We start from the raw sequence: 53,873 nt of genomic DNA, 5'->3' as shown, positions 1-53,873 counted from the left end.
TCGACTTGCATGTATTAGGCACGCCGCCAGCGTTCGTCCTGAGCCAGGATCAAACTCTCCAAAAAGTAATGCTTGCTTACTATCGTTCATTCACAAGAGCGGAACTTCCGCTAAAACTGCGTACGTCCTGTACGCAACGCGGAAGCCACCACATCCTGTGGAAGTTGTTTGAATCCATAGCTTTTTTGAATTGATTCAAGGGTTTGCCCTTTTTCAATCACGCTTGGCTTTTGTTCAGTTTTCAAGGAACATTCGCTTCGTCGCTTCTACGGGCGACTCATCTATTCTACCAATAAAAATCACTGATGTCAACAAAAATTTCATCGAAACATCTTAATTAAATGATAAAAAAAGACACAATTCGCTAATATCAAAGCGACCTTTTATATTATAAAGAAATTGTCAAGAAAAGTCAACGGTTTAAAAAGCGGCTTTTTTAACAATATAAAAATACTATCAACATTCCCCTTCTTTGTCAATGAATCGTGAAATTACGGCACCGGTAATATTAAATCATCCGGTGTCCAATCCTTAGCACAACACAGAAACCTTTTACCGAAGAGGATACCTGAACGCAAAAAGCAATTCGCCCCCTCAAAAACCTGCATTGCGAGGATAGGCGAATTGCCGGTTATTCAAAAAAGACAGGCGGCCTTCACGCCTGACTCGCCATTGTCTGTCAATGGTCCTCTCTTGTCCGCATCTGCGGGAAAAGAAGCACATCCCGAATGGAAGCGGAATTAGTCAGAAGCATAATCAGACGATCGATGCCGATGCCGAGTCCGCCGGTCGGCGGCATGCCGTATTCCATGGCCTCCAGAAAATCTTCGTCAATGACCTGGGCTTCATCGTTTCCGGCTTCTCTTTCTTTCATTTGTTCCACAAAGCGTTCCCGCTGATCGATCGGATCATTGAGTTCGCTGAATGCGTTGGCGTGTTCCCTGCCGACAATGAATAACTCGAAACGGTCGCTGAAGCGAGGATCTTCAGGATCCTTCTTTGCAAGCGGAGAGATGACAACCGGATGTCCATATACAAAAGTCGGTTCAATCAGGGTCTCTTCAACTTTTTGTTCAAAAAATTCATTAACTACATGTCCATAAGTCATGTCGCCCTTTACATCTACTCCGTTTTCGGCAGCAAGTTTCCGGGCGTTTTCATCGGACATCTGAGGCCAGAGATCGACTCCTGTCACTTCTTTAATGGCGTCAACCATATGCACACGTTTCCATTGCGGTTTCAGATCCACCTGATTATCGCCATACGTGATTTTCGTCGTTCCCAGCACTTTCTCGGCAACGCCGGAGATAAGGTTTTCGGTCAGCTGCATGATATCACGAAGATCATCGTATGCTGCGTAGAGTTCGAGCATCGTAAACTCGGGATTATGCTTCGTGTCAATGCCCTCGTTCCGGTAGACACGGCCAATTTCATAAACCTTGTCAAAGCCCCCGATAATGAGCCGTTTAAGATGCAGCTCAATCGCTATTCTCATGTAAAGATCCATGTTCAGCGCATTGTGATGAGTAATAAACGGCCGTGCAGCCGCGCCGCCCGGAATTGAATGCATCGTCGGTGTTTCCACTTCAAGGTAGTCCAGATGATCGAGATAGTCACGGACCGCTTTAATGATCTTGCTGCGCAGAATAAAAGTTTCTTTGACTTCAGGGTTCACGATCAAGTCAAGATAACGCTGCCGATAGCGCTGCTCGACATCCTTCAGCCCGTGAAACTTATCGGGCAGGGGGCGCATCGCTTTCGACAAAATGCCGAATTTCGTGACTTTTATAGAAAGCTCGCCGACATGTGTCTTGAATACTATGCCTTCTACGCCGACGAAATCGCCAATATCGATGTGCTTGAAGATTTCATACTGATCGTCTCCAACGCTGTCCTTGCGCACGTAAAGCTGGATTCTTCCACTGAAATCCTGAATATCGGCGAAACCCGCTTTACCTTTGCGCCTTTTCGCCATCAGACGGCCGGCCATCACAACGGGAACGTTTTTTTCTTCCAGTTCCTCCGCCGGCATCGAATGGTACATGGCACGTATCTTTTCCGTATCATGCGATCGTTCATAATGACCGCCAAATGGGTTAATGCCATTTTCAGTCAAAACTCTCAGCTTCTCACGCCTTGCCTGAAGCTGATCAGTCAGATCTACTTCCTGACTCATTTTCCTTCCAACCCCCAGTCATTATCGTGTCACACCAATGTTTGTCCATGCGAGGAATCACTCGTAAATATTAGAAAACTTGGCGAAGCCAAACCCTGGCGCAGGCTGAGCCTTAGTTGCCCTTACACTATAATCCTTAAAAATTTTTATACTTTCCTATAGTGTTGGAAAACCTGGCTTCGCCAAGCCTTTGGCGCAGATGAAGCTTTAGCTGCGCTTATACTAGATTCCGCAAATCTTTGTCTACTTCTCATTTGTATAAAGAAAACTTGCCGATCGGCAAGCCATCCAGGCGCATTCAAAAGTTTAATACACTCAATTCTGTATTCCTCTGAAATTTTTTATACGCTCTTTAAGTATAAAAAACCTGGCGACAAGTTTTCAGGCGCCGGTGAACCTTGTTTAAACTACTTTCCGCAAAATGGTTTCGTCTTTCTTAACAGGACAAAGAAAACTGCCAGCAATACCACCGGCAGTTTGATATCTATCCGAATTATAGAGAATTTAAGAAATACTGTCAACCTTATCCGACCGTAGCCGCCGGTTCCGCTGATTCCCGGAGAAATTCGTTCAGTATCAGCCGAAGTCCATCTGCGGTTTCACAGAGATTGATTTTCTTTCTGACGTCATTTCCGCCGCGCAGGCCTTTAACGTACCACGCCGCATGTTTTCTCATTTCCAGAACCGCAACGTGTTCCCCTTTAAGCCTGATCAGCTGGTCCAAGTGAAGCAGGCAAACGTCGATTTTCTCTTTTGCCGACGGTTCGCTGGGCAGTTCGCCGCTTTCCAGATATTTCACCGTTCGGTACAGCATCCACGGATTGCCGAGCGCCCCGCGGCCGATCATGACTCCGTCCGCTCCTGTTGTCTTCAGCATGCGCTTCGCGTCCTGAGGTGTCCGCACATCGCCGTTTCCAATGACCGGGATACCGACAGACTCCTTGACCTGCCGAATGATCTCCCAGTCGGCGCTGCCCTCATACATCTGAACCCGCGTCCGGCCGTGCAGTGCCACAGCCTGTCCGCCGGCGCGTTCAACGGCCTGCGCATTCCGGACCGCGTAGATATGATCGTCGTCCCAGCCTTTGCGCATCTTCACCGTTACCGGCTTGTCCACCGCATCGACAACGGCGGATACCATTTCATATATTTTATCCGGATCCAGCAGCCATTTTGAACCCGCGTCGCACTTTGTGACTTTGGGAACAGGGCAGCCCATATTAATATCGATTATATCTGCATTCGTGTGTTTATCCACATACTTTGCCGCCTGGACAAGCGTTTCTCTTGATCCTCCGAAAATCTGCAGACTAAGCGGCTTCTCCCGGTCATCGATGTAGAGCATATCCAGTGTTTTCTTATTGTGATGGATAATCCCGCGATCGGCGACCATTTCCGCACAAACCAGTCCCGCGCCAAAACGCTTGGCAATCAGCCGGAAAGCCGAGTTACAGACTCCGGCCATCGGTGCCAGAACAACTTGATTTTTCAAATTGATCGGCCCTATTTTCAGCATCTCATCACCTCTCTATTTCTTTTTAAATCCTTTATAATCTTTTCATTTCATCAACTGATATGCCCAGTTGACCACAGACCTGCACGATAAACTCTGCCGTTGGCTTACGGCTCTCTCTCTCAATCTCTCCTAACAGGGACAGGGATATTCCCAGTTCCCTGGCCAGTTGAACCTGCGTGTACCCCTTTAATTTACGAAAAGCCCGAATTTTCCTTCCCCATTGTTCGGTTTCCATAGTCGCACTCCCTCTTTTTGATCGAGACCCTGCCACAAGTCGGTCACCGAGCGGTTGATTCCCGGCACAACCAGATGCGGAGCAATCTCAAACAGCGGTTTGAGCACAAAAGCGCGGCGCGCGATTTCCGGATGAGGCACGGACAGCTTTTCCATGTCGATATTGTCCTGATTATAAAGCAGAATGTCAAGGTCGATCGTTCTCGGCCCCCAGTGAACCTTCCGCTTTCTCTGGAGCTCCGCTTCGATCCGCTGAATTTCTTCGAGCAGCGCCTTTGGAGGCAGCAGCGTTTCAATCCGGACAGCCATATTCAAAAAATCGCTTTGCTGCACAGGTCCGTATGGATCCGTTTCATAAATTGATGAACAGCGGATCACGGTTATATTTTTTGTTGCGTCCATTTTTTCCAGCGCCTGTTTCAAAAAAAGCGCCCGGTCGCCGACATTTGATCCAAGCCCAATATAGGCGGCCGATCGTCGCCTCTCGATTTCAACAGACACCGAATCATAGTGACCGGCAATTGGGGGGTCCGGTTTGACGACTTTTACACGGCAGGCATCCGCTCTCGGGAAAGCGTGCAGCAAAACCTGCGCAATACGTTCCGCCACAGCCTCAATAAGCTTAAAACTTGGTCCCTCCACAATATTCCTGACCAATCTGTAGATTTCCGCATAATTAATCGTCTGATCCAGACTGTCGCTTGTTCCGGCGCTGTAAAGATCCGCAGACAGCCAGACATCGACGAGAAACCGCTGGCCGATTTTATTTTCCTCAGGCAATGCGCCGTGATAACCATAAAAACGCATCCCGCTCACAACGATTTTATCAGCCACGTTGACCCTCCCGCAGCATCGTGTCCATCATTTGTGCCATACGCGTCATTGGCAGAACATCATGAATACGCATGATCTGGCAGCCCTTGGCAATGCCCAGGCAGACTGTCGCTCCCGTTCCCTCCACACGGTGATCAACCGTGACATTCAAGGTTTTGCCGATGAAGCCCTTTCTTGAAGTGCCGAGTAAAATCGGATAGCCGAGTTCATGAAAATCTTCCAGATGGTTCATGACAATCAGATTCTGCTCATAATCCTTGGCAAATCCGATGCCCGGATCGAGGATGATCTTCTCTGGAGCGACTCCCGCGTCGAGCGCAAGATTAATGCTGACCTGCAGATCTTTTTTCATATCCTCTATAATGTTGCCATACTGAGTATTGTCGCGGTTGTGCATGAGAATGATCGGGACCCCGTACTCGGCCGCCACCTTTGCCATGTCCGGGTCGGCTTTGGCTCCCCAGATGTCGTTGATAATATCCGCGCCTGCGTCGAGGGCCCGGCGTGCAGTCTCCGCCTTATAAGTGTCAATCGATATCGGGATATTCGTGCGTGTCCGGATTGCCCGGATCATCGGTACGACACGGGCGATTTCTTCTTCGACGGGTATCGGCGCATAGCCGGGCCGTGTCGATTCACCGCCGACATCAATGATATCCGCGCCATCGCGCTCCATTTCCAGCGCATGCTCTACAGCCTTGTCGGTCTGATTAAATCGGCCTCCGTCCGAGAATGAATCCGGTGTGACATTTAAAATGCCCATAATTACTGTTTTATTGCGATAATCAAAAATTTTATCTCTTAATTTAAGCAGATGGTAGGGTGAAACTTGCACTGTATTAGCTGACAATCTGATACCCCCTGAAAAAGATCAATTTCCGAGTCTATTGTTCAACATGAATAAGTATAGCACAGATACCCTTCCTCTTCTAAACCGGGACAATTGAAAACCTGCCGGCCAAACGATGCGCCTCACGGAGCTTCCGTCTTCGTTCGTAGTAAAAAAAAGAGGATCCGGTTACCCGTGATCCCCCAGCTTTTTTATCCGTTTTGATATTCGCCTGAAGCCGTCCATCTCTGTCTTCCGATCAGTCCTCGGCCTGATAGAGCGGAGTGCTTAAATATCTTTCCCCGTTATCCGGGACAACGACAACGACTTTTTTTCCTTTGCCGAGCTCTTTAGCCACCTGGACGCCGGCGTAAATCGCCGCGCCGCCGGAAATTCCGGCCAGAACGCCTTCTTTTTTACCAGCGAGACGAGCGTATTCAAAAGCCTGTTCATTAGCCACATCGATCACTTCATCGTAAATTTCAGTATCCAGGGTGTCGGGAATAAAACCGGTGCCAATACCCTGAATTTTATGCGGACCGCCCTTGCCGCCATTAAGTACCGGAGAGTCTTTCGGTTCAACGGCAACAACTTTGATATTCTTAAACCGTTCTTTCAGCGCCTTTCCGCTGCCGCTCAGTGTACCGCCCGTGCCGACACCGGCAACAAAGGCATCCAAAGAGTCAAAGGCATCTGCGATCTCTTTACCCGTTGTCAGATAGTGAATCTGCGGATTGGCAGGGTTCTGAAATTGCTGGGGAAGAAAATAGCCCTTTTCTTTGGCCAGCTCCTGCGCTTTGGCAATGGACCCTTTGATTGCCTGGGATCCCGGGGTCAGGATGACTTCCGCACCGTAGGCTTTAAAGAGTTTGCGCCGTTCAATGCTCATTGTTTCCGGCATAACGAGAATCGCCCTGTACCCTTTAACAGCTGCAACAAGCGCCAAACCAATGCCTGTATTTCCGCTCGTCGGTTCAATAATCGTGTCGTTCGGTTTCAGCTTGCCTTCTTTTTCTGCCGCTTCGATCATAGCCAGAGCGATCCGGTCCTTTACACTGCTTCCTGGATTAAAGTATTCCAGTTTGGCATAAAGTTCTGCATCGTCCTCTCCCGTCAAATGATTCAGCCTGACAATCGGCGTCTTTCCAATCAATTCGGTCACTGAATTTGCAACTGTCATTACTGTCTCTCCCTTATTTTTAAAATCGGAGTAATCATGTATGATTTATATACTATATTAGCAACGTTCGACTCATGCGTCAATTTTTACAGCCGATCCGTTTTTCCCGCGCCCTGCCGGGAAAAAGACTTAAAGCAATCCGTACCTTGCTGAGCCCCGCTCATTTCCCCGAAACAGAAGAAAACTTGCTGTTTGGCAAGTTTTCTTCTGTACTGGTTGCGATCCGGGCTGATTTTTTCCAGGGAATTTATTTAAGTGAACACATGAAAGGTTCCGTTCACATTTATTTATCGATGAGCATCGCTTTTAATTCGTCCTCAGTAAAATGGTACGCAGTTTCGCAAAAATGGCACGTAGCATCCGCACCGTGATCCTGTTCAATCATCGATTTGATTTCTGCATAGCCGAGACCGGCAATCGAACGGCCGAATTTTTCTTTTGAACAGGTGCAGTGAAAGTGTACAGGTACTTTCTCAAGCACCCTGTAATCCGCTTCAGGGAACAGATCCATAAGGAGATCGTCCGGCGTCCGTCCGGCGTCAATTAATTTTGAAATCGGCGGAATTTCTTCGATTCGTTTCTCGATTTTCTCGATAACTGCGTCTTCCGTGCCCGGAAGAACCTGAATCAGGAAGCCGCCGGACGCTTTGACCGTATGATCGGGATTGACCAGCACGCCGACTCCAACTGCAGAAGGAATCTGTTCGGATCGGGCAAAATAATACGTAAAATCATCCCCGATTTCGCCGGAGACGATCGGAACACGTCCAGTAAAATTATCTCTCAGGCCAAGATCCTTAACCACGCTCAGAAAACCGTCTGATCCGACTGCCCGTGCAACATCCAGCTTCCCGTGCTCATTCAAGTCAAAATGCACCTCAGGATTGGTCACGTAGCCGCGAACGTTGCCCTTTGTGTCCGCATCGGCTACAATAGCGCCAATCGGACCCCCGCCTTGAATCGTGACCGTGATTTTTTCATTCCCTTTCATCTGTGCACCCATCATCATCGACGCTGTCATTGTCCTCCCGAGTGCCGCCGAAGCGGTCGGCCACGTATGGTGGCGGCGCTGCGCTTCACGGATCGTTTCGGTGGTCACCGCCGTAATCACTCTGAGACGTTCCTGACAGGCCAGCGCTTTGATTAGATAATCGCTCACCAGTATGCTCTCCTCCTTATTCGCGCACATTGCGACGGTAAATCAGATAGAGTCCTTTTAACGTTAAGAACGGATCCACGTGGTCAATAACGCTCGTTTCATTTGAAATCAGCGAACAAAGCCCGCCCGTCGCCACAACGATGGGCGTCGATTTGGCCTGTTTTTTCATGCGTGTTACAATACCCTCCACTTGGCCGACATACCCGAAAAGCACGCCGGACTGCATCGCATGAATCGTGTTTCGACCGACAATGTGGGGGGGCTTGGCAATTTCGATTCTCGGCAGTTTGGAAGCTTTTTCATAGAGCGCTTCCGTCGAGATGTTAATGCCCGGCGCTATAGCGCCTCCGATGTAGTCGGCTTTCTCATCGATATAAGAATAAGTCGTCGCCGTCCCGAAATCGATGACGATAATGGGTACCTGATAGGCGTGAACAGCGGCCACTGCGTTGACGATCAGGTCGGCTCCGATCTCTTTCGGGTTGTCATACTTCAGATTCAGTCCGGTTCTGATGCCCGGACCGACAATCAGAGGCTTCACACGAAAATATTTCTCGCACATTCTTTCAAGTGCGAACATAATGGACGGAACGACGGATGAGATCGCCACCCCGTTAAAATCTTCAAAAGACAGTCCGCTGTATTGAAATAAATTATTCACAAGCATGGCGAATTCATCTTCCGTCTTCTCCCGGTCAGTTGAAATCCGCCAGTGGTGAATAAGCTGTCCATTGTCAAAAACGCCTGTTACAATATTCGTATTTCCTACGTCGCATACAAAAATCATCTTTATCATCACCAAACCATCATTTTCTAATCATTTAAAAGAGGAGGCACCTCCAGTTGCGGAAACGCCTCCTCTATTGTGTCATGATTATTCAACCGAATCTGTCAGATCTTTTTGTCGTCCGGTTGATCCGGACCGGAAATCTGCGGATTTGCGTTGGCATCAGGATGAGCATCTTTGGGATGTATATTCACCTTGATGTTTACCGAGTCATCCCTGGATCGTTCGTCCGCTTTTTCTCCGGACGGCTGCTCACCATTCGAATCCTCTTCGTCATCTTCCTGATAGCCGTAACGGTTCTTGCTGGGTTCAATATATTCGCCTGTTTCATACAGCGACTTAATCTGTTCTTTGTCCAGAGTCTCGACTTTCAGCAAAGTCTGTGCAATCAGTTCAAGCTTATCGCGCTGCTCCAGCAAAATTTTCTTGCATCGCGCGTACTGTTCCTTCACAATTCGCTGAACCTCGGAATCAATTTCATAGGCAATTGTATCGCTGTAATTTTGATCGTTCTGCAAATCACGGCCAAGGAAAACCTGCCCGCTGTCGTTGCTGCCAAACTGCATCGGACCCAGTTTCTCGCTCATACCAAACTCGGTGACCATACGGCGCGCAAGATTCGTGACACGCTGCAGATCGTTGCTGGCGCCTGTTGATATTTCGCCGAACGTGATCTCCTCGGCAACACGACCGCCAAGCAGCCCGACGATTTTCTCGAGCAATTCCGGCTTCGTCATGAAATAGCGGTCTTCCTTTGGCAGAGAAACCGTGTATCCTCCGGCCTGCCCGCGCGGAATGACCGTGACCTTATGCACTTCATCCGCCCCTTCAAGCGCAAGGCCGATGATCGTATGACCGGATTCATGGTAAGCAACGATTTCCTGTTCTTTTTTAGAAATAACACGTGATTTCTTGGCCACGCCGGCAATGACACGCTCAACCGCTTCATCAATATCTTCCATGTTGATGACTTTTTTATTTGCCCGGGCGGCAACCAGGGCCGCTTCATTGAGCAGATTTTCCAAATCGGCGCCAGAAAAGCCTGGCGTCAGCTTGGCAACCGTCTTCAAATTGATGTCTTTTGCCAGCGGTTTATTACGCGCATGGACACGGAGAACCGCCTCGCGTCCCCGAAGATCCGGACGGCCGACCGGAATCTGCCGGTCGAACCGGCCGGGACGCAGAAGTGCCGGGTCAAGAATATCCGGACGGTTTGTGGCCGCAATGATAATAATGCCCTCATTTGCGCCAAACCCGTCCATCTCGACAAGCAGCTGGTTCAGTGTCTGTTCACGCTCATCATGCCCGCCGCCCAGTCCGGCGCCGCGCTGACGGCCGACTGCGTCAATTTCGTCAATAAAAATAATACACGGTGAATTCTTTTTTGCCTGATCAAAAAGGTCGCGGACACGAGAGGCGCCGACACCCACAAACATTTCCACAAAATCCGACCCGCTGATGGAGAAGAACGGGACACCCGCCTCTCCCGCTACGGCGCGGGCCAGCAATGTTTTACCGGTTCCCGGGGGGCCCTCCAGCAAAACGCCTTTAGGAATGCGGGCACCCAGTGCAACAAATTTTCTCGGGTCTTTCAGAAAATCAACAATTTCAACTAACTCCTGCTTCTCTTCATCCGCACCGGCGACATCCTTGAACGTGATTTTCTTTTTATCTTCGGAATAAAGCTTCGCCTTGCTCTTTCCGAAGTTCATGACACGTCCGCCGCCGCCCTGCGCCTGATTCAGCAAGAAAAAAATCAGGAAGAATATGATCGCAAATGGGATCAGTGTTGTTGCGAAGTTAACCCACCCATTCGTCGTCTGAGCCGGTTTAACGTCCACATTATATTTGTTTGCCAGATCGGTGACCTGTCCGACCGCTTTTTCACTGGCAGGGATATAGGCCTTAAAAGTTGTGTTTGCGTCATAATTTTTCAGCCGTCCCGTTACGGAATAAACACTGCCTTCAGGCTGGAGGGTCACTTCCTTGACATTGCCGCTCACCAGATTCTGATGAAAAGTGCTGTATGTCATCGGCCTCACGCTTCGGTTCGTATCTGTCAGCCAGCTGACGATGCCGATAATGACAAGAAAAATAAATAAATATATGATGATATTCTTAAAAAGTCGATTCATTCCTTACCTCCTCCCGCTCTAAACGAAACCATATTTTATAGTACCATACACAAAGGAAAAGCCTCAAGCGATTAAGCTGCTAAAGAGTTATGAAAACGGCCCGGCAGATCAACAAAGCCTTCGCTTCCGTGGCAAACCGTGGAAGCGGTTCCTGCCTTTTACCGTACGTGCCTCATCATCCAGTATATATTTCCGGCTTTAGAATCCCGATAAAGGGAAGATTGCGGTACTTTTCAGCGTAATCGAGTCCGTAGCCGACAAGAAAAGCATCCGGCACCGTGAACCCGGATAAATCCGGCTTGACCGCGGCTCTTCTTCCCGACGGCTTGTTCAGCAGCGTGACAATTTTAATTGATTTGGCTTTCCGGGTTCTGAACAAATCCACTAAATAGCTCAGTGTCAAACCGCTGTCGATAATATCTTCGACAATCAGTATCTCCCGGTTCTCAACAGAAGTGTCCAGATCCTTAAGAATTTTCACCTCTCCTGACGAAACCGTCGAGTTTCCATAGCTGGAAACATCCATGAAATCAATTTCAAGCGGAACAGTAATCTGCTTAATCAGATCGGCCATAAACGGAAGGGCTCCCTTCAGCACGCCGATAACCAGCGGAAAGCGCCCCTGATACTCTTCAGAAAGTATCCTTCCGAATTCGCGGACTTTCTCCTGAATAGCTTCCTCCGTTATTAATATTTCCCTGAGGTCTTCCTTCATGCCTTTATCCTCCCAAGATCATCAATCGGTGTAAATGTCAGCTTCAGATAGCATGCTTCCCTTTTCTGTACTTCCAGCGAAGACCTCCATCCTCTCCTAAGAAGCGGCAGCCAGAGAACGGAATCTTTTCCGTCAACGACAAGCGGCCAGATGAAACGTTTCTCCCGATCAATCTTTTCATTAATAAAAATACGCTGTATCTTTTGCGTACCTGTCATGCCGCTCGGCATCATGCGGTCTCCCGGCTGCCATGTTCTTACCCTGAGAGGCCCGGCCACATTGTGGTAATCAATGATTATACTGTCCGGACCTGTAACCGCTGTCCCAACGCAGAACCCGCCGGGCAAAAATTCCGCTTCTATGGTACCTGCAGAAAAAAGAGTTCTGCCCGGCACTCGAAGCACAATATCATAGCTCTTGTCCACAACCCGGGATAAGAAGCCGATGAGACAGACTTCGTACGATTTTCTCGCCGAAAGCCCTTCGGGGAAAACAGCATGGCCCGAAGACCGGCCGGAACGCAGCAGCTGCAGTAAATTTTCGATATGTATAGATTGATGCATTGGCTGTATCTTTCGGTTAGTGTAAAGATAATTTAATATTAGATGAATTATTCTCCTTTGTAAAGAAAAGGGAATGATAAGTAAGTCCGGAACTGATATTTTTACCTGATCCGCGCTTTTTTCCAAAATAACACTGCCGAGCTGCTGTTCGGCGAGCCGGAGCAGAAACGCTTCATCCTCGGCAATCGTCTCACTCTCATATTGGAATTTTAAATGAACAGACGGATTCTCCTGTTTCAAAAACGGAAGAACCTGTTTTCTGAAACGGTTCCGGGTATGTCTGTCCGATTCATTGGTCGCGTCGTGCCGCGGCTTGAGGCCATGCGCCGCGCAGTACGCCTCCAGTGCAGATTTTGTCTGGGAAAGAAGCGGACGGATCAGTTCTTTGCCCGCGAACGGGCGTCGCACAGGAATCCCCGATCTGGCAATACCGATACGCCCCCTGACCTCACGCATCAACATCGTTTCGATCTGGTCATCCCCGTGATGAGCAAGCACAAGCGCGTCCGCTCCGAACCCGCCGAGTGCCTCCTCAAACGCCTGATAGCGCAGTTCACGTGCCGCAGCTTCGATACCCAGATGTTTTTTTGTGCAGTAGGCCCGGACATCGACTGTCTTTCCAAAAAAAACAATGTTCTCCCTTTGACAAAAGGAAGCCACAAAAGCCAAGTCTTCTCTTCCCGAGACGCCTCTCAGCCCGTGATCGACAGAGCAAACGGCAAGTTCCAGCTCCCAGGCTTTCCTTTTGCCGCAGAGATACTGCAGCAGCGCCATCGAATCGGCTCCCCCACTCACGCCTGCGACAAGCCGCATACGCGGGTGAATCAGCCCGTGATTTCTGATAAATTGTGTTACACTTTCTTCAAAAGTCATCCTGCTTTTCTCCCACCGGACCACTCCGTTATTCCGTATCAGTTCCCGCACTATTTGTATGATTACCATACATCAAAGATTACATGACGTAAACTATGACAAAGAGAACATAGGCAGTCATAATACAAGACGCAGTGACCCAGGCCCCGAGCCATCCCCCTCCTGCATTCGCGCGACTCCTGCTCCGCTTGCCGCAGGCAGCAGGAGCCTCCTGTTTTTCCATAATATGATTCAGAAGGTCGCGGCGCATCTGATCGGCTGAAACATAACGCCCTTTCAGCGCTTTGGCAAGAACCGCCTGATAGGGGGCAAGGCGAGGCAATGTCCGTATAACCTGAAGGAGCTGTCCTTCCCCCTGTCCCTTCTTTTCAAAGCGGTGCCCGAGAGCCGCATAGATCATGATCATCCCGCATGCAAATAAATCGTAGCCCGGCTCAGCTTTACGGGTGCCGAGACCCCAATAGCCCCGATCAAAAAATACCGTATATTCTCTGACAGACCTCCCGATGCGCGTTGCTCCTCCGAAATCGAGGAAGCGGACGGAATGACCCGGATTCATAAGCATTAAATTTTCAGGCTTGAGGTCTCCGAAAACGTGACCCGTCTCGTGCAGCCTTTGAAGATGCTTTAATAGCTGTACGAGATAAACGACCGTCCAGTCAAAAGATGTTCTTTTTAACGCCTCTTGCAGCGGCGTCCCCTCCAGATATTCCATCGCACAAAAACCGATCGTCCGTCCATTAACAATCCAGTCATCACTATCAAATAAAGAAGGCCCCAAAGGTTCCCCCCGGAGCGTTTCAAGTTTTTTAAGCACATTCACTTCCGAAATCAGAGAGGCACGGTCTTTTGCCATTTTCACGGCAACTTTCCGTTCGCATGCCCGTGCCAGATACACCATCCCCTGGGCACCACTGCCGAGCCGCCTGACGATCTGGTAGCGGTGTCCGTGCCACTTTCCGGTCAGCACGGTTCCTGCGTCGAATCTCAGGTCATCGCGGTCCGTCATCATAGGCTTCATCGTGAAAAAGCAGGTTTTTTTTGGAAAGCTGGGAAAAACTTTTCACTGCTTCTTTTAGAGCAGGACCCGTCGGTGTCACACCGTGGGTGCCGATTTTTTCAAACGTACGTTCGACATTCCCTATATCGGATGTCCAGGCAGTCACTTTTTGAGCCTGTTTTCTTTTCCCGGGAAATAAATAGAGACAAAATTGATTATTACCCATCCGCGCCGAGAGGCTCATCGATAGGTCCTGCAACGCTTCGCGTACAGTCGGCAGCTTGGCCTTCATGCTTGCACTTGTATCGACAAGAATACAAACGTCCAGATCCATTGTTTCACCAAGCTCATCGACAACTTCCATGACTTTGCCCCGTTTTTCGGGAGGGAGATCCTCAACTGTTTCCGATTCTCCTAGAATGTCCTGAAGTTCCCTATTGATGACGCCCTTGATAGTTTGCGTCATCGCCTGTTTGGTTACCATCTGGACCGTCTGCGAAAGCTGTCTGGTCTGCACAATCTGGCTGATACCGCCTCCTGCCGCGGCGATTCCTTCCACCTCCTGAAGTCCGCGCCCGTCCTCAGAGTCAAACCGGTCCAAAACGCCGATGACATTAACCGTGATGCCCTGCTCTCTGGCCAGTGCCGCCACCGCGACCGGATCTTCGCCCTGATTGGAACAGCCGTCAGTGATTAATAGAATTTGTTTCAAAGTCCCTTTATGCATTGCTCCTCAGCTCCTCCCTGAATCTAGCATCAGCTTAGACAGGAAAGATTTTTTTTATACGAAAAATACAAAATCTGCGAGGAGCACTAGTTGCGACTATTTTGCCTGACGAAGCTCTTTTTCTTTAATGCCTGCGGATATTGACGACCATTTCGGCATGTGGTGCCGGATTTGCGCCACGATCACCGTCATGTCGTCTTCAATGCGCCCGTTGCCCATCCGGATCACTTCCTCAAGGATCAGATCAGCAATGGCCTGCGGATCGTCCGTCTGCATCTCTCTTATTTTTCTTCTGACCCATGCCTCCTTATTTTCAATCTGTCTCGGTGCGTCAAAAATGCCGTCACTCATCATAATCAGCAGGTCGCCGGACTTCAGCTGTTCCGTCTTCACCTCCACTTCAACGTCTTCGATCATCCCTATGGGCAGATTTTCCGCATCTAGCATGGTGACACGGTTTCCCCGCTTGATAAAACTTGGATTGGAACCTATTTTCAAAAATGTCGACTTCGCATTCTGCAGGTCAATCAGCGCCAAATCCAACGTCGCAAACATCTCTTCCGTGGAGCGTAACGACAAAATAGAATTGATCGATTTTATTGCCAGCTTTTCATGTATGCCTGAATTCAACACTTTTGAAAGGAGCTGCAGCGTATCCCTGCTTTCTACGTCCGCCCGTTCCCCGTTTCCCATTCCATCACTGATAGCCAGCGCGTATTTTCCGGAACCAATCTCAAACAGCGAATAATTGTCACCCGAAACAAATCCGCCTCCCCGGGCGGCTGTGGCAACGCCCGCCTCAATCTCGTACGCACGCGCCGAGGCGAAGACAGCCCGGCTTGGTCCGCCCGGCAAGTCGGCAGTCTGCTTTTTCTCAACGCGAATGTTTTCTCTTAAAATATCGGAAAGGAGCGGTGCAATGACTTTTTCACATGCTTCGTATTGATCGCTTGGCAGAATCATCTCGATGTCAACCGCTCCGGATTCAAGGCTGTAGATTTCCACGCTTTCCACATGCAGACCGGCCCCGTTCAGGTTCATCAGGATCATTTCCTCCTGCCATTCATGCAGGCCCCGTTCACGCTTCATTTCATTGGCAAAATCGCCCATAACCTGCGACACCCCGTGCAGCTGATCAGCCACAAGCCGGCGGCTTTCCTTGACGTGACGTCTCATTCTCGCCTGTTCCTCTGCAAAGACCTGCTCCATCGAAACAGCTTCAATGGTTTTCTCGGGTTTGACACAGTGCTCCCGCCAGACGCGGCGAAGCTTGGGATTATCCGGTTTCCTGCCCCCGCGCGCCGCCTCCCTGAATTGCAGCATGAGCCTCCGGGTTTCATCATAATTTTTTATCCAGCAATTTTCTTTTTTAAAACAGTTCTGGCACGTCTTTGCGGCGACCCTGCTGAGAAAAAGATCTTCCTCCCGGCTTTCTTGCTCGGCCGGAGGGTAAAAGCTCTTGGCCAGAGTCTGAAACAGGCTCGAGAATTGCTCCACTCTGCTTACCGTGGCATCTCTCAGCTTTCGAATATACTGCTGCTGCTCTTTCTGGTATTCCCGCGTCCCCGGTATGAATGAAGCCATGCGCTTAGTCACAAATCCGGGAGTGAGGAAAAAAAGGGCGACCGCTGCAAGCGATTCAAGTACGGCACCGCTGAGCCCCGCATATCCGTCCCCGTAAAGTCCGATCAGGAGGGTGGCAATGAGCAACCCTGCCGACACACCCGCCTTGCCGGCCTCCTTTAGCAATCCCCCCAGCACTCCGGAAAAGGCGAGCAGACTCATCTGATAGAGGCTGGAAACACTCTCCATTCCGAGAATCAGACCGATGACAACGCCGACTGTTGACCCGATCGCTGCTCCCCCCGCATAAGAAAAAAGAAGCACGGCATACCTGGCGAAAACATAGTCGACGGAGACGCCCATCACCTTCCAGCCGATCATTCCGGAGAGAATGCACGACAGAAGAATCACAAAGCAGATAATTTCTTCATTTTTAAATAATTTTCGGTTGATTTTTGTTGATAAAAGCGGGACGCTTTGCATAAAGATAAGGGTAACCAGAAAAGAAAGGGACGCTTCTGCGGCTGCCGTCAGAACATCCGTCCAGACGAGATTGAGCGAAAAGGCGGCTTCGCAAATCACGCGGACGGAAAACCCGGCAATGAGGACGAGGGCGGGCAGCCATTTTTCTTCCGCTTTCCTGCTTAACGATAAAATCATCCGTCTGAGCCCGAGGAAAACGAGAAGAGCCATCAGTGCATAAAAGGCCTGTCCAGCTGAAACAGTCAGGGAACCTGCCAGGGCAGCAAAAGAAGCGGGCCATCTTTTTTTCCGTTTCATCCAGAATACTGTAGCAAAGAAAGGGAGAACAAATGGAGTGAGACTGGAAAGAATGACAGACCGTCCTAGCAAAAAACCTGCCGCAAGGTAAATAAAATCCATCTGAGAAAGCGTTTTTAAAACAAATACCCGAATCGCTCTTATCATGCTGCTTCCCTTTTGTCTGCGGGACGGTCGGTCGCCTCCCCCATAAGCGCCAATCGTTCCTGCAGCCGAACTGCCAAATCTTTGAGCCATACGCTTCGCCACCTTCAACAAAGTATTGTATGGTTCATTTAATCATATCCTGCATTCATAATTTGTCAGAATTGCGAGGCATGTTTTAAAAAAACTTCGACGCCGTTCATTCGTGTCAGTCAATTTAAGCGTCGGACGGCCGGTTCTGTCGATTCCGGATTTTTTGCTGATCCCCGTTTCTTCCTATTCTTTATTTCAATAAAAAAACCCAAGCGGTTTACGCTTGAGTGAGCATCTGAACAATCTATTATTAACCGTCCGGACATCCGGCGCTTCGTGTCAGCCTCTCCGTGCGCCTCGCCCGCCACGTTTGGATTCCGTCTGGCGCCTGATCGTTGAAAGCCGATCTTCGCTTTCCTTCAAATAGTGAGAAATTTTGTCTTCAAAACTCGTTTCTTTTGTGAAACGCTTTCCCCCGCCGCGAGAATTCCTGGGCGCACTTTTCGGTTTATCGACAGCTTTTCGGATCGAGAGCCCAATCTTTCCATCAGGTGCGACTTGAAGTACTTTTACTGTGACTTCATCACCAATGGACAGAACTTCATGAATGTCCTTGACATAACGATCCGCAACCTCACTTATGTGAACCAGCCCTGTTTTTCCATCGGGCAAATCAACGAAGGCTCCGAAGTTTGTAATACCCGAAACTTTACCCTTCAGCTTGCTGCCAGCTTCAATTGACATAAAAAAATGCTTCCTCCTAAAATAATGTCTCTAATATTTTATTATACATAGCTAAAAAAGAGCCTGTCAACGCCCGTCAGTACTGGGTTTTGAAAAAATAATCTCGCCATTTTTTGATAAAAGATAGTCCCGCCTTGCAACCTCGCCGATATAATTCTTATCATTTAACAAATGAATGCGCTGCTTCAGCTGGCCATCATGCGCGTTCTGGGCGCTCAGTTTTTTTTCCAGCTTTGATTTCTGGGCCTGCGCGCTGTCCAGACTGTGGGTCTGCGAGACAAGCGAGGATACCATGAAAACGCAGATAGCAGTGAAAGCCACGGCAAAAGCGGCCAAACGCCGAATCAAGCCTTTGCGGCGCTTCTTTCGCCTCTTTTCAATAATTTCCAGTGACTGCACGTAATCCGTCTGAAGACGCGTCACACGCTGAATACCTGCATTTTCCATTGCGATCCTCCTATCTTCGTCCCGTCAAAAAAGACACCCATTTCATTATCCGCTGCTCTATTTGAACTGTCCGTTTTTTAATGTTGATCAGCCACTTTTCCGGTAAAATCATCCTGAATATTCCACGCAGAATTTTCATTGGAAGGATCAGCAAAAAAAACAGGAATTTAAGAACTATTCTTACTGTCATTCTACACAATATATAGGTGAGCTTCAATAGGAAATAAAGTGGATACAAGAACAAATGGTAGACTGTTTTTGCGAAAAAACGCCATATTCGGACAACCACTGTAATGATCCCGTCAAGAATGTGCATAAAAAATTTTTCTATAAAAACTTTATAGAAGGAAAAGCCGAGTGCCGCCCCGAGAATGAGATACAGGCGCAGCTGCCCCTGGTTCACCGGGAGCAGAAACGAAAAAAGCAGCACGGCCTGAATCATCCAGAAAAGGGGGTCCGTAAGCAGCAGGATCCATCGATGTCTTCTTGGCGGATGAACAAAACGCTGGTAAATCGAGAATGAGGCTCCGATCCAAACGCCCATCAGCGTCATCAAAATCAGGGAAGCAAACTGTTCATTCAGCGTCATTTAAATAGTTTACTGAAGAACCCTTTGGAAGGCTCTCCATCCTGATCGTCCAGATAGCTGATCTCGAATATTTTCCCCTCAATGGCGACCGAACCCTGTTCCACATTCAGGTTCTGCATCTTCAGATGAGCGCCCTTAACGGCAAGAAAGCCCATGACGGTCTCCAGCAAAAATTCTTCATGGTCGAAACTTTCGACGTGCTTAACCCCGGTTATTTCGATTGTTTTGCGATTCCTGATCACAATGTCATGGTTTTGTGCAGGCTTGTCTTTGTTCGGCACCGACGTGTAGTATTGACTCATTGGACTCCCTCCTCTTTTTCTTACACTATGAGAAAGTCGTCCAATTTAGAACACCGTGCGTGCCGGGATTCTGCGCTGTCAGTTTTGGGAGTCCCCGATGATTTCATAGAGAGAGGCTGCTTCTTCTTTCTTCACCGTTTCTTTTAAAAGGGTGATACGCACGTTCATCGGTTTCTGGCCGAAGTGCAGCGTCAGAACATCACCCGCATTTACGGCCGAACTCGCTTTTGCAGGCTGGCCGTTGATATCGACGCGGCCCTGATCTGCAAGTTCTTTAGCCACCGTACGCCTTTTAATAAGACGCGAAATCTTCAAAAATTTGTCAAGCCTCATTTTTTCACGGCGTCCTTCAGTTTATTGCCCGCCCTAAACCCCGGTACTTTGGTAGCCGGTATGGTAATCGCTTCTCCGGTCTGCGGATTGCGTCCTGTACGGCTCGCCCTTTCCCGGACTTCAAAAGTCCCGAAACCGACAAACTGCACCTTTTCGTTTTTATTCAAAGCGGAGATGATTTCATCAAGTGTTTCATTGACCACCACTTCTGTATCTTTTTTGGCGATTCCCGTTTTTTCTGCAACTTTCTGAATCAACTCGTTTTTGTTCATTTTGCTCAAACCTCCGAATTTAAATTATCGTTTCTATAAGCGGCCACAAGAGATGCGCTCCGGTTTTTCTTCATTCTATCATATCTTTATCCATGATCCCAGTTAAATTGCCCGTCTTAAGCGGCCGGAAACTTCTTACTCCGAAATTTTGCTTTCCTTGTCCGGACTCTTATTCAGCCAGCGGCCGATCATGGGGAGCCGTTTAAAATCAGCCGAATCAAAATAACGTAAAATAAAAATCAAAAACAGAAAAACACAGCCGCCGAGCAGGGCTCCCGACAATGCGATGCCCGTCGCGAGCAGGCGCGAATCCGCAAGCCTGCTTTCCCATTCAACAATTAACAGTTTCCAGATCAGAACAGCGAGAACCATTCCGGAGGCGGCCGCGCACAGCTTAAGAATGAGCCGGAACTGCAGGGCTGCCGCAAGCGACTTGCGCCGCAGGCACCGGACATTCAGCCAGGCAGTAAGTGCCGTCGCAAGACATGTGGCCGCCGCGGCCCCATTAATTGAAAAGAAGGGAATCAGAAGATAGTTGCCGACAAGCTTAACTGCCACTCCGGCCATCAGATAGAGAAACGGAAGCCACGGCCGGCCGGTCGCCTCCAGGATTCCCGAGGCAGTCAGAATCAGCGAGAGCGTCAGCATTGTAAATGCGACCAGAGCAAAAGAAAACGATCCTTCCGCATTCCTGAAAAGCATAATGTTCACTTCTTTGCTGATCACGGCCAGACCGGCGGCCGCAGCCAAACCAAAAGCGAGGCTGATCTTTAGGGCAAGAGATGCCTGGCGCTGAATTTCCCGTTTTTTTCTCAAGGCGGAAAGTTTGGCAAGGCCGGGAACAATCGTTGCCGTTAATGATGCGGCCGCAATCATTCCGAACTGAGTCAGCGCGTACGCACGATCATAGATTCCATTTTGTTCCATGGGGTCCGGAACATGTGCATGGTTCAACAACGGTATGACGGTCAGCGAGTCAATCAACTGAAAAGAAACAAGCGGAAGCGCGAGCAGCGAAAACAGGCAGCCATTAATCAGCAGGTCTTTAACCAAGTGCCAGTCAATCCGGCTGTACGCCCTATCTGCTCCGCGGGCAGATGGCAGCTCTTCCTTCCGAAAGTAGAGGAGCAGAATGATCAGCGAGACGGCCGGTGCCGCAACCGAACCGATCGTGGCGGCCCTGCCGAACTGATAGGGATCTCCATGATGCAGAAACAAGTACCACGAGGAGCCGATGATCAGCAGCACGCGAGCCACCTGTTCGCCGATCTGCGAGAGCGCGGTCGGCATCATGTTTTGATTTTCCCCCTGAAAATTGCCACGTAAAACTGCGATCAGCGGAACAAATAAATAAATAAAAGCAGAGATTCTGATCAGAGAGGATAACCGTTCATCGCCCATCACTTCAGTAAGCGGAGTGGCAAAAAGAAAAAGGAGGCAGAAAAACAGGCCGCAGAGAATAAACAGGGCGATGAGTGCGTGCCTGCGAATCTGTGCCTCCTTCCTGAAGCCCCCGCCATTTTTTGCTTCCGCGATGAACTTCGAGATGACAATCGGAAATCCTGTCCCGCTCAGTGCGACAGCCACGGCGTAAAATGGATAGACCTGCTGATACACATAAAAGCCGACATCCCCGGCAAGATTCTGGTAAGGAAGCCGGTAGGCCGCGCTCATGATTTTAACCAGAAGCGCCGCCACGGTCAAAATCACCGCTCCCCGCCATATCGCGCGGCCTTCTCTATTTGCATCCTGCACGTCCACGCCACCTTTGTCCGAAATTCTAAAGTGGATTATAACACAAGTTCCCCGTTTTGACGGTAAAATATATTGTTTTTTGACAAGATCGTTTTTTACGGCACAGTAAAAGAGAGACAGATGCCGGTCTCTCTTTCTGCTTACTCATGATTATGGACTTCAGTTCTTTCCTTAATGTTCCATTTGACGTCCCAGAAACCCGGCGGCCGTTTCGGCGAGTTTCACTTCCACGTCGCCTAAAGGTGATTTTTCTTTGGCAATCAGCATAATCGTGCCGATCGGATCGCCGCCGGCGATAATCGGCGCAACAACATAAGGACCCGTCATGCCCTCATTCCCCTCAGTCAGCGGCTCCCCTTTGTTCTGTTCAAGAATCGTCTGGCGAAGTTCCATTGCTCTCTCCGGCACGGACAGAATTCTTTTGTCAAGAAAATCCCTCTTTGAGCCGCCCGAGACCGCAATCACAGCGTCGCGATCGCTGATCATCGTCAGCTTGCCTGAGTTCTCAGCAAGAGATTCTGCATATTCCCTGGCAAAATCACCGAGTTCACTCATTGGCGAATATTTTTTTAAGATCACTTCGCCATCATGATCCACAAAAATTTCTAAAGGATCCCCTTCTCGAATGCGCAGCGTGCGGCGTATTTCTTTGGGAATAACCACTCGCCCAAGATCATCGATTCGGCGGACAATGCCGGTTGCTTTCATACAAGGATGTCCTCACTTTCCGCTAATAATCATCTATTCCTTGCGTTATTATCTGCGCTCCCGGCTAAACTATGCATATTCCCTCAAATTTAACCTGCCTTTTCCGATGCCGCCCGCAATTGATAAATTCCCTTCAGCAATTCGGTCGCTTCGCCGATCATCGGCCCGGCCGCCCTTCCGTCACGCTTTATCGTCACTTTCATTTTCTTCCCGACAGATCCCAGGCCGACACCCGGACCCATGCGGCTGATCGACTTGAAAAGCGCTTCACGGTCCAGCGCCTTCCAGCCTCTTTCTGAAAAAATAATGGTGAGCTCGGCATCCTTCTGCTTAACTTCCTCAATCATCAGTTTGTCCGCCATTACACGCAGTTCGGCCACTTTAAAAAGGTCGGCTACTTCACGCGGATAATCGCCGAAACGATCGATCATTTCATCTTCAAGTTCTTCAATATACTGCATGGTTTCCGCTGCTTTAAACCGTTTGTACATATCGATTTTCTGGAGCGAATCCTGAATGTACGTATCGGGGATATAGGCATCGATATCCATTTCAATCGACACTTTAGGCGGTGCCTCGGACTCCTTCGTCTCGCCCCTGCGTTCGGCCACGGCATCCTGCAGCATCCGTGAATAAAGATCAAAGCCGACCGAATCAATGAATCCGTGCTGCTGCGCGCCAAGCAGATTGCCGGCGCCTCTGATCGACAGGTCGCGCATGGCAATCTTGAATCCCGATCCAAGCTCCGTGAACTCCTTGATCGCCTGAAGCCGTTTTTCCGCGACTTCATTCATGATTTTGTCACGCTGGTAAGTAAAGTAAGCGTAGGCCACCCGGTTGGAACGGCCGACACGCCCGCGCAGCTGGTACAGCTGGGCAAGGCCCATTTTATCGGCATCATAGACGATCAGCGTGTTGACATTCGGGATATCCACACCCGTCTCAATGATCGTTGTGCTGACCAGAACGTCATCAGTACCGTCGAGAAAATCAATCATGGACGACTCCAGTTCCGACTCTTTCATCTGTCCGTGGGCATAGGTCACCGCCGCATCCGGAACAAGATGAGAAATCGTTTCGGCCATTCTCTGAATGGTCTCGACACGGTTATAAAGAAAATAGACCTGTCCGCCTCGCGCCATCTCACGTTCAATCGCCTCGCGAATCAGGGTGTAGTTGTATTCCGTCACATAGGTCTGTACAGGAAAGCGATTTTCCGGCGGTGTTTCAATAATCGACAGATCGCGCACGCCGAGCATAGACATATGCAGCGTTCGCGGAATCGGCGTCGCGGTTAAGGTCAGAACATCGATATTCGCCTTCAGGCGTTTGATCTTCTCCTTGTGTGAAACCCCGAAACGCTGCTCCTCATCAACGATCAGGAGTCCGAGATCTTTAAATTTCACGTCTTTCGACAGTAATCGATGCGTACCAATGACAAGGTCAACCGTGCCGTCTTCCAGCCCCTTCAGAGTCTCCGACTGCTCCTTGCGCGAACGAAATCGGCTGAGCAGGCCGATAGAAACGGGAAATTCCTCAAAGCGTTCCCGTGTTGTTTCAAAATGCTGCTGAGCCAGGATCGTGGTCGGTACAAGAAAGGCGACCTGTTTTCCGTCTGCGATCGCTTTGAAGGCCGCACGCAGTGCAACTTCGGTCTTGCCGTAACCGACATCGCCGCAAAGCAGCCGGTCCATCGGTTTTTCGCTTTCCATGTCCTTCTTGATTTCCTCAATCGCCTGAAGCTGATCGGCCGTTTCCTGATACGGGAATGCCGACTCAAATTCGCGCTGCGCGGGTCCGTCTTTGCCAAAAGCGTAGCCCTTGCTTGCCTCACGCTTCGCATACAGTTTGATCAAATCGTCGGCGATATCCTGAATCGAAGATCGGGCCTTGCTTTTGACTTTTTTCCACTCACTGCCGCCAAGCGAATAGAGCTTTGGCTCCTTGCCTTCTGAACCAACATACTTCTGTACCTGATCGATGTGTTCGACCGGTACATAAAGCTTGTCGTTTCCTTTGTAGATGATTTGCAAATAATCTTTATGGATGCCGTTAACATCGAGTGTTTCAATTCCGGCATAGCGGCCGATGCCGTGATCAACATGGACGACATAATCATCGATTTTCAATTCATTATAATTTTTCAGACGCTCCGCATTGGAGAGTTTCCTGCCCTTGCGGGGTGTTTTGGCCGTTTTTTTCGTGAATACCTCTTTTTCCGTGATGACGGCCAGTTTCTTTAGCGGCATCTCAAACCCGCTGTCCATCCGGCCTACCGTGACTTGGATCTTCCCGGCGGCCGGCATTGTCTCCTGATTCACAGATTCCGTTTGAATACTGTAATCTGAGAGCACCTGATCCAGACGTCCTGCTCTTTCTTTATCCGACGCTAGAAAAACAACGGAATAATCACTCTTCATCCACCGGTCGATTTCCGATTTCAACAGATGAATCTGGCCATGAAAATTCTGCATCGACCGGCATGTCATATTAATAACGTTCTGCGGCTGAAACTGGCCATGATAACGCAAAAACAGCGAAAGGAGCAGAAGCGGCTGCCGAATATGCTCCACGAGTTTCGGCCACTCCACCGTCAGCGGCACGTCTCTGACCATCTCTCCTCTTTGCAGCATGGATACCTGCCACTCGGCTTCTTCCCTATCAAGCTGCTCCGTCATTTCCTGAACTCTGCTGATTTCATCCAAAATGATTAAAGCATTTTGCGGAAGATAGTCGATGATCGTTGTCTGTTTCTCATAAAAAAGGGCTGTATACTTTGCTATATCCTGAAAAATCCCGTGCTGCTGCAAGGCTTCGATGTCGGATCCGATCCGATCGCTGAGCAGCTCTTTAGCCTGCTCATTCTTTATTTTCCCCAGCGTTGTCTTCAGAGCTTTTTCCAGCCCCGCTGACGCACGGTCAAATTCCTTTTCATAAATCAGCAATTCGCGTGCCGGTCCGATCACGAGTCCCCCGGTTACCTTCTCCAAAGATCGCTGCGTCTCACTGTCAAAAAAACGGACAGAGTCCAGCTCATCGTCAAAGAGCTCAATTCGGACCGGATGCTCCTCTGTCAGCGGGAAAACATCGATAATACCGCCGCGCAGGCTGAACTGCCCTGGACCGGTCACCATGGACTCGCGCTCGTATCCGATCGCCGTCAGCTTCTTAACGAGTGCCTCCAGATCAATCCGTCTCCCCTCGTCAAGATGAATGAGGCTTGCCCTCCACAAATAAAGCGGCGCGAGCAGACGCTTCAGCCCGGCAACAGGAACGACAACAAGGCATTTTTTATCCTGAGCCAGGCGGTTAAGAACGTCGATACGCTGAGAAAGCAGTTCAGGGCTCGCAACGGCAAGATCCGAGGCGATCAGATCATTGGTCGGATAGAGATAAAGCTCCTCGGAATCTATCAATTCTTCCAAATCGTTGAAGAGTTTCTGTCCCTGATACAGATTGTGGGTAACCACAACCACAGCTTCCGACCTTTCACGGTAAAGCGCAGCGATCCAGAGAGATTTGGCCCCGCCTGAAAGACCGGAAACAAGCTGCTGGGTCATGCCGCCTTCATATCCGGTCAAAACGGTCCGGATCTCATCAATTCTCTGCTTATAAAACGCACTTAGGCCAAACATTGGCAACCCTCACTTTCATCAACCCGAAAAACGCCTTGGCAGACCGCCAAAGCTCCTATAATGATTCTTCCAGCCAAATGATATTTTGAGAATATCTTAAGAACATCATTCCCGTTCACACCGTTACTTATTCGCATTATACTTATTCATCACTTGCGGGAAAGGTACCGTCACCCATTCGGCGGCTGCCTCGGAAGCCCGATCAATCGCAGTGCCGATCAGCACGGCTTCTTCACCTGAAAAACCATTCAAGACATAATGGATCACCGCCTGATGTGATCCCTGAGGATGGCCGATGCCCACTTTTACCCTGTCAAAATCCTGGGTATTCAGATGCTGTATGACCGACTTCAGACCGTTATGCCCTCCTGCGCTGCCTTTTTGCCTCAGACGGATCTTGCCAACCGGCAGATCCAGATCATCATGAATCACAAGCAAATCGTCGGCAGACAGCTTATAATAACGGATCAGCGGTCCGACCGCCTCACCGGATGCATTCATAAACGTAAGCGGCTTCACAAGCAGGACTTCTTCACCATCGATGACCCCTTTGCCGTACAAAGCTTTGAACTTGTTTCTTGACAAAGCAATATGATACCGTTCCGCAAGGCCATCGATAACTTCAAAACCTATGTTATGCCTTGTATGCGCATATTCAGAACCGGGATTGCCCAGCCCGACGATGATCTTCACAAATTCTTCCTCGCTTTCCCGCCGCCATAGGAAGCGGCGGTTTCTGTGTGATACACAGGATGGTATTAACGAAAAACTTGGCAAAGCCAAGCCCTGGCGTAGGCTGAGCCTTAGTTGCGGGGGCCAGGACGGCCTAATGCCGAACATGCCGCAGGACGCGGCGATCTGTTCGGTCGTTTACACTATAATCCTTAAAATTTTTATACTTTCCTATAGTGCAAAAAAGGCGTAACTCAGTCGTTACGCCCGGTTTGACTCTATGTCAAAATTGACTTATTCTGCCGGTTGCTCTTCTGAGGCCTGAGCGCCTTCAGCTGCAGACGGTTCTTCTGCTTCTTCATTCTTGCCGCCGTAGGAAACCGAGACAATAACTTCTTCAGGATCACCGATGATCGTGTAGCCGTTCTTTGCATCAATATCGTTGATCCGGATATTTTCACCGACTGCAAGTTTGGACACATCGACTTCGATCGAACTTGGCAAATCCTTCGGCAATGCGCGTACAGTCAGCTCGTTCAACTGGTGGTTTACGACCGCTCCGCTGCCTTCAACTTCTTCGGTCCCCTGCAGAACAACAGGAACAACGGCATCAATTTCTTCGTTCATATTGATTTCAAGAAAATCAATGTGCTGGATCGTGCCCTTCAAATTATTGAACTGTAAATCATGAGCCATAACCGTATATTTTTTCTTGTCACCGATGTTCAGCGTAATGATCGCATTTCTTCCTTCGCTGCGAAAAAGCTTGTCCACTTCTCCGGCGCTGACTGCTATCGATTCATTGCCCACCGTTTTGCCGTAAACAACAGAGGGAATCTGGCCTTCTTTTCTCAGCGTTTTAGCAACTGATTTTTTGAAATGATCGCGGATAACCGCATTTAATGTTGCCATGTTCTGCACTTCCTTCTAAATAATTTATCGTTTTTCTTTTTCATCCTGCCCTATTTTCATACAAATTCATCGGCCGTTACGGGCAAGACATGATCCGTCCGCCGTTAATTAAACAGCCGGCTTACGGACAGCTTCTCGTGAATGCGAATGATCGCTTCGCCCACAAGCGGAGCAACAGAAAGCTGTACAATTTTATCGATATTTTTCTGCTCCGGCAGCGGAATGGTGTTTGTGACGACGAGTTCGCTGATCGCCGAAGCCTGAATCCGGTCTATGGCAGGCCCCGATAAAACAGGATGCGTACAGCAAGCATACACCTTTTTTGCGCCGCGCTCAACCAGTGCATTGGCCGCCAGCGTAATCGTTCCCGCCGTGTCAATGATGTCATCAATAATGATTGCCGTTTTCCCCTGAATATCACCGATAATGTTCATAACTTCTGAAACGTTCGGACGCGGACGCCGTTTATCAATGATCGCAATCGGTGCCTTCAGGCGATCAGCCATTTTCCTGGCACGTGTCACACCGCCATGATCCGGGGAGACAATAACGATATCTTCAAGTTTCTTACTCATAAAATATTCGGAAAGGATCGGTACGCTAAGCAGCTGATCTACAGGGATGTCAAAGAAGCCCTGAATCTGAGGCGCGTGAAGATCCATTGTCAGAATTCTCGACGCTCCGGCGGTTTCCAGCAGGTTGGCGACCAGTTTAGCCGTAATCGGCTCTCTCGACCGCGCCTTTCTGTCTTGCCGCGCATAGCCATAATAGGGAATGACAACATTGATCGTTTTTGCCGAAGCCCTTTTCAGAGCATCGATCATAATCAGCAGTTCCATCAGGTGCTGGTTGACCGGATCGCTCGTCGACTGAATAACATAGACTTCACTGCCGCGGATGCTTTCTTCAATGCTGATCTGAATCTCGCCGTCGCTGAACGACGAGACCAGGCATTCCCCAAGATGGATACCGATATGTTCGGCGATCTGCTTCGCCAGATCGGGGTTGGAATTAAGACTGAATACTTTCAGATTTGGATCAAGATAGCTGACCATTCTAGTGGTTCCCTCCAGTTATTTATTAGTCCTGTAGTTTAACTTTAAGGCATAGTTTTCTTTGTTTACCTGCCGCGACCGCGCAATAGCGAGTGCATCCGCATTTACCGATTCGGTAATTGTCGATCCGGCAGCCACAAAGGCCCCATCGCCGATCGTAACCGGCGCCACCAGATTGGCGTTGCATCCGATAAAAGCTCCGTCCCCGATATGTGTTGTAAATTTATTTTTTCCATCATAATTCACTGTGATTGTGCCGCAGCCCATGTTTACATCTTTACCGAGAACGGCGTCCCCAAGATAGGTCAGATGCGATGCTTTGCTGCCCTCTCCGATCTCCGACTTTTTCACCTCGACAAAGTTGCCGATTTTCGCCTGATCATGGATCTTCGAGAGCGGACGGATATGGGCGAACGGTCCGATCTGCACGTGACTGCCGACCCAGCTGTCTTCGAGAACCGACTGCTCAACGACCGTTTCCTCTCCAATCTCGCAATTTCTGATCCGGGTGTGGGGACCAATCGTACAGCCGCCGCCAATATGTGTCTGTCCTGAAATGACGGTTCCCGGATAAATAACCGTATCAGCGCCGATCGTACATTCCGCCGACAAATAAGTACTCTCCGGATCTATGAGTGTCACACCTTGTCTCATGTGATGCCGGTTAACACGCGTGCGCATGTACTTTTCAGCGGAGGCCAGCTGAAGCCGGTCATTCACGCCGACCGTTTCCTCAAAATGCTCCGTCTGATAAGCGAGCACTCTCTCGGAGGCCTGAACGAGAAGTCCGATAACGTCTGGAAGATAATACTCGCCCTGGGCATTATTGTTTTCGACCTTGCCGAGAAGGGAGAACAGTTTGCGGTTGTCAAAACTGTAAATGCCGGTATTAATTTCCAGCACCTTCTTCTCTTCAGGCGTCGCATCCTTATCCTCAACAATCTTCGCAAGGTTTCCGGAGCCGTCCCGGATGATGCGCCCGTAACCCGACGGATCTCCGATTCTGGCTGTCAGAACGGCTGCCGCCGCATGATTCTGTTCCTGAAAATCGATCAGTTTTTCAATCGTTTCATGGGTAATCAGCGGGGTATCTCCATAAAGCACCACGGTTGTTCCGTCGAGCCCGGCAAGCCGTTCTGCAGCCTGACGGACGGCGTGCGCCGTTCCCAGCTGCTGCTCTTGCAGAAGGCATTCGGCATCCGTTCCGATACATGCCTTGACGGCATCGGCTCCATGGCCGACAATAACGTATATTTTTGAAAACTGTGTTTGGCTCGCTTCGTCGACAACATGCCTGATCATTGGTTTTCCGCAAACCTGATGCAAAACCTTATAGAGCTTCGATTTCATTCTCGTGCCCTGACCGGCGGCTAAAATGATCGCATAGCGATTTGACATGATAAACCCCCATACCTCTTCATTGATCCTCTGCGTCCATTTTAGACTATAGCTTAAAAACAGCCCTTTTTCAAGGGTGTCAGCCGAAACTCCGGACAGGCCGGAAGCCGGGCAGCCGCCTTATTTTCCGCATCTGCCGGCGAAATTAAAAAGGAACCGCTGACAGAAGGTCCCTTGGAAACCCTATTTTATTTTCATGAAGCGCCAGCCTGTTCAAAAGAGGGATCTTCCGCGCAGGCATGCTGATATTCGTTTAAAACGGCGGTCTGAATTTTTTCACGCGTGTTTGATGTAATCGGATGAGCAATATCCCGAAACTCTCCGTCAGGTGTTCTTTTGCTCGGCATGGCGACAAACATACCGTTGTTTCCGTCAATCACACGAATGTCATGAACGACAAATTCTTTGTCTATCGTTATTGAAGCAATGGCTTTCATACGTCCATCCGTATTCACAAGCCGTAATCTGACATCTGTAATTTCCATTGTTTGGACACCACCCTTTTTCCCATGAATGCGAAACCCTTATTACATGTTTCAACATAAAAGAGTGAAATCCTGCAAAAGTCAGAAAAGAATCGAAACATTTTAAAACTTTTATTGGACAAATTTGGAAAGCTTCAGGGAACGGGCAATCATCCATGCCCGAGCCTTTCGCCCTGAGGGAAACTAAGCGTTTTTAATCGGAGCCGAACAATCGGAAAGCCTCTCCATCACATTGCCGTCTTCAATCTTCAGGGTGTTCTCTGTTTCCGTAATAGAGAGCTTCAATAACGATGTATAATGGTTAACCAGTTTCCGCTGTTCGTCTTTCTTCTCGACAAACACGGCCATTCCTGCGACAACCGCGCCAAATTCCCGGGAAAGGTTCATCATGCCTTTCATTGTGCCTCCCGCTTTCATAAAATCATCGACGATCAGCACCCGTGCGTTCTCTTTTAAGCTGCGCCGAGGCAGCACCATCGTCTGAATCCTTTTGGATGAACCCGAAATGTAATTAATGCTGACGGTCGACCCCTCAGTGACTTTGCTTGTCCGGCGCACAACCACTACCGGGACGCTGCGCTGGGAAGCGACCGCGTAGGCAAGCGGAATGCCTTTTGTTTCCATCGTCATTATCGCATCGATTTTTTCATCTATGTAAACGGAAGCAATTAAACGGCCGATTGCATTGACATACTCCGGTTTGCCAAGAATATCCGTCATATACAGATAGCCTCCGGGAAGCAGCCGATCTGCCCGTGTCATTTGTTCTTTCAGCTTTCCAAGCAATTGTTCCGCCTCCTGGCGGCCCATGCATGGCATATAGCTGACGCCGCCCGTTGCACCGGCAAGCGTATGCAGTCGTCCGGCCCCCAGAGACTCGAAATTATCTTTTATAATGGCCAGATCTTCGCTGATTGAAGATTTCGCAGATTCGTACCGATCTGAAAAATACGACAGCGGAATAATCTGGTGGGGATGCTGCAGCAGAAATGCAGTGATATCCACTAACCTGCTGCTTCGTTTCAGTTTCATGACAGCCCTCCAAATCCGAATAATTTAAAGCAATTCTACACCTTTATTCGTATTTAGACAAGAGTTCGGCCGACCTGCATAGCCGCACGGCAAAAACCTGGGGACAATAACCCTTCATTCCGTTCAGTAATCGCTGCATCCTCGTCTCGCGCTGTGTCAGGGCGAACACAGTCGGGCCGCTTCCGCTCATCAGGATCCCTTCCGCCCCGATCCGCCTCATGTGGGCCTTGATCCGTGCAATTTCGTCGACTTTTTTCATCGTCACGGCTTCGAGAGTATTACCCAGCAAATGGCAGATCGCCTGAAAGTCCCCATGCATTATGGCGGCAATCATTGCGTCGACATCGGGATGCAAAGCAGGCTGATCATCCCATTCGCGATAAATTTGGGCAGTCGATACAGAAACATCCGGTTTTACGAGGACGATCCAGCATTGGGGCAGCGGAGGCAGCGGACTGATCTTCTCTCCCCTGCCCGTAGCCAGTGCGGTACCGCCTTTGATGCAGAAGGCAACATCCGATCCAACCTTCTTCGCAATGTCAAGCATGGATTCATAAGTCATACCGATCTTCCAGAGCCTGTTCAGTGCGCGAATCGTTGCCGCCGCATCGCTGCTCCCGCCCGCAAGCCCTGCAGCAACGGGTATCTGCTTATCTATGGAGATCTCCACTCCGGTACGAATAGAATATCTCTCTTTGATGATTTTAGCGGCCTGATAGGCAAAATTGCGATTGTCCTCCGGTACATAGGGTGCGGTTGTCCGGATAACAATTTTGTCTTCCGGCAGGCTTTCGCATTCGACCCGATCGGCCAGGTCAATGGTTGCCATGACCATTCTGACTTCGTGGTATCCGTCTTCCCGTTTACCGAGCACATCAAGGGACAAGTTTATTTTTGCCGGCGCTTTTTCAAGTACTTTCAATCGTTTCCCTCGTTTCTTATTCATATCTTTCATCATATCGGAAACCGGCCGTAAGAAAAAGGGGTTCTGCCTTTGTATTCGGCAAAAACCCCTTTTTTCATGCTCAATCATCGTGCCTTAATCAGCTCGAGTCGTCATCTGCTGTTCGGCTTTCTCGATGGCGCGCCGGACCATGTTGCCCGCATCACGGGCCCGGATGCCGCCCCATCCTTCTTTTTCTACCGTATCATAAAATCCCAGCTCTTTGGCAAGTTCTATTTTAAATGCTTCAGACATGATGCCTTTTCGTCTGGCCATGATCGGTACAACCCCTTTCCAATGGTCGAGCAGGAATAGGTTGCGTCGATCGGCCCTTTTCTATACACACATGCGGCTGCATATAAAGAAAGCGATCCCGTTCGTATAAATGCGCCCATCCGTTTTTGCATCCATTTGTGCGGAAACAAAAAAAGCGGGTGCACGCATCCGTCCAAACAGTCAATTGCTTTTCGAAAAAACAGTACTTACTGTCCGCTTGCTATTTCCTCTAAAAAGGTGAGTTCTACCGAGTCCGTCAACACGTCCGTGTAGCTGTAGGATACACGGTCGTAGCTATTCGAATCTTTATCCAGACGCACGATAAACACAGACGGATAGGTCCCTTCCAAAACACCGATGCGCTGAATGGTTTTACGCCTGCCTCCGCTTGCTTTAAGCGTCAAACGCTTGCCCACGCGTTCATCTAAAGCGCCTTTGATATCATTAATGGTTTTTCCCATCTCGACAATCCACCTCGCTTAATTATAAGTGTATCATAATGGATGCCAAAAAGTCAAATATTTTTGATTATATCAAGAAATCGTTATGACTGTCAATGTTTTTGATGATTTCTTCAATACCCTTTTTGTTTCCTTTACTAATATGCGCATTAATTAGCGATAAAATTCAGCCGTCCGGTTTTTCAGAAAAAAACCGGCAGCAGCCAGGTGTCAAAATCAATCCATTTAAATGAGAAACGCTATTCCGGCGGATAAGGCAGGCCCGTCCGCAGCATGCCGCGGCTTTCCACCCCGCCAAGTCCGCCCGGGCCAGTCAGCGTGTTCCGCAGCACTTCCCATACATTGACGCTGTCCATGAATGAGGTAAAACTGATTTTGGCCGCAAGATAAACCGGATCGAGGGCATGAATATTGACGCGATCAGGAGAGCTTGCGAAATTGGCACCTGAACGGATCAGTGATTCAAAATGCGATTGGCAGGCGCCGGCAAAAATGATCAGCTGATCGAGGCCCGGAGAGTGGAAGCGGACCTCCTTCACCGTCCGGACAAAGTGGCCCGAATGCCGGTAAGCTTTTATCTCCTCCGGGTTTCCTTTATTTTTCATAAAAGCGTCATGACCCGTCAGAACCAGGATGTCCGGACGTATCTGAGCGACCAACTTGGGCACGCGCTCAGGCATTTCCTCCTCAAGCATATATTTCCCGATGACGGGCACATTCAGTTTTTCATAAACGTTCAGACACTTCCTCAAATAATAAGGATCACCGTCAAGATGCAGGACCCGTCCGGGCATTTCGAAATAGGAAGTCCCCGACCGGTAGCCGCTTGTTGCCGTATACTCTCTTTTTAGTTTCATCTGCTGGTAATCCTGCCGGAACAGCCGGTAAGACTCCGCCTCTCTGGAACGTATCTTTTTCTCATATCTTTCCTGATCACGATCGGTGACCACTTTCAAATCATCCAGCGGCGCATCTGCATAGAGCCGCAAATCATGTCCCGTCAGCTCGGCTGTCTGCGCCTCAGGGTGAATCATCACCACGCGAAAGGGCAGATCAAGCTGATAGGAAACCCGTGCCACGATATCCCCCACCTGAATCGCCATGTTCGTCTCCCTTCTCCCCGATTCACAGAACCGCGCGTCCGAAAATCAAGGTCATCCCTACCATCCTATGTAGTGAAAACAGCTTATATGCTCCTTCAGAAAAGCGGTGGTGCCACCGGGTTCCGAATCAGGACCGGCCGGATTCCAGGAACGTTAAACCGTATGACTCTTCTTGAAGCCTGCGGCAATGATTCAATAAGAAAAACTTAGTCTTTGACGACGGCCTGAGCCTTAGTTTTTCTTATACTAGACACCTCTTATCTTTTATACTTTCTTATTTGTACAAAAAAAAAACGGAAAGAAAGTCATCCCGTTTTTTTGCAAAAATATTCTTATGATAAAATCACGCTTTTAATTTTCAGTAACATGTTCAAGCAAGGCATCGCTGAGCCGGGCAAACTCCGCAATCGTCAAGGTTTCTCCGCGGCGTTCCGGATTAATATCAAGTGCATGGAGAACCGAAAGAAGCTCTCCCTTTCGGTCTTTGGAATAGAGATTGCTCATCAGATTATTGATCAGGGTCTTCCGGCGCTGCGCAAAGCTTGCGCGGACGAGCCTGAAGAAAAAGGTCTCATCCCGTACGTTTACTTTTCTTTCGGTACGCACGGCAAGTTTAATCACGGCCGAATCGACATTGGGCTGCGGAACGAATACGGTTTTCGGAACAGTCATGATGATTTTCGGATCGGCCATATACTGTACGGCAATGGACAGTGATCCGTAGCTTTTCTGGCCCGGCCCGGCTTCCAGCCGGCTTGCCACCTCTTTTTGAACCATGACGACAATCGTCTGAATATGAAGTCCGCCGGTCAGCAGTTTCATCAGAATCGGCGTTGTCACATAATAAGGCAGATTCGCGACAACCGTAATCGGAACCCCTTCAGGGCATTCCTCGGCGATCACTTCTTCCAGATCAATTTTCAGCACATCTCCGAAATGTACGGAAACATTGTCGTGCCCCTGAAGGGTTTCCTTGAGTATCGGCTCAAGTCGGCGATCAATCTCGACCGCGATCACTTTTTCTGCTTTTCCGGACAGAAATCGGGTCAGCGCGCCCGCACCCGGCCCGATTTCCAGCACGTAGCTGTCTTCCTTCAGCTCCGCCGCCTCGACAATGTGCTTCAAAATGTTTTCATCGACAAGAAAATTCTGGCCGAGACTCTTTTTCAACGTGAACTGGTGCCGGCGGATGACATCCCGCATGACTTTCGGCGAAGAAATGCGCTTATTCACTGGCGGACCCTCCCTGTTTGATGGCGGCCATTGCCTGCTCCAGTTCCTCCGGCGTGATCTGGAACATACGCAGCCTTTTGTATAACTGCTTGCCGTTCGTGTAGCCGATTTTAAGCGAATCGCCCAGCTGTTCGCGAAGTCTGCGGGATTCCGTGCCGCCCAGCAACCCGTAGTCTCTCAGCATCTGCATCGCAATCTGTTCATCCGGTTCTTCAAACTGTGTGTAAACTTTGGAGAGGGCTTCACGGATAGCCGCCGGTGACGCATGTTCAATACCCAGACTTTCGTTTGCCGCTCCCTTGCCCTGACTGCGGGTGATAAATGCGTGTTTGCATCCGGGTACCTTCTGGCTGATGATTTTGCGGATCCGTTCACCGGGGAAATCCGGATCGGTAAAGACAATCACACCGCGCCTCTCATGCGCATGCCGGATCGCTTCGATCGTCCTCCGACTGACACGCGATCCATTCGTTTCGATCGTATCGGCTTCAAGCGCCCGGCGGATTGCTTCCGTGTCGCTTTTTCCTTCCACAACAATAATTTCTTTGACAATCATATCCTGACTCCCTTGTTGCTCCTTGAGCTGCTGGGTCGCACAGTTGAATCTTAGACAACCCATGTATCCTTGCTGCACGCCTATTCTCAGTTTACTTGAGAAAACCGGCCAATATGAAAACAGCGTTCGGCATTTTCCGAAGTGACTCTTGCGATCTCATCCAGTGACACACCTTTAATCTCAGCCAGTTTTTCCGCCACCAGCATGACTCTTGCCGGCTCATTGCGTTTACCCCGGAATGGATGCGGACTGAGATAAGGGCAGTCTGTTTCAATCAGCAAGCGGTCGAGCGGCACCATGGCCGCAGTTTCCCGCTGAATGCGGGCATTTTTGAATGTCAGAGGACCGCCGAAACTGATATAAAAGTTCAGTTCAATAAATTTCCGTGCCCAGGACCAGTCATCGCTGTAACAATGCATGACACCGCCGACCCGATCGGCATGCTCCTCGCGGAGTATCCGCTCCGTATCTTCCGTCGCCTCACGGTTATGAATGATCAGCGGCAGCTGCTTCTGAACCGCGAGACGGATCTGCCTTCGAAAAACGTCGTGCTGCACTGTTTTCGGCGACTTGTCCCAATGATAGTCAAGACCGATTTCGCCCAGCGCCACGACCCCCGGATGATCTAAATTTTCCGCAATCAGACCGAAGTCTTCCTCGGTCATGTCGACAGCGTCTTCCGGGTTCCATCCGATTGCTCCGTAGATGCTGTCATACTGATCAATGATCGGGAAGACCTTCTCGATCAGCGGCCGGTCGCAGCCGACAACGACCATCCGGTCAACCCCTGCTTCTTTCGCCCGCTGCAAAACTTCTGAAAAGTCCCCGTCAAAGGCCTCGTCGTTGATGTGTGTGTGCGTGTCGAATAACATGAGGTCCCTCCCTTCTTCTTTGAAAAAGCGGTGCATGGTGAAAAATATCGCCGTGAACCGTCCGTACAAAAAGCGGAAAGTCATGCACATGGGCATCTGCACATTCCTTTCCGCCAGCACCTCTATATATTGAAAATTAACGGATTTTTGTCCCGTTCGGCAGCGGCCCGGCGACAGTGGCCACTTTCAGCCTACCGTCCGCTTCTCCCGCCAGCAGCATACCCTGCGATACTTCGCCGCGCAGTTTCACCGGCTTCAGGTTGGCAATCACAATGATCTTCTGCCCGACCAGTTCTTCGGGTTTGTAATAAGGGGCGATGCCTGAGACAACCTGACGCTTCTCATAGCCGAGATCAAGCTGCAGTTTCAGCAGTTTGTCGGCACCTTTGACCTTCTCAACCTTGAGCACTTCGGCAACCCGCAGATCGATTTTTTCAAAGGTGTCCAGCCCGATTTCTTCCAGAGGCCGGGTCTTCGACTTTGTTTCTTTATTCCCGTTCGGTTTCGTTCCGGCCGCCCCGCGCATCCGGGATTTGATGTAGCCGACTTCTTCCTCGATGTCGAGACGGGGGAAAATCGGATCCTCCTTGTGAACCGTCCAGCTGCCATTATTGACCGCATGATCATGCAGCGAGTCCCATGTCTGGTCGGCGGGATCCGTTACGCCGAGCTGACGGAAAATCTTTGCCGGTGTCGACGTGAAAAACGGCTGAATCAGAATGGAAACCGAGCGGATCGTATTGGCGAGGTGCGCCAGAACAGACGCCAGTTCCTTCTGTTTCCCCGCATCCTTCACCAGAACCCATGGCTGTGTATCATCAATGTACTTATTTGCCTGTCCGATCAGTTTCCAGATTGCAGACAGCGCAACAGAGAACTGAAGATTCTCCATTTGCGTCTCGACTGTGGAAACAGTCTCCGCGAGCGCCTCTTCAAGCGGCCGGTCAAAAACCGTGACCTGGCCCGGATAAGCGGGAACCCGGCCGTCGCAGTATTGTTCAACCATGGCAACGGTCCTGTTGAGCAGGTTGCCGAGATCGTTGGCCAGGTCAAAGTTGATCCGTTCAATGAATGCTTCCGGTGTAAACAGGCCGTCCGATCCGAAAGGCACTTCGCGGAGCAGATAGTAGCGCAAAGCATCCAGTCCGTAACGGTCGATCAGCGGTTCCGGATCGACGACATTGCCCTTCGATTTCGACATTTTGCCGTCTTTCATCAGAAGCCAGCCGTGGCCGAACACTTTTTTCGGCAGCGGCAGACCGAGCGCCATCAGGATAATCGGCCAGTATATTGTATGGAAACGTACGATTTCCTTGCCGACAAGATGAACGTCGGCCGGCCAGAATTTTTTGAATCCGGTATCGTCATCGGAACCATAGCCGAGCGCCGTGATATAATTTGTCAGCGCATCAAGCCAGACATAGACCACATGTTTCGGATTGTCCGGCACTTTGATGCCCCAGGAAAAAGACGTCCGTGAAACGGCCAGATCTTCAAGTCCCGGCTTAATAAAGTTGTTTATCATTTCGTTCTTGCGCGTCTCCGGCTGAATGAAATCGGGGTGTTCTTCATAATACTTCAGGAGCCGGTCCGCATACTTGCTCATTTTAAAGAAATAACACTCTTCTTTGACTTTTTCAACCGGATGGCCGCTGTCCGGGCTCTTCCCGCCGATGATTTCCCCTTTGTCATTTTTCTCGATGTCGACAAGCTGGGAGGCGGTGTAGTACGTCTCGTCCGGAATACTGTACCAGCCCTCGTATTCACCGAGATAGATGTCGCCCTGTTCCTCAAGCTGTTTGAAAATTTTCTGAACAACTTTCGTATGGCGTTCCTGTGTCGTCCGGATAAAATCGTCATAGGAAATATCAAGCTTCTTCCACAGCTGCTTGATCTGTGCCACCATGCCGTCGACATAGTCAATCGGCGCGATGCCCTGCACATTGGCCTTTTCCTCAATTTTCTGACCGTGCTCATCGGTTCCCGTCAGGAACATGACGTCGTAGCCGCGCAGTCTCTTGTAACGGCACATGGCGTCCCCGGCCACCGTTGTATACGCGTGGCCAATATGTAATCTTCCGCTAGGGTAGTAAATAGGCGTTGTTAAATAAAATGATTTCTTTTCTCCAGCCATAAAGCCCCTGCACCCTCCTTAAATAGCGATTCCCCTATGATTCCTTTCTTAAAAGAACTATACGTTTCACCCGGATGAATGTCAAGAAAGCGGCAGATTTATCAGATAGATACTCTGCAGCAGAAAAATCGGCCATTTTTAAAGTGATTCGTCGATACGGTGGTAAATCCGGTAAACCTCCCGCTTCGGCAATGAACGGTCGACGGCCGCTTGCCTGATCGCTTCTTTTACCGTTAGATGCTGCGCGTTCACATAGTGGTCGACGTGGGCGTTCAGATCCATTGCCGCCCACCAAAGATCTTCCGGATTTTTCTGTTTTCCGTCGCTTCCCTCTACAACCAGGCAGATCTCACCCTTCAGCACCTCGCCCTGATCCAGAAAGTCCGCCGTTTCCCCAATGTCTCCTCTGACAAATGTTTCATAGCGTTTCGTCAGCTCGCGGGAAAGCGACACACGGCGTTCGCCAAAAGCTTCCTTCAAGTCCTTGATTGTCTCCAGTATGCGAAACGGTGATTCGTAAAAGATCAGTGTGAACGGCAGGACGCTCAGATCCTTCAGCGCCTGATCCCGCTCCTTCTTTGTCCTCGGCAGAAAACCATAGAATAAAAAATGATCCGTCGGCAGCCCAGAAGCGATCAGACTTGTAACCGCCGCATTGGCTCCGGGGAGCGGCACGACCGGGATGCGGCGCGCGATGCACTCGGCAGCAAGATCAGTCCCCGGATCCGAAATACCCGGAGTCCCGGCGTCGGTGACCAGCGCCACATTTTTACCGGACTCAAGTTCAGCCACAAGCTTTTCTCCGCTCTTTTTTTTGTTGTGTTCGTGGTAGCTGACAAGCGGCACATGGATAGCGAAATGCGTGCACAGCTTCATCGTATGCCGCGTGTCTTCAGCAGCCAGTATATCCGCTTTTTTTAAAACATCCAGCGCCCGAAAGGTAATATCGTCCAGGTTGCCGATCGGCGTCGGAACAAGATAAAGTGTCCCCGTACCGTTATTTTCCGTATGGAAACTCTTTTGCTCCCACATTAGCGCCGCTCCTTTGTATCAATGCTTCTTTTTCCCGTTTCGTCAGGTGCTTAATCGTCCATTCCCGCTGCATCGCCGACGACTTGTCCGGCAGCGTCTCTTCATAGACGACACGGAGCGGTTTATGGCTCCGCGTATATTTCGCTCCCTTCCCGCTGCAGTGAAGCGCAAACCGCTTCCGGACATCTGCTGCATATCCTGTATAAAGGCTGCCGTCCGTACATTCCAGTATATAGACGCTGTAATTTTTCATACGTTCGGCCACACATCCTCCGTATACCGCCCCTCCGAGTCGTACACGGCAATCGGCGGCAGCACCGCAAGGCCGGATTTTCCTCCCTTTGCTCCTTCAACAAGGACCATATTGGCGGCTTTTTCTTTTCTCGGATGAACGAACTGCACGCGTTTCGGTTCCATTCCCGCGCGGCGCATCCCGGCCAGAATATCGACAAGCCGCTCCGGCCGGTGCACCATTGCGAACTTCCCGCCATGCTTCAGAAGCTTGGAGGCGACCTCAATGACATCTTTAAGTGTAATCAGTATCTCATGGCGGGCAATGGCCAGATGCGGGTTTGTTTTTTGATCGCGTGCCGCCTCTTTGTTGAAATAGGGAGGGTTGCACGTCACCACGTCACAGCTCTGGCCTCCAAGATAATCGGGAAGCATTTTCGCATCGCCGCAGATAAAATCAATCCGGTCCAGCAAATGATTGAGCGCCGCTCCGCGTTCCGCCAGTTCACAGACTTCCGGCTGGATCTCTATACCGGTAATCCGGCCTTTTGTCCGCCGGGACAGGAGAAAAGGAATGACGCCGTTTCCCGTGCACAGGTCGGCCAACCTGCCGTGTTGAATCGGCACATAGACAAACCGCGCGAGCAATACGGAGTCAAGCGAGAAGGGAAACAGTTCACTCGACTGAATAATCTGCAGATCCGTATTAAAAAGATAATCGATCCGTTCACTCCGGCCGTTTATTGTCAACTTCTTGTCCATTCCCTTACAACTGGATTTTCATTTTATTAGAAAACTTGGCGAGGCCAAGCCCTGGCGCAGGCTGAGCCTTAGTTGCGGGGGCCAGGACGGCCTAATGCCGAACATGCCGCAGGATGCGGCGATCTGTTCGGTCGCTTACACTATAATCCTTAAAATTTTTATACTTTCCTATAGTGCATAAAAACCCGCCGAATAAGGCGAGCCCGGGTCATAACCATGAATAACGGCCGCTCCGTCATTTTTTGTTCAGAAAGGAAAGGCAGAACAGACAGTCCCCGTCTTTTCGTACGCTCCCATAATGCAGATTGCAAATATGAAAGCCTTCCTTATATAGCCGGGCCAGATTATCATACCCTTCACCGATATCCGGTTCTGACATTCCACCGGTTCTCTGTTTCCTGTCTCCGTCCGTCTGTTCATGGCCGGCAGCCTCAATGCGTCTTCTCAGGTTGTGATTTTCAAGGGTGAGATTCTGATTTTCTTCCAGCAGTTCGGCAAGCCGGGATTTTAGATTCCCGAACTCCACATAAACTTGTCCCAACTGTTCTTCCAAATGACTGACTTGCGAGAAAATGTCCTTTTTCTCCAAGTTCATCCACCTCTTATTTAGTGGCTTGCGAAGAAATAGCCCCTTCTTCAATAAGCTCATCCAATGTGTATTCGATCACTTTATTTTCATCCTTTAGTTCTATCTGAACAAGACGTTCCAAAATATTAAGCCCGACCACTCTGCCCTTTCCGTGGTTCACGCTGATGGTCTCACCCAAATCAGGAAGTGCCTGCTTTGCCGACTCATACTGATCATTTTCATATTTCAGGCAGCACATCAGGCGACCGCAGACACCGGAAATCTTGGCCGGATTCAAAGAGAGATTCTGATCTTTCGCCATTTTAATCGATACCGGTTCAAAATCGCCGAGAAAAGTGGAGCAGCAGAGCATCCGCCCGCACGGACCGATGCCTCCGAGCATTTTCGCCTCATCCCTGACGCCGATCTGCCGTAATTCAATCCGCGTCTTGAAAACCGCTGCCAGATCCTTGACCAGTTCCCGAAAATCGACACGACCATCCGCAGTAAAATAAAAAATAATTTTATTGCGGTCAAATGTATATTCAACATCCACCAGTTTCATTTCCAAATGATGGTCGTATATTTTCTGAAGGCAAATATCCATCGCGGCTTCCGCGTCTTCTTTGTTCCTGCGAACCTGTTGGTCGTCTGCCTCCGACGCGAGCCGGACAACCTTCTTCAGCGGGAGGACGACATCTTCCTCATCAACTGTTTTCTTGCCGATGACTACGGTACCGCATTCGATGCCCCTCGTGGTTTCGACGACGACATGGGCATTCTCCGGAATCGTCAGCTGATCCGGGTCAAAATAATATATCTTTCCGGCTTTCTTAAAACGAACGCCGACAATATCGTATTTCATAACTAGAGGATACCTCCTAACTTAATAACAAGCCATTCCATGACACTTAAACTGTTTACATGGGCATCCAGCTGTCTACGGGCATCAAGAATAAGAGACATTGCCCGCACGGCCTGTTCCTGGGAAAAGCGAAACAGCTGCTCTCTGAGCGTTTCGGTCTGATCTTCAAAGATCACCGCCTCAGGACGGTTCAGATGCAGCGACAAAATATCCCTGTACCAAAACAGCAGTAAATCCAAACCAATAGCCATTCGCTGAACATTATCGAAGTTGGGAGTAAATTTCTCGTAAATTAAGGGAAGTGCAGCTTCGGAAGACAAATGCAGTCTTTGCATTAATTGTATCACTTGAGAACGAGCTTCCGCAAACCATTCATCTCTGCACAGGGCGGCAGCAGCCTTATAATCGTGGGTCAGCGCGACAGCAGGTTTAACAAGAGAACGGGGCTGATGTTCCTGAAACAGCCGTTCCTCTACAGCCTGATCAGACAGCGGAACAAACGTCAGCACCTGACATCTTGAAATGATCGTATCCAGCAGTTGATGGATATGATCCGTAATCAAGAGAGCCAGTGTTCCCGGATGAGGCTCCTCTATAAATTTAAGCAGACTGTTCTCAGCCTGAACCGTCATTTTTTCCGCATTTTCAAGAATGAAGACTTTTCTTGCCGATTCCACACTTCGGTAAGAAAATTCTTTCATTAAATAGGCAATCTGTTCCTTTTTGATGGTTGCCGCGTCTTCCTCCGGCCGGACCCGTATCACATCGGGATGATTGCCCGATGCGATTCTCCGGCAATTTCGGCAGTTCCCGCACGGCTCTCCATCCCGCGGTTCCTTGCAGAACAGTGTTTGCGCAAGCAGCAGGGCTGCCTGCCTTTTTCCTGTTCCTTCAGGGCCTTCCAGCAAATAAGCATGTGCCAGTTCATGTCTTTGAACGGCGTGCCGAAGCACTCTTGCCGCGGTTTTCTGCTGATTGTCCAATGTTTTCCAGCTCATACGCTCACTCACTTACCAAGAGAATTTCAAGCTTCATCATTCCGGCACATTTCAAACATAAAGATTAATCAGTAATCCGTGAATTTCGCCCAGTCGATCGAGCAGGCCGATTCCTTCTTTATTTTTATCCAGCAGATCATTCGTCAGTGCAATCAGCTTCTCATCCACAGTCCTGACCAGCTGCTGCTTTGCCCCTCCCTGCTGCCAAGACCGCGACTGCTCCGTCCCAAGTCCTGTCCGTACGGCTTCCTGCATAAACGAACGGACGTATTGTTTATACAACTGTACATCCCGGACCGTTCTTGAGGCCAAAACCCGTTGCGACTGCTCGTCGACTTTATCGAGCAGCGCTTTAAGGGCATCCGAATTCATCGATTGTTCCTGTCCGGAGAGCGTTCTCTCAAATGATACAGACGGTTTTGCAGCCGCTGCGCTGCGGCCGGCCTGCGACTCATTGATCTTCGTTTCCCCGCCTATTTTAATTGGCATAATTTCAGCTCCCTAAATAACGACAAATGCCTCAAAAATGTTTGAACTGATCCACGTCGAGCACGAATACGGTCGCACCTCCGACTTCAACCTCGACAGGATGCGTGATATAACCGTCTGTGTTGCTGTCAAGCGAGGAGATCGGCGACATGACCTGCCGTCTGCTTTCACAATGATCTTTAATCAGCTGAAGCAGTTCGTCAACCCTCGCCTCTTCCGTTCCGATCATGAATGTTGTGTTGCCCGAGCGCAGAAACCCGCCTGTCGTGGCCAGTTTCGTCGCATGAAAATCAGCGTCGATTAAAGCTTCCTGCAAGCGGGAACTGTCCTTATCCTGCACCACCGCCAAGATCAGCTTCAATAAAATCATCCTCTCATCCTTTTTGCATGTATCCGGCCAAAAAATAATGAAAATCCTTTAAAATATGATCAAATACTGCATCTGCACTGTCCTCGCCGTTAATCAGGCAAATACGCTGTTTATTTTCTCTGCTGAGTGTCAAAAAACCTTCTCTGACGCGCCGATGATAGTCAAGTTCCCGCTGTTCGATCCGATCAAGATCACCCGCCGCTTCCGTCACACCTGTTTCCGGACCCCCGCTTCGTTCTCTCAATCGGCTGCGCCCCGCTTCCGGCGCAATGTCGATCATATAGGTCCGATCCGGAGTCAATCCTTCTGAAGCAAAACGGTTAATCGACTGAATCATTTCGACCGGCTGCCCCAGGCCGTATCCCTGATAAGCGATTGAAGCATCAATAAAACGGTCGCACAGGACAATTTTGCCCTGGGCCAGCGCAGGCTTGATTTTTTCTTCGACATGCTGGCTTCGTGACGCTGCATAAAGCAGAATTTCGGTCTTTTGAGTAAGCCGAAGATTTTCCGGATTGAGGATGATCGTACGTATCTTATCACCGATTTCGGTTCCTCCCGGCTCATGGGTCAGAACATACGGTATATGCCGTTTCTCAAGATCGGCTGCCAGCCTGCCGATCTGTGTGGTCTTCCCTGCGCCGTCCGGCCCTTCAAATGTAATAAAAAGTCCCTTGTGATCCATCTTCATGATGCCCCCGCCCGGTAAATGATGATTTTTCCATGATTTGTACTTTCATTTTGAAACACTGCGCCCGACCGCCGCCACCTGCGAATGGCGGCAATCTGCTGCTCCGTGATCCTCTCGCCCTGAATCACCGCGGGAATCCCGGGCGGATAGGGAACGACATGTTCCGCCGCAATCCGGCCGGCCGCGTCGGCCAGGTCCGCCTCCTCCGTGTCCATTCCTTGCAGTGTCCGGTAGGCAAGAGCCAGAGTTGAATATTGCGGAAAAGAAAAAGACTGTGATTGGGGGCCGGCCGTCGTTTTTTTTAAATCTCCGAGACTGCCGGCGATCCGTTTCAGCGCCCGCCCATAATCAATGCGGTTCGACAGACCGAGCACGAACAGTACATGGCGCGGATCGGCAAGCTCCGGATAAATACCGGCGGCAATCAGCCGTTTCTGCCAGTCAAATCCGGATTCCCCGTTTTCCAGTTCCAGCGTGATTTTAAAAGGATCAAGCTGAAAGCGGCCCTCTTTTTGTTCCAGCACTTTGAGTCTTCCCATATTCTTCAGGGCCATGACAAAAGCATCGCGCCCGGCAAGCATCTTCTCCCGTTCATCCTGATTAAGAGTGGCGATATAATGACGCGCCAGATCTAGAGATGCCATAATGGCGTAAGACGGACTGGACGTCTGCAGCATTTCTCGAGCGCCCTCCACTTTCTCAGCCGGCACACGCAGGCTGTTAACATGCAGAAACGCCCCCATCGTCATCGCCGGAAGCATTTTGTGCGCCGAGTGCACGACGATGTCTGCCCCCATATTAAGCGTGCTCGGCGGAACGGGTGGTCCCATTCTGAAATGCGGCCCGTGCGCTTCATCCACCAATACGCTTAATCCGTGAATGTGGGCTTCCCGGATCAAGCCGCTGACATCCGGCGCCATCCCGTAGTAATTCGGATAGGTTAAAATGAGTGCCCTCGCCTGCGGAAACCGATCGATCGCCGCCCTCCATGCCCCCTGATCAATCCCCTCCGCAAGGCCGGATTCAGGATCAACAGAAGGGGCGAGAAAAATCGGACGAACATCCGCCAGCTTGAGCGCGTTGAAAATCGATTTATGACAGTCCCTCTGGACAAAGACAACATCACCCGGTGAGCAGGCGGCCATGACCATAGCCATGTTGCCGACAGTCGAACCGTTAACGAGAAAATAACTGGAGCGCGTGCCATAGTAATCACTGAGCAGCGCTTCCCCTTCACAAAGAATACCTGTCGGATGATACAGATCATCCAAATCGGCAACTTCCGTAGCGTCAAGAGATAACAACTGTTTATAAAAAGAAGCCGCTTTTTCCGGGAAAATGAGTCCGTCCTTGTGGCCCGGGACATGAAAAGAGCAAGCCTGTTTTGTTTGGTATCTGAGCAATCCGTCAAAAACCGGTGTCCGGTTCTGATCCATGATTTTAATCCTTTACTTTAATAGATATGCTTTTATTTTAGCATAATCCATAAAATATCAGCCAATCTGACTTTAATCCCCTGATGACAAATTACCGGCAGTCTTCAGATCGCCAAGGACGGCGCACGGCACAAAGCTTTTCCGCCGCTGCAGTTTCCCCGAATCTGAGTTCTGAAAAAAAATTGAGAAGCCGCTCTTTCAGAGTGCTTCTCCTTCTCAGTCAACCATTATTTGTCTGCTCGCTCTGCTCCGTCACCTTCAACTGGAGCCGGGAAAGTTTATTCACATAATGTCTGTACTTCCAATCGGTCACGTCTGTCTCCACAATCTTTTTCTGACAAGAATCACAGATTAATTGATTGCAAATATGAATACCCGTCTGTTTCACCTGTCCGCAAATCATGCATGTTTCACCCGCCTGCGGATGCATCTGCATGGCCATATTCAACACCCCCGTTACAGGATAGCCATTGCCTGTTGAATCTATTCATCTGAGTTTTTCAGAATATCTTAACCTCACTTTTCATGACTACAACTATGTATACGAAACCGTCGTTTGTCCCGTGCTTTTCATATTTTACAACAGCGTCTGAATGTGACCGTTGATGTAAAAAAGATCAGCTGACCGGACAAGCTTTCGCTCCTGCAGTTCATAAGCCGTAAATGATTCAAAAATCATCATTAGATTGATTTAAAAAAGCCTAAAAAAGAGAGCAGGAAAATGAATCCATCCTGCTTTCTTTTTTGTCAGTGCTTCGTAATCCAGTTCAGGATATTGTCGATTCCATTAGTTGTGTTGGGTGCCGCCGCCATTCGATCGATATAATCGTACCGATCGCGGTATACTTGCTGAACTCCGCTCAGCAATTCATCAGCTGTCAGCGTATCGTCATCAAGCACTTCACAAAATCCTCTTTCACGGAAAGATTTTGCGTTCAATATTTGATCTCCACGGCTTGACCGGAGCGGAAGCGGAATTAAAATCATCGGTTTTTTCAAGGCAAGAAATTCAAATATTGCATTGGAACCTGCCCGGGATACAATCAATGACGATGCGGCCAAAACATCAGGCAGTTCTTTATTAACATATTCAAACTGGCGATATCCGGCCGTGTTATCTAAATCAGTATCGATATTACCCTTTCCGCACAGATGAACGACTTGATAGGTCGTGAGTAACTTCGGAAGCGCCTCTCTGATCATCTCGTTTATCTTTTTTGCACCAAGACTGCCTCCCATGACTAAAAGAACCGGTTTGTCGTTCCGAAAACCGAGAAACTGCAGGCCTTTCAGCTTGTCTCCCTTCAGCAGGCTGTCCCTGATGGGTGCTCCTGTATGTATGACCTTCTCTTTCGGAAAATTTGCCGCAGCTTCTTCGAAGGTGACAAATAACTTTGCTGCAAAATTCACCGCAATTCGATTGGCAAGACCCGGTGTAATATCCGATTCATGGATGTAGACCGGGATCCGGTTTAACCAGCCGCCGATAACGACAGGTACAGATACAAAGCCGCCCTTTGAAAAAATGACGTCGGGTTTAATTTTTCTTAACGTAAAAAACGACTGCATCACGCCCGCAAGCACTTTAAATGGATCTTTAAAATTTTTCATATCAAAATAACGGCGGAGTTTTCCGCTTGATATGGCGTAATATTTAATTCCCCGATCCTGAACCAGGGTCCTTTCGATGCCTTCTTTTGAGCCGATATAAGCGATTTCCCAATCATCCTTTAATTTATCAATCAGCGCAAGATTCGGCGTCACGTGACCCGCCGATCCTCCCCCGGTAAATACAATTTTTTTTACCATCGATTTTCCTCATTTCATATCTTCATCTGTTGACGACATTATAAAGTTTAATACTGCTTCGTTCAGGAGTAAAATGTTTTTAGAAACTTGATCGGTTTATTCGGCCCGGCCAGCGTAAGCCTTACTAATTATCCGGCAAACGGAAAAATCGGGCAATCCGCCCGACCTTCTTTTCCTTTAATAAACAGAGGCACGCTCACACGACCCCTTTTTCTTCATCTTCTGCCGCAAACTGGCTATTATAGAGCTCTGCATAGAATCCTTTCTTTTCCAGCAAAGACTGATGCGTCCCCTGCTCAATCACCTGACCATGATTCATCACGAGAATCAGGTCGGCGTCCTGAATAGTCGAGAGACGGTGCGCGATGACAAAACTGGTCCGGTTCTGCATCAACTCGTGCATGGCTTTCTGAATATGCACTTCCGTTCGGGTATCGACACTGCTTGTCGCCTCGTCAAGAATCAGAATCACCGGATCAGCCAAGAGAGCCCGCGCAATCGTCAGGAGTTGTTTCTGACCCTGCGAGATATTGGTCCCCTCTTCATTCAGTACCGTGCTGTAACCATCCGGCAGCGTACGGATAAAGTGATCCGCGTGAGCTGCCCGGGCTGCCCGGATAATCTCTTCTTCAGACGCACCGTCGCGCCCGTAGGCAATATTTTCACGGATTGTGCCCTTAAACAGCCATGTATCCTGCAGAACCATGCCGAAGAGGTGGTGGAGATGTTCCCTTTTCAGCTTCGTAATATCCATGCCGTCAACAAAGATCTTTCCCTCGCGGCACTCATAAAACCGCATCAGCAGATTCACGAGCGTCGTTTTTCCGGCACCGGTCGGCCCAACAATCGCAACCTGCTGCCCGGCTTTAACATCAATGTTCATATGCTCAATCAAGGGCTTATCTTCTTTATAACGAAATCCGACATCTTCAAATTGGACATGTCCCCGCGGGTGTTCAAGCACACTCACGGTCGGAAGATCCGGCACATCTTCTTTTTCATCCAGAATCTCGAAAATTCGTTCGGCTGAGGCGACTGTTGATTGAATGATATTTGAGATATTGGCAATCTGGTTCAGTGGCTGGCCAAACTGGCGGGCATATTGGATGAATGCCTGTATGTCGCCGATCTGGATCGAACGCTTGACAACCAGAATACCGCCGACAACCGAAATCAGGACAAACCCTATATTTCCGACAAACATCATCAACGGCATCATGATTCCGGACAGGAACTGGGCCTTCCATGCAGAATCATAAAGTCTGTTGTTTATCTTTTGAAACTTTTGAACAGATTGCGCCTCCCGGCTGTAGGACTTGATAATCTGATGGCCGGTAAACATTTCTTCCACATGGCCGTTCAGATGACCGATCTGTTCCTGCTGCTGCTTGAAGTAGCCCTGGGACCGGCGGGTGATGACGCTAATGCCGACAAAACTGAGCGGAAGAGTCAGCAGCAGTACAACCGTGAGGAGAGGGCTGATCGTGAGCATCATCACGATGACGCCGAGCAGTGTAACAATTGAAGTGATTGATGCCGTCAGGCTCTGCTGAAGTGTATTGCTGATATTCTCCGAGTCGTTCACCGCCCGGCTGAGCACTTCGCCATAAGTGTGCGAATCAAAATAGCTGATCGGAAGTCTTGCCAATTTTTCGTTCACCTGTTTTCGCAGCACATAAACCATCTTTTGCGAGACACCGCTCATCAGGTACTGCATCGCATAAGTGAACAGCGAACTGAGCACGTATAAAACAAGCAAAGTCACAACAATATTCCAGATATAACTGAAATCAATCCGGGCGCCGGGAACACCTTTTAATTTCATCATCATACCCTGAAAAAGTTTTGTCGTCGCGTCCCCCATCAATTTCGGCGCAATAATCGTAAAAATTGTGCTTAGAAGAGCCGTGACAAACACGACAATCAGCGTAATCCCGTGTGGTTTCAGGTAGGCTAACAACCTTTTAAATGTTCCCCTGAAATCTCTGGCTTTCTGCGCGGGCATGCGCATGTGCATCGGTCCCCAGCCACCGGCTCTTCCGCGCGAGCTGTTTTCTTCTCTGCTCATGCAAGCCCCTCCTTTTCCAACTGTGAAGCAACGATTTCCTGATAAACCCGGCATGAATTCATCAATTCTTCATGCGTGCCGATCCCCGCTACTTTTCCATCATCAAGAACAATAATTTTGTCGGCGTGAATCACGGTACTCACGCGCTGGGCGACAATAATCAGCGTCGATGAGCGGGTTACTTTTCGCAATTCGACGCGAAGCCTGGCATCGGTCCGATAATCCAATGCGGAGAAGCAGTCATCCAGCAAATAAATATCGGGTTTCCTGACCATGGCTCGGGCAATGGCCAGCCGCTGCTTCTGCCCGCCCGAAACGTTCTTCCCGCCCTGCGCGATCACCGATGCGTAACCGTCCTTCATTTCGCGAATGAATCCGTCAGCCTGGGCAACCCGGGCGGCTTCCCTGATTTCCTCGTCCGTCGCCCCATCGTTGCCATAGCGAATGTTGTCCGCAACCGTTCCAGTGAACAACACCGCCTTTTGCGGAACATAACCGATCATTCCGCGCAGTTTTTCGAGAGGCATCTCCCTGACGTCTGTTCCGTTCACGAGAACGCTGCCGCCTTCCGTGTCGTAAAATCTCGGAATCAAATTCAGCAACGTGGATTTCCCGGAGCCTGTCCCCCCAATAATCGCCGTCGTCTCGCCGGGACGCGCGCTAAAAGAAAGATGAGAAAGAGCCGGTGTTTCGGCACCCGGAAAGCTGTACGTCACATCAATGAACGTGACGCCCGCATCGTCCTGATTTTCCGGAAGATCCTTCTTTTCTTCCGGATCGCTGACGTCCGGAAAGATGTCCAGCACCTCGTTGATTCTGCCCGCGGAAACTTGAGCGCGCGGGATCATGATAAACATCATCGCACCCATAAGGATGGAGAACATGATTTGCATCGCATACTGGATAAAAGCCATAAGACCGCCGACCTGCATGTTCCCACTGTTGATCCGCAGTCCGCCGAACCATACGATCGCAACGGTTGAGAGATTCATGATCAGCATCATCAGCGGCATTGCTGCGGCCATAATCTGATTCACCTTGATGGCTGTCCGGGTCATATCCTGATTCGCCGCGTCAAACCGGCTGATTTCGAAGCGCGTTCGATTGAAGGAGCGAATGACACGAGTACCTGTGAGCCCTTCGCGAAGTACAAGATTCAGCCGGTCCATTTTTTTCTGTATCTCTTTAAATAGCGGAATTCCTTTTTTCGCCAGGAAAAATACCGTGATCAGTATGGCCGGCAAGGCAACAACGAGGACAAGCGACAGCTCTGCGTCCTTGTAGACCGCCATGATAATCCCGCCGACGAACATGAGCGGCGCCATCGTCATCATTTTGAGCATCATCGTATAGACCTGCTCGATCTGCGCGATATCATTTGTGGTCCTTGTAATCAGAGAGCTTGTACCGACCCTGTCAAATTCTTTTAAGGAAAAGGTTTCGACATGGGTGAATATCCCATTTCGCAGATCCCGTCCGAATCCTGTTGAAGCCTTCGAAGCAAGATAATTGGAAATGATCGTAAACCCGCCGGCCATGAGGGTCACTAAAAGCATCAAAATACCTGTTTTAAAAATATAAGGCATATCTCCCTTGACAATACCCGTATCGACAATATCTGACATCAGCGTCGGAAGAAACAGGTTTGCCAGGGACTGCAGGAAAACAAAAATGATCGAGAAGACAACGGATACCCGATAAGGACGCAAATATCTTGACAGGCGAATCAAATTCTTCCATCTCCAATCAAATCAAAATGAATCTATTGAGCAAAAACCGTTTTAAGTATCAGGCTAAATTCATTTTCGACAGCGGCGGATCCGGTATCGAATAATAGAATCCTGGTTTTTCCAGTTCCCACGATAAATACGTTCCGTTCGAATGAGCAGCGGGTGTCATTTATTTAACCCATTACAGGACTTTTAAGAACAGAGGATAGCCTTGCTGTAACATTAAATTATTTTTTTTGTTATTATTTGTGAACACGAGGAAACATGAAATACGCTCACTGCATGCCAATTATTATAATTTTATCAGAGAAAAATATAAATTGATATTAAATACGCAAACACCATTATCACCCATTTGTTCCCTGTCCTTGTGAACGATACTTTCCAGTATTAGAAAAATAATTCGTCTGTCCCTAAAAAAATAGAGGTATCTGCTCAGATGGCGTCACCTCCGAAAAACGGGTATGAAAAAAGACAATTTTTCGACTGTTTTTTAATGGGTCTCTATTTTGATTTTTGGAATTATCTCAGCCTTGCTATTGTTCAGGATCAATTCCGGCGGTTCTGAAAATCGCTTTGCAGAGAGCATTCGGCAGATAAGCGTCCCCGTCCTCCGAGAAAACAAGGCGTGTGGCGTCCTCGGCTTCCGCCGCCAGCCACCCCCCGCCGTAAGGGTTGTCATCCAACGCGGTCTGCTGCTCTTTTGAATCTTCTTCGAGTGAAGCGGCGTAAGTGCCGGTATTAAGACCGGTCAGGTACACGTTATCAAGGAAGGCTTCCATCTGTTCACGGCTCATGCGTTTGATCGCGTCGTAATTATCCACGCTTTTCCCCCTCGTTTCTCAGTTATGTCTCTTCCGTCCGCTGCAGCTGCGCGTCAATATCGCGCCCGCCATGCAGAACCCTGATTACCGCGACAGATTTCAGCGGCTCCACAAGTAAATAGAAAGCGAGATAATTGTCCGTTGGCAGGACACGCAGCCCCTTTCTGTGCCACGGTTCCTTATCGTAGAGCGGGAAGCGGAGCGGCATCGTATTTAGCTTTGCAACCGTATCCATAATGCGCAGGGTCTGTTTTTTCGCGGTTTCCGGTTCGAGCAGTGAGAAGGCTATATATTTATAAATGTCACGCAGGTCGCGCTCCGCGTGCTCGGTATATACGACCTTCCACGGGTTCATACTCCGTAATCCCGCCGCATTTTGTCGGCAACGCTGTCAGCAGACACAACTTTTCCGGCGGTTAGGTCCGCCAGTCCTTTTTCAATTTCGGCGTTGAACTGCTCCTTACTGAGAGAACCGAAAGCGAGCGGTTTACTTTTCGGTAGCTTTATATCGAAAGGAATTCCGCGCTGCAGCACGACCTGACGCAGAAAAAGACCGATCGCGTTGGACATGGGAATACCGAGCTGTTCCAGCACCTGCTCAGCCTGTTCTTTGATTTCAGGTTCGACGCGGGCGAAAATATTTGATGTTCTTGCCATTTCAAACACCTCCCGTGCTTATATAATACTCAATTGTATTGCGATATGCAATCACATTGCAAAAGCTCTTTTTAGAATATAAATAGCAGTACTAATGCTTTGTATGTTGCAAAAAGAGAGGCGCCTCTCAATGACTGAGAAGTGCCTCTCTTCGTTTTCCTATTGCCTGGCAGTGACC

General features: G+C 49.4%; 54 protein-coding genes and 1 rRNA gene. All 55 read right to left on the bottom strand.

Annotation, left to right across the window (positions count from 1 at the left end; all coding sequences use genetic code 11):
* A 16S ribosomal RNA gene (locus IEX81_RS15285) occupies positions 1-65 on the bottom strand; the annotation flags it as partial.
* A gap of 614 nt (positions 66-679) precedes the next feature.
* Complete coding sequence (gene lysS / locus IEX81_RS15280; RefSeq protein ID WP_188804884.1) at positions 680-2,176, bottom strand: lysine--tRNA ligase; 1,497 nt, start codon at positions 2,174-2,176, stop codon at positions 680-682.
* Between the two features lie 523 nt (positions 2,177-2,699).
* Positions 2,700-3,692 (bottom strand): tRNA dihydrouridine synthase DusB, encoded by a 993-nt coding sequence (gene dusB / locus IEX81_RS15275; protein ID WP_188804882.1) that lies wholly within the window; start codon positions 3,690-3,692, stop codon positions 2,700-2,702.
* 31 nt (positions 3,693-3,723) lie between these two features.
* The gene (locus tag IEX81_RS15270) at positions 3,724-3,927 is read right to left on the bottom strand and encodes a helix-turn-helix domain-containing protein (protein WP_188804879.1); all 204 of its coding nucleotides are present in this window, start codon (positions 3,925-3,927) and stop codon (positions 3,724-3,726) included.
* Positions 3,879-4,760 carry a 2-amino-4-hydroxy-6-hydroxymethyldihydropteridine diphosphokinase gene (gene folK, locus IEX81_RS15265; protein ID WP_188804877.1) on the bottom strand — a complete coding sequence of 294 codons (882 nt, stop codon included), beginning with the start codon at positions 4,758-4,760 and terminating at the stop codon, positions 3,879-3,881. The genes IEX81_RS15270 and folK overlap by 49 nt, the downstream gene beginning before the upstream one ends.
* Entirely contained in the window at positions 4,753-5,523 is a 771-nt protein-coding gene (gene folP / locus IEX81_RS15260; protein ID WP_188804890.1) for a dihydropteroate synthase, read from the bottom strand. The genes folK and folP overlap by 8 nt, the downstream gene beginning before the upstream one ends.
* A gap of 325 nt (positions 5,524-5,848) precedes the next feature.
* Positions 5,849-6,769 carry a cysteine synthase A gene (cysK, locus tag IEX81_RS15255; protein WP_188804875.1) on the bottom strand — a complete coding sequence of 307 codons (921 nt, stop codon included), beginning with the start codon at positions 6,767-6,769 and terminating at the stop codon, positions 5,849-5,851.
* 283 nt (positions 6,770-7,052) lie between these two features.
* The gene (hslO, locus tag IEX81_RS15250; protein ID WP_308424093.1) at positions 7,053-7,931 is read right to left on the bottom strand and encodes an Hsp33 family molecular chaperone HslO; all 879 of its coding nucleotides are present in this window, start codon (positions 7,929-7,931) and stop codon (positions 7,053-7,055) included.
* Positions 7,932-7,944: 13 nt separating this feature from the next.
* Positions 7,945-8,715, bottom strand: coding sequence for a type III pantothenate kinase (locus tag IEX81_RS15245; RefSeq protein WP_188804888.1), 771 nt, complete (start codon positions 8,713-8,715; stop codon positions 7,945-7,947).
* Between the two features lie 104 nt (positions 8,716-8,819).
* Positions 8,820-10,850 carry an ATP-dependent zinc metalloprotease FtsH gene (gene ftsH, locus IEX81_RS15240; protein WP_188804870.1) on the bottom strand — a complete coding sequence of 677 codons (2,031 nt, stop codon included), beginning with the start codon at positions 10,848-10,850 and terminating at the stop codon, positions 8,820-8,822.
* 175 nt (positions 10,851-11,025) lie between these two features.
* Complete coding sequence (hpt, locus tag IEX81_RS15235) at positions 11,026-11,565, bottom strand: hypoxanthine phosphoribosyltransferase (protein WP_188804868.1); 540 nt, start codon at positions 11,563-11,565, stop codon at positions 11,026-11,028.
* On the bottom strand, positions 11,562-13,001 hold the full coding sequence (tilS, locus tag IEX81_RS15230; RefSeq protein ID WP_188804866.1) for a tRNA lysidine(34) synthetase TilS: 1,440 nt from the start codon (positions 12,999-13,001) through the stop codon (positions 11,562-11,564). The genes hpt and tilS overlap by 4 nt, the downstream gene beginning before the upstream one ends.
* Positions 13,002-13,080: 79 nt before the next feature.
* Positions 13,081-14,010 (bottom strand): serine/threonine protein kinase PrkT, encoded by a 930-nt coding sequence (gene prkT / locus IEX81_RS15225; protein WP_229727641.1) that lies wholly within the window; start codon positions 14,008-14,010, stop codon positions 13,081-13,083.
* A complete protein-coding gene (locus IEX81_RS15220; protein ID WP_188804862.1) occupies positions 13,994-14,728 on the bottom strand; it encodes a VWA domain-containing protein in 735 nt (244 codons plus the stop codon). The genes prkT and IEX81_RS15220 overlap by 17 nt, the downstream gene beginning before the upstream one ends.
* Positions 14,729-14,824: 96 nt before the next feature.
* Complete coding sequence (spoIIE, locus tag IEX81_RS15215) at positions 14,825-17,308, bottom strand: stage II sporulation protein E (RefSeq protein WP_229727640.1); 2,484 nt, start codon at positions 17,306-17,308, stop codon at positions 14,825-14,827.
* A 279-nt stretch (positions 17,309-17,587) separates the two neighbouring features.
* The gene (locus IEX81_RS15210; RefSeq protein WP_188804861.1) at positions 17,588-17,992 is read right to left on the bottom strand and encodes a S1 domain-containing RNA-binding protein; all 405 of its coding nucleotides are present in this window, start codon (positions 17,990-17,992) and stop codon (positions 17,588-17,590) included.
* 66 nt (positions 17,993-18,058) lie between these two features.
* A complete protein-coding gene (locus IEX81_RS15205) occupies positions 18,059-18,439 on the bottom strand; it encodes an FtsB family cell division protein (RefSeq protein ID WP_188804859.1) in 381 nt (126 codons plus the stop codon).
* Positions 18,440-18,449: 10 nt separating this feature from the next.
* The gene (yabQ, locus tag IEX81_RS15200; RefSeq protein WP_188804857.1) at positions 18,450-19,028 is read right to left on the bottom strand and encodes a spore cortex biosynthesis protein YabQ; all 579 of its coding nucleotides are present in this window, start codon (positions 19,026-19,028) and stop codon (positions 18,450-18,452) included.
* Positions 19,025-19,330: a sporulation protein YabP gene (gene yabP / locus IEX81_RS15195; protein ID WP_188804855.1), complete on the bottom strand. Its 306-nt coding sequence runs from the start codon at positions 19,328-19,330 to the stop codon at positions 19,025-19,027. Before yabP ends, yabQ begins: the two co-directional genes overlap by 4 nt.
* Before the next feature lie 78 nt (positions 19,331-19,408).
* Complete coding sequence (locus tag IEX81_RS15190; RefSeq protein ID WP_188804852.1) at positions 19,409-19,663, bottom strand: RNA-binding S4 domain-containing protein; 255 nt, start codon at positions 19,661-19,663, stop codon at positions 19,409-19,411.
* The gene (gene hbs, locus IEX81_RS15185; RefSeq protein ID WP_188804850.1) at positions 19,660-19,935 is read right to left on the bottom strand and encodes a non-specific DNA-binding protein Hbs; all 276 of its coding nucleotides are present in this window, start codon (positions 19,933-19,935) and stop codon (positions 19,660-19,662) included. The genes IEX81_RS15190 and hbs overlap by 4 nt, the downstream gene beginning before the upstream one ends.
* A gap of 135 nt (positions 19,936-20,070) precedes the next feature.
* A complete protein-coding gene (locus IEX81_RS15180; RefSeq protein ID WP_188804848.1) occupies positions 20,071-21,690 on the bottom strand; it encodes a putative polysaccharide biosynthesis protein in 1,620 nt (539 codons plus the stop codon).
* Between the two features lie 171 nt (positions 21,691-21,861).
* On the bottom strand, positions 21,862-22,398 hold the full coding sequence (gene spoVT / locus IEX81_RS15175; RefSeq protein WP_188804846.1) for a stage V sporulation protein T: 537 nt from the start codon (positions 22,396-22,398) through the stop codon (positions 21,862-21,864).
* Between the two features lie 89 nt (positions 22,399-22,487).
* Positions 22,488-26,033: a transcription-repair coupling factor gene (mfd, locus tag IEX81_RS15170; RefSeq protein ID WP_188804844.1), complete on the bottom strand. Its 3,546-nt coding sequence runs from the start codon at positions 26,031-26,033 to the stop codon at positions 22,488-22,490.
* Positions 26,034-26,156: 123 nt separating this feature from the next.
* On the bottom strand, positions 26,157-26,726 hold the full coding sequence (gene pth, locus IEX81_RS15165) for an aminoacyl-tRNA hydrolase (RefSeq protein WP_229727639.1): 570 nt from the start codon (positions 26,724-26,726) through the stop codon (positions 26,157-26,159).
* Between the two features lie 273 nt (positions 26,727-26,999).
* Complete coding sequence (locus IEX81_RS15160; RefSeq protein WP_188804840.1) at positions 27,000-27,617, bottom strand: 50S ribosomal protein L25; 618 nt, start codon at positions 27,615-27,617, stop codon at positions 27,000-27,002.
* 104 nt (positions 27,618-27,721) lie between these two features.
* A complete protein-coding gene (locus IEX81_RS15155) occupies positions 27,722-28,672 on the bottom strand; it encodes a ribose-phosphate diphosphokinase (protein WP_188804838.1) in 951 nt (316 codons plus the stop codon).
* Between the two features lie 18 nt (positions 28,673-28,690).
* Positions 28,691-30,070: a bifunctional UDP-N-acetylglucosamine diphosphorylase/glucosamine-1-phosphate N-acetyltransferase GlmU gene (gene glmU / locus IEX81_RS15150; RefSeq protein ID WP_188804836.1), complete on the bottom strand. Its 1,380-nt coding sequence runs from the start codon at positions 30,068-30,070 to the stop codon at positions 28,691-28,693.
* Positions 30,071-30,264: 194 nt separating this feature from the next.
* A complete protein-coding gene (spoVG, locus tag IEX81_RS15145; protein WP_188804834.1) occupies positions 30,265-30,555 on the bottom strand; it encodes a septation regulator SpoVG in 291 nt (96 codons plus the stop codon).
* A 183-nt stretch (positions 30,556-30,738) separates the two neighbouring features.
* Positions 30,739-31,587, bottom strand: coding sequence for a pur operon repressor (gene purR, locus IEX81_RS15140; RefSeq protein WP_188804832.1), 849 nt, complete (start codon positions 31,585-31,587; stop codon positions 30,739-30,741).
* Between the two features lie 43 nt (positions 31,588-31,630).
* Positions 31,631-32,509 carry a 4-(cytidine 5'-diphospho)-2-C-methyl-D-erythritol kinase gene (gene ispE, locus IEX81_RS15135; protein WP_188804830.1) on the bottom strand — a complete coding sequence of 293 codons (879 nt, stop codon included), beginning with the start codon at positions 32,507-32,509 and terminating at the stop codon, positions 31,631-31,633.
* A gap of 117 nt (positions 32,510-32,626) precedes the next feature.
* Complete coding sequence (locus IEX81_RS15130) at positions 32,627-32,806, bottom strand: small, acid-soluble spore protein, alpha/beta type (protein ID WP_188804828.1); 180 nt, start codon at positions 32,804-32,806, stop codon at positions 32,627-32,629.
* A gap of 206 nt (positions 32,807-33,012) precedes the next feature.
* Positions 33,013-33,267, bottom strand: coding sequence for a Veg family protein (locus tag IEX81_RS15125; RefSeq protein ID WP_188804826.1), 255 nt, complete (start codon positions 33,265-33,267; stop codon positions 33,013-33,015).
* A gap of 239 nt (positions 33,268-33,506) precedes the next feature.
* Positions 33,507-34,370 (bottom strand): sporulation peptidase YabG, encoded by an 864-nt coding sequence (yabG, locus tag IEX81_RS15120; RefSeq protein WP_188804824.1) that lies wholly within the window; start codon positions 34,368-34,370, stop codon positions 33,507-33,509.
* 351 nt (positions 34,371-34,721) lie between these two features.
* Complete coding sequence (gene rsmA / locus IEX81_RS15115) at positions 34,722-35,603, bottom strand: 16S rRNA (adenine(1518)-N(6)/adenine(1519)-N(6))-dimethyltransferase RsmA (RefSeq protein WP_188804822.1); 882 nt, start codon at positions 35,601-35,603, stop codon at positions 34,722-34,724.
* Positions 35,596-36,159, bottom strand: coding sequence for a ribonuclease M5 (gene rnmV / locus IEX81_RS15110; RefSeq protein ID WP_188804820.1), 564 nt, complete (start codon positions 36,157-36,159; stop codon positions 35,596-35,598). Before rnmV ends, rsmA begins: the two co-directional genes overlap by 8 nt.
* 86 nt (positions 36,160-36,245) lie before the next feature.
* Positions 36,246-37,031, bottom strand: a complete 786-nt coding sequence (locus tag IEX81_RS15105) for a TatD family hydrolase (RefSeq protein WP_188804818.1) — start codon at positions 37,029-37,031, stop codon at positions 36,246-36,248.
* Between the two features lie 136 nt (positions 37,032-37,167).
* Positions 37,168-39,165, bottom strand: coding sequence for a methionine--tRNA ligase (metG, locus tag IEX81_RS15100; RefSeq protein WP_188804816.1), 1,998 nt, complete (start codon positions 39,163-39,165; stop codon positions 37,168-37,170).
* A gap of 138 nt (positions 39,166-39,303) precedes the next feature.
* Positions 39,304-40,197, bottom strand: a complete 894-nt coding sequence (gene rsmI, locus IEX81_RS15095) for a 16S rRNA (cytidine(1402)-2'-O)-methyltransferase (RefSeq protein WP_188804814.1) — start codon at positions 40,195-40,197, stop codon at positions 39,304-39,306.
* On the bottom strand, positions 40,163-40,450 hold the full coding sequence (locus IEX81_RS15090; protein ID WP_188804812.1) for a GIY-YIG nuclease family protein: 288 nt from the start codon (positions 40,448-40,450) through the stop codon (positions 40,163-40,165). The genes rsmI and IEX81_RS15090 overlap by 35 nt, the downstream gene beginning before the upstream one ends.
* Positions 40,447-41,190: a tRNA1(Val) (adenine(37)-N6)-methyltransferase gene (locus IEX81_RS15085; protein ID WP_188804810.1), complete on the bottom strand. Its 744-nt coding sequence runs from the start codon at positions 41,188-41,190 to the stop codon at positions 40,447-40,449. Before IEX81_RS15085 ends, IEX81_RS15090 begins: the two co-directional genes overlap by 4 nt.
* A 235-nt stretch (positions 41,191-41,425) precedes the next feature.
* Complete coding sequence (gene yabA / locus IEX81_RS15080; RefSeq protein ID WP_188804808.1) at positions 41,426-41,779, bottom strand: DNA replication initiation control protein YabA; 354 nt, start codon at positions 41,777-41,779, stop codon at positions 41,426-41,428.
* A gap of 13 nt (positions 41,780-41,792) precedes the next feature.
* The gene (locus IEX81_RS15075) at positions 41,793-42,623 is read right to left on the bottom strand and encodes a PSP1 domain-containing protein (protein WP_188804806.1); all 831 of its coding nucleotides are present in this window, start codon (positions 42,621-42,623) and stop codon (positions 41,793-41,795) included.
* Positions 42,624-42,625: 2 nt separating this feature from the next.
* The gene (gene holB / locus IEX81_RS15070) at positions 42,626-43,621 is read right to left on the bottom strand and encodes a DNA polymerase III subunit delta' (RefSeq protein ID WP_188804803.1); all 996 of its coding nucleotides are present in this window, start codon (positions 43,619-43,621) and stop codon (positions 42,626-42,628) included.
* Positions 43,622-43,672: 51 nt separating this feature from the next.
* A complete protein-coding gene (locus IEX81_RS15065) occupies positions 43,673-44,110 on the bottom strand; it encodes a YaaR family protein (protein WP_188804801.1) in 438 nt (145 codons plus the stop codon).
* Between the two features lie 31 nt (positions 44,111-44,141).
* Positions 44,142-44,471, bottom strand: a complete 330-nt coding sequence (darA, locus tag IEX81_RS15060) for a cyclic di-AMP receptor DarA (RefSeq protein ID WP_188804800.1) — start codon at positions 44,469-44,471, stop codon at positions 44,142-44,144.
* A gap of 13 nt (positions 44,472-44,484) precedes the next feature.
* Positions 44,485-45,165: a dTMP kinase gene (gene tmk, locus IEX81_RS15055; RefSeq protein WP_188804886.1), complete on the bottom strand. Its 681-nt coding sequence runs from the start codon at positions 45,163-45,165 to the stop codon at positions 44,485-44,487.
* Positions 45,166-45,167: 2 nt separating this feature from the next.
* Entirely contained in the window at positions 45,168-46,607 is a 1,440-nt protein-coding gene (locus tag IEX81_RS15050; protein ID WP_188804797.1) for an aminotransferase class I/II-fold pyridoxal phosphate-dependent enzyme, read from the bottom strand.
* A gap of 220 nt (positions 46,608-46,827) precedes the next feature.
* On the bottom strand, positions 46,828-47,049 hold the full coding sequence (locus tag IEX81_RS15045) for a sigma factor G inhibitor Gin (protein WP_188804795.1): 222 nt from the start codon (positions 47,047-47,049) through the stop codon (positions 46,828-46,830).
* Positions 47,050-47,354: 305 nt separating this feature from the next.
* Complete coding sequence (murG, locus tag IEX81_RS15040; protein WP_188804793.1) at positions 47,355-48,416, bottom strand: undecaprenyldiphospho-muramoylpentapeptide beta-N-acetylglucosaminyltransferase; 1,062 nt, start codon at positions 48,414-48,416, stop codon at positions 47,355-47,357.
* 196 nt (positions 48,417-48,612) lie between these two features.
* The gene (locus IEX81_RS15035) at positions 48,613-50,484 is read right to left on the bottom strand and encodes an ABC transporter ATP-binding protein (protein ID WP_188804791.1); all 1,872 of its coding nucleotides are present in this window, start codon (positions 50,482-50,484) and stop codon (positions 48,613-48,615) included.
* Positions 50,481-52,214: an ABC transporter ATP-binding protein gene (locus tag IEX81_RS15030; protein ID WP_188804789.1), complete on the bottom strand. Its 1,734-nt coding sequence runs from the start codon at positions 52,212-52,214 to the stop codon at positions 50,481-50,483. Before IEX81_RS15030 ends, IEX81_RS15035 begins: the two co-directional genes overlap by 4 nt.
* A 536-nt stretch (positions 52,215-52,750) precedes the next feature.
* A complete protein-coding gene (locus IEX81_RS15025; protein ID WP_188804787.1) occupies positions 52,751-53,038 on the bottom strand; it encodes a hypothetical protein in 288 nt (95 codons plus the stop codon).
* Positions 53,039-53,060: 22 nt separating this feature from the next.
* Positions 53,061-53,393 (bottom strand): type II toxin-antitoxin system RelE/ParE family toxin, encoded by a 333-nt coding sequence (locus IEX81_RS15020; protein WP_188804785.1) that lies wholly within the window; start codon positions 53,391-53,393, stop codon positions 53,061-53,063.
* Entirely contained in the window at positions 53,390-53,695 is a 306-nt protein-coding gene (locus IEX81_RS15015) for a type II toxin-antitoxin system RelB/DinJ family antitoxin (RefSeq protein ID WP_188804783.1), read from the bottom strand. The genes IEX81_RS15020 and IEX81_RS15015 overlap by 4 nt, the downstream gene beginning before the upstream one ends.
* Positions 53,696-53,873 lie beyond the last annotated feature (178 nt).

It is taken from the genome of Sporolactobacillus putidus, assembly GCF_014647035.1.
GTDB classification, from domain to species: Bacteria; Bacillota; Bacilli; order Bacillales; family Sporolactobacillaceae; genus Sporolactobacillus; species Sporolactobacillus putidus.
This window is presented reverse-complemented; position numbering and strand designations above follow the sequence as displayed.

Coding starts and splice junctions, on each gene's coding strand:
- IEX81_RS15130 (WP_188804828.1), bottom strand. CDS start 32,806: ATGGCCAGACGAAAAGGCATCATGTCTGAAGCATTTAAAATAGAACTT.
- IEX81_RS15270 (WP_188804879.1), bottom strand. CDS start 3,927: ATGGAAACCGAACAATGGGGAAGGAAAATTCGGGCTTTTCGTAAATTA.
- IEX81_RS15020 (WP_188804785.1), bottom strand. CDS start 53,393: ATGAACCCGTGGAAGGTCGTATATACCGAGCACGCGGAGCGCGACCTG.
- rnmV (WP_188804820.1), bottom strand. CDS start 36,159: ATGATTGTCAAAGAAATTATTGTTGTGGAAGGAAAAAGCGACACGGAA.
- IEX81_RS15090 (WP_188804812.1), bottom strand. CDS start 40,450: ATGAAAAATTACAGCGTCTATATACTGGAATGTACGGACGGCAGCCTT.
- yabP (WP_188804855.1), bottom strand. CDS start 19,330: ATGAGTCAATACTACACGTCGGTGCCGAACAAAGACAAGCCTGCACAA.
- yabG (WP_188804824.1), bottom strand. CDS start 34,370: ATGGCGATTCAGGTGGGGGATATCGTGGCACGGGTTTCCTATCAGCTT.
- lysS (WP_188804884.1), bottom strand. CDS start 2,176: ATGAGTCAGGAAGTAGATCTGACTGATCAGCTTCAGGCAAGGCGTGAG.
- hpt (WP_188804868.1), bottom strand. CDS start 11,565: ATGAAGGAAGACCTCAGGGAAATATTAATAACGGAGGAAGCTATTCAG.
- tilS (WP_188804866.1), bottom strand. CDS start 13,001: ATGACTTTTGAAGAAAGTGTAACACAATTTATCAGAAATCACGGGCTG.
- murG (WP_188804793.1), bottom strand. CDS start 48,416: ATGGTAAAAAAAATTGTATTTACCGGGGGAGGATCGGCGGGTCACGTG.
- rsmI (WP_188804814.1), bottom strand. CDS start 40,197: ATGTGGGAGCAAAAGAGTTTCCATACGGAAAATAACGGTACGGGGACA.
- IEX81_RS15050 (WP_188804797.1), bottom strand. CDS start 46,607: ATGGATCAGAACCGGACACCGGTTTTTGACGGATTGCTCAGATACCAA.
- IEX81_RS15015 (WP_188804783.1), bottom strand. CDS start 53,695: ATGGCAAGAACATCAAATATTTTCGCCCGCGTCGAACCTGAAATCAAA.
- IEX81_RS15190 (WP_188804852.1), bottom strand. CDS start 19,663: ATGAGGCTTGACAAATTTTTGAAGATTTCGCGTCTTATTAAAAGGCGT.
- IEX81_RS15105 (WP_188804818.1), bottom strand. CDS start 37,031: ATGTTATTCGACACGCACACACACATCAACGACGAGGCCTTTGACGGG.
- IEX81_RS15075 (WP_188804806.1), bottom strand. CDS start 42,623: ATGAAATACGATATTGTCGGCGTTCGTTTTAAGAAAGCCGGAAAGATA.
- holB (WP_188804803.1), bottom strand. CDS start 43,621: ATGAGCTGGAAAACATTGGACAATCAGCAGAAAACCGCGGCAAGAGTG.
- IEX81_RS15155 (WP_188804838.1), bottom strand. CDS start 28,672: ATGGTCAGCTATCTTGATCCAAATCTGAAAGTATTCAGTCTTAATTCC.
- yabQ (WP_188804857.1), bottom strand. CDS start 19,028: ATGACGCTGAATGAACAGTTTGCTTCCCTGATTTTGATGACGCTGATG.
- IEX81_RS15035 (WP_188804791.1), bottom strand. CDS start 50,484: ATGAGCAGAGAAGAAAACAGCTCGCGCGGAAGAGCCGGTGGCTGGGGA.
- dusB (WP_188804882.1), bottom strand. CDS start 3,692: ATGCTGAAAATAGGGCCGATCAATTTGAAAAATCAAGTTGTTCTGGCA.
- IEX81_RS15245 (WP_188804888.1), bottom strand. CDS start 8,715: ATGATTTTTGTATGCGACGTAGGAAATACGAATATTGTAACAGGCGTT.
- IEX81_RS15160 (WP_188804840.1), bottom strand. CDS start 27,617: ATGGCAACATTAAATGCGGTTATCCGCGATCATTTCAAAAAATCAGTT.
- glmU (WP_188804836.1), bottom strand. CDS start 30,070: ATGTCAAATCGCTATGCGATCATTTTAGCCGCCGGTCAGGGCACGAGA.
- IEX81_RS15210 (WP_188804861.1), bottom strand. CDS start 17,992: ATGTCAATTGAAGCTGGCAGCAAGCTGAAGGGTAAAGTTTCGGGTATT.
- IEX81_RS15220 (WP_188804862.1), bottom strand. CDS start 14,728: ATGCATAAAGGGACTTTGAAACAAATTCTATTAATCACTGACGGCTGT.
- IEX81_RS15045 (WP_188804795.1), bottom strand. CDS start 47,049: ATGGCCATGCAGATGCATCCGCAGGCGGGTGAAACATGCATGATTTGC.
- purR (WP_188804832.1), bottom strand. CDS start 31,587: ATGAAACTGAAACGAAGCAGCAGGTTAGTGGATATCACTGCATTTCTG.
- metG (WP_188804816.1), bottom strand. CDS start 39,165: ATGGCTGGAGAAAAGAAATCATTTTATTTAACAACGCCTATTTACTAC.
- IEX81_RS15085 (WP_188804810.1), bottom strand. CDS start 41,190: ATGGACAAGAAGTTGACAATAAACGGCCGGAGTGAACGGATCGATTAT.
- IEX81_RS15065 (WP_188804801.1), bottom strand. CDS start 44,110: ATGCCAATTAAAATAGGCGGGGAAACGAAGATCAATGAGTCGCAGGCC.
- folP (WP_188804890.1), bottom strand. CDS start 5,523: ATGGGCATTTTAAATGTCACACCGGATTCATTCTCGGACGGAGGCCGA.
- cysK (WP_188804875.1), bottom strand. CDS start 6,769: ATGACAGTTGCAAATTCAGTGACCGAATTGATTGGAAAGACGCCGATT.
- prkT (WP_229727641.1), bottom strand. CDS start 14,010: ATGACGGACCGCGATGACCTGAGATTCGACGCAGGAACCGTGCTGACC.
- tmk (WP_188804886.1), bottom strand. CDS start 45,165: ATGGATCACAAGGGACTTTTTATTACATTTGAAGGGCCGGACGGCGCA.
- spoVG (WP_188804834.1), bottom strand. CDS start 30,555: ATGGAAATTACAGATGTCAGATTACGGCTTGTGAATACGGATGGACGT.
- ftsH (WP_188804870.1), bottom strand. CDS start 10,850: ATGAATCGACTTTTTAAGAATATCATCATATATTTATTTATTTTTCTT.
- IEX81_RS15125 (WP_188804826.1), bottom strand. CDS start 33,267: ATGGGAAAAACCATTAATGATATCAAAGGCGCTTTAGATGAACGCGTG.
- mfd (WP_188804844.1), bottom strand. CDS start 26,033: ATGTTTGGCCTAAGTGCGTTTTATAAGCAGAGAATTGATGAGATCCGG.
- spoIIE (WP_229727640.1), bottom strand. CDS start 17,308: ATGGCTCAAAGATTTGGCAGTTCGGCTGCAGGAACGATTGGCGCTTAT.
- hbs (WP_188804850.1), bottom strand. CDS start 19,935: ATGAACAAAAACGAGTTGATTCAGAAAGTTGCAGAAAAAACGGGAATC.
- IEX81_RS15205 (WP_188804859.1), bottom strand. CDS start 18,439: ATGGAAAATGCAGGTATTCAGCGTGTGACGCGTCTTCAGACGGATTAC.
- spoVT (WP_188804846.1), bottom strand. CDS start 22,398: ATGAAAGCAACCGGCATTGTCCGCCGAATCGATGATCTTGGGCGAGTG.